Origin of the sequence: Streptomyces malaysiense (assembly GCF_000980885.2) — a bacterium.
GTDB lineage: Bacteria > Actinomycetota > Actinomycetes > Streptomycetales > Streptomycetaceae > Streptomyces > Streptomyces malaysiense.
The window spans coordinates 1-46,560 of the sequence record NZ_LBDA02000010.1 but is presented as its reverse complement, the minus strand read 5'-3'; the positions used below and the strand labels follow the sequence as shown (position 1 = coordinate 46,560).

The 46,560-nt window shown below is 71.6% G+C and carries 44 protein-coding genes and 1 pseudogene; 9 read left to right on the top strand and 36 right to left on the bottom strand.

What is annotated here, in order from left to right:
• Positions 1-449 (bottom strand): annotated as a pseudogene (locus VT52_RS05560) (hypothetical protein); the annotation flags it as partial.
• A gap of 196 nt (positions 450-645) precedes the next feature.
• Between VT52_RS05560 and VT52_RS05555 the strand changes: the two are divergent.
• On the top strand, positions 646-1,848 hold the full coding sequence (locus VT52_RS05555; RefSeq protein WP_046428048.1) for an amino acid deaminase/aldolase: 1,203 nt from the start codon (positions 646-648) through the stop codon (positions 1,846-1,848).
• Positions 1,849-2,027: 179 nt separating this feature from the next.
• Here the strand turns inward: VT52_RS05555 and VT52_RS05550 are convergent, their stop codons facing one another.
• The 3 genes from VT52_RS05550 to VT52_RS05540 are packed head-to-tail and all read right to left on the bottom strand — an operon-like array spanning position 2,028 to position 5,597.
• The gene (locus VT52_RS05550) at positions 2,028-2,810 is read right to left on the bottom strand and encodes a 3-oxoacyl-ACP reductase (RefSeq protein ID WP_046424413.1); all 783 of its coding nucleotides are present in this window, start codon (positions 2,808-2,810) and stop codon (positions 2,028-2,030) included.
• Positions 2,807-4,180, bottom strand: coding sequence for an aldehyde dehydrogenase family protein (locus tag VT52_RS05545; protein ID WP_046424411.1), 1,374 nt, complete (start codon positions 4,178-4,180; stop codon positions 2,807-2,809). Before VT52_RS05545 ends, VT52_RS05550 begins: the two co-directional genes overlap by 4 nt.
• A 58-nt stretch (positions 4,181-4,238) precedes the next feature.
• Positions 4,239-5,597: a glutamine synthetase family protein gene (locus tag VT52_RS05540; protein ID WP_046424409.1), complete on the bottom strand. Its 1,359-nt coding sequence runs from the start codon at positions 5,595-5,597 to the stop codon at positions 4,239-4,241.
• Between the two features lie 95 nt (positions 5,598-5,692).
• Between VT52_RS05540 and VT52_RS05535 the strand changes: the two genes are divergently transcribed.
• Together VT52_RS05535 and VT52_RS05530 are read left to right on the top strand one after the other, a co-directional pair.
• Positions 5,693-6,430, top strand: a complete 738-nt coding sequence (locus VT52_RS05535; RefSeq protein WP_046424407.1) for a FadR/GntR family transcriptional regulator — start codon at positions 5,693-5,695, stop codon at positions 6,428-6,430.
• Positions 6,431-6,474: 44 nt separating this feature from the next.
• The gene (locus VT52_RS05530; RefSeq protein WP_046424405.1) at positions 6,475-7,161 is read left to right on the top strand and encodes a gamma-glutamyl-gamma-aminobutyrate hydrolase family protein; all 687 of its coding nucleotides are present in this window, start codon (positions 6,475-6,477) and stop codon (positions 7,159-7,161) included.
• 116 nt (positions 7,162-7,277) lie between these two features.
• Here the strand turns inward: VT52_RS05530 and VT52_RS05525 are convergent, their stop codons facing one another.
• On the bottom strand, positions 7,278-8,210 hold the full coding sequence (locus VT52_RS05525; RefSeq protein WP_046424403.1) for a LysR family transcriptional regulator: 933 nt from the start codon (positions 8,208-8,210) through the stop codon (positions 7,278-7,280).
• A 71-nt stretch (positions 8,211-8,281) separates the two neighbouring features.
• Here VT52_RS05525 and VT52_RS05520 point away from each other — a divergent pair, with 71 nt between their 5' ends.
• Complete coding sequence (locus VT52_RS05520; protein ID WP_046424402.1) at positions 8,282-9,451, top strand: TDT family transporter; 1,170 nt, start codon at positions 8,282-8,284, stop codon at positions 9,449-9,451.
• On the opposite strand, the gene VT52_RS05515 is transcribed toward VT52_RS05520, so the two are convergent.
• The 4 genes from VT52_RS05515 to VT52_RS05500 form a co-directional block, all read right to left on the bottom strand.
• Entirely contained in the window at positions 9,363-10,085 is a 723-nt protein-coding gene (locus tag VT52_RS05515; protein WP_046424399.1) for a helical backbone metal receptor, read from the bottom strand. The two genes, VT52_RS05520 and VT52_RS05515, sit on opposite strands and share 89 nt — an antisense overlap.
• Positions 10,082-10,654 (bottom strand): helix-turn-helix domain-containing protein, encoded by a 573-nt coding sequence (locus tag VT52_RS05510; RefSeq protein WP_046424397.1) that lies wholly within the window; start codon positions 10,652-10,654, stop codon positions 10,082-10,084. Before VT52_RS05510 ends, VT52_RS05515 begins: the two co-directional genes overlap by 4 nt.
• A 351-nt stretch (positions 10,655-11,005) precedes the next feature.
• Positions 11,006-12,820 carry an ABC transporter permease/substrate binding protein gene (locus tag VT52_RS05505; protein WP_046424395.1) on the bottom strand — a complete coding sequence of 605 codons (1,815 nt, stop codon included), beginning with the start codon at positions 12,818-12,820 and terminating at the stop codon, positions 11,006-11,008.
• Positions 12,813-13,898 (bottom strand): quaternary amine ABC transporter ATP-binding protein, encoded by a 1,086-nt coding sequence (locus VT52_RS05500; protein WP_046424393.1) that lies wholly within the window; start codon positions 13,896-13,898, stop codon positions 12,813-12,815. Before VT52_RS05500 ends, VT52_RS05505 begins: the two co-directional genes overlap by 8 nt.
• Before the next feature lie 250 nt (positions 13,899-14,148).
• Here VT52_RS05500 and VT52_RS05495 point away from each other — a divergent pair, with 250 nt between their 5' ends.
• Positions 14,149-15,078 carry a 5'-3' exonuclease gene (locus VT52_RS05495; protein WP_240509647.1) on the top strand — a complete coding sequence of 310 codons (930 nt, stop codon included), beginning with the start codon at positions 14,149-14,151 and terminating at the stop codon, positions 15,076-15,078.
• 119 nt (positions 15,079-15,197) lie between these two features.
• A complete protein-coding gene (locus VT52_RS05490; protein ID WP_206306439.1) occupies positions 15,198-16,046 on the top strand; it encodes a siderophore-interacting protein in 849 nt (282 codons plus the stop codon).
• Between the two features lie 44 nt (positions 16,047-16,090).
• Here the strand turns inward: VT52_RS05490 and VT52_RS05485 are convergent, their stop codons facing one another.
• Together VT52_RS05485 and VT52_RS05480 are read right to left on the bottom strand one after the other, a co-directional pair.
• Positions 16,091-17,023 carry a 5'-nucleotidase gene (locus tag VT52_RS05485; RefSeq protein WP_046424425.1) on the bottom strand — a complete coding sequence of 311 codons (933 nt, stop codon included), beginning with the start codon at positions 17,021-17,023 and terminating at the stop codon, positions 16,091-16,093.
• 11 nt (positions 17,024-17,034) lie between these two features.
• Entirely contained in the window at positions 17,035-17,661 is a 627-nt protein-coding gene (locus VT52_RS05480; protein ID WP_046424424.1) for a GNAT family N-acetyltransferase, read from the bottom strand.
• Positions 17,662-17,777: 116 nt separating this feature from the next.
• On the opposite strand from VT52_RS05480, the gene VT52_RS05475 reads away from it, so the two are divergent.
• Positions 17,778-18,725 carry an RluA family pseudouridine synthase gene (locus tag VT52_RS05475; protein ID WP_046424390.1) on the top strand — a complete coding sequence of 316 codons (948 nt, stop codon included), beginning with the start codon at positions 17,778-17,780 and terminating at the stop codon, positions 18,723-18,725.
• A 10-nt stretch (positions 18,726-18,735) separates the two neighbouring features.
• Here VT52_RS05475 and VT52_RS05470 read toward each other — a convergent pair whose 3' ends face one another.
• The 16 genes from VT52_RS05470 to VT52_RS05395 form a co-directional block, all read right to left on the bottom strand.
• On the bottom strand, positions 18,736-20,235 hold the full coding sequence (locus VT52_RS05470; RefSeq protein ID WP_046424388.1) for a cytochrome P450: 1,500 nt from the start codon (positions 20,233-20,235) through the stop codon (positions 18,736-18,738).
• Positions 20,236-20,270: 35 nt separating this feature from the next.
• On the bottom strand, positions 20,271-20,891 hold the full coding sequence (locus tag VT52_RS05465; protein WP_046424386.1) for a GTP-binding protein: 621 nt from the start codon (positions 20,889-20,891) through the stop codon (positions 20,271-20,273).
• Positions 20,872-21,363, bottom strand: a complete 492-nt coding sequence (locus VT52_RS05460) for a DUF742 domain-containing protein (protein ID WP_046424384.1) — start codon at positions 21,361-21,363, stop codon at positions 20,872-20,874. The genes VT52_RS05465 and VT52_RS05460 overlap by 20 nt, the downstream gene beginning before the upstream one ends.
• Entirely contained in the window at positions 21,360-21,764 is a 405-nt protein-coding gene (locus tag VT52_RS05455; protein WP_046424381.1) for a roadblock/LC7 domain-containing protein, read from the bottom strand. The genes VT52_RS05460 and VT52_RS05455 overlap by 4 nt, the downstream gene beginning before the upstream one ends.
• The gene (locus VT52_RS05450; protein WP_240509646.1) at positions 21,761-23,419 is read right to left on the bottom strand and encodes an ATP-binding protein; all 1,659 of its coding nucleotides are present in this window, start codon (positions 23,417-23,419) and stop codon (positions 21,761-21,763) included. The genes VT52_RS05455 and VT52_RS05450 overlap by 4 nt, the downstream gene beginning before the upstream one ends.
• 315 nt (positions 23,420-23,734) lie before the next feature.
• A complete protein-coding gene (locus tag VT52_RS05445; protein WP_046424379.1) occupies positions 23,735-26,587 on the bottom strand; it encodes a DEAD/DEAH box helicase in 2,853 nt (950 codons plus the stop codon).
• Between the two features lie 86 nt (positions 26,588-26,673).
• Positions 26,674-27,615 carry a twin-arginine translocase subunit TatC gene (tatC, locus tag VT52_RS05440; protein ID WP_206306438.1) on the bottom strand — a complete coding sequence of 314 codons (942 nt, stop codon included), beginning with the start codon at positions 27,613-27,615 and terminating at the stop codon, positions 26,674-26,676.
• A 46-nt stretch (positions 27,616-27,661) separates the two neighbouring features.
• Entirely contained in the window at positions 27,662-27,949 is a 288-nt protein-coding gene (gene tatA / locus VT52_RS05435; protein WP_046424378.1) for a Sec-independent protein translocase subunit TatA, read from the bottom strand.
• 234 nt (positions 27,950-28,183) lie between these two features.
• Positions 28,184-28,378 carry a hypothetical protein gene (locus tag VT52_RS05430; protein WP_046424376.1) on the bottom strand — a complete coding sequence of 65 codons (195 nt, stop codon included), beginning with the start codon at positions 28,376-28,378 and terminating at the stop codon, positions 28,184-28,186.
• A 75-nt stretch (positions 28,379-28,453) separates the two neighbouring features.
• The gene (locus VT52_RS05425; RefSeq protein ID WP_206306437.1) at positions 28,454-28,747 is read right to left on the bottom strand and encodes a hypothetical protein; all 294 of its coding nucleotides are present in this window, start codon (positions 28,745-28,747) and stop codon (positions 28,454-28,456) included.
• A gap of 145 nt (positions 28,748-28,892) precedes the next feature.
• Positions 28,893-29,912, bottom strand: a complete 1,020-nt coding sequence (locus VT52_RS05420) for a helix-turn-helix transcriptional regulator (protein ID WP_046424373.1) — start codon at positions 29,910-29,912, stop codon at positions 28,893-28,895.
• Between the two features lie 14 nt (positions 29,913-29,926).
• Positions 29,927-30,904, bottom strand: coding sequence for a helix-turn-helix transcriptional regulator (locus VT52_RS05415; RefSeq protein ID WP_046424370.1), 978 nt, complete (start codon positions 30,902-30,904; stop codon positions 29,927-29,929).
• Positions 30,905-31,051: 147 nt separating this feature from the next.
• Entirely contained in the window at positions 31,052-31,423 is a 372-nt protein-coding gene (locus VT52_RS05410; RefSeq protein WP_046424367.1) for an FKBP-type peptidyl-prolyl cis-trans isomerase, read from the bottom strand.
• Between the two features lie 82 nt (positions 31,424-31,505).
• Positions 31,506-32,507, bottom strand: coding sequence for an FKBP-type peptidyl-prolyl cis-trans isomerase (locus tag VT52_RS05405; protein ID WP_046424364.1), 1,002 nt, complete (start codon positions 32,505-32,507; stop codon positions 31,506-31,508).
• Between the two features lie 161 nt (positions 32,508-32,668).
• Positions 32,669-34,030, bottom strand: coding sequence for a Pup--protein ligase (gene pafA / locus VT52_RS05400; protein WP_046424361.1), 1,362 nt, complete (start codon positions 34,028-34,030; stop codon positions 32,669-32,671).
• 9 nt (positions 34,031-34,039) lie between these two features.
• The gene (locus VT52_RS05395) at positions 34,040-35,299 is read right to left on the bottom strand and encodes an MFS transporter (protein ID WP_046424358.1); all 1,260 of its coding nucleotides are present in this window, start codon (positions 35,297-35,299) and stop codon (positions 34,040-34,042) included.
• Between the two features lie 121 nt (positions 35,300-35,420).
• Here VT52_RS05395 and VT52_RS05390 point away from each other — a divergent pair, with 121 nt between their 5' ends.
• Positions 35,421-36,443 (top strand): LacI family DNA-binding transcriptional regulator, encoded by a 1,023-nt coding sequence (locus VT52_RS05390; protein WP_046424355.1) that lies wholly within the window; start codon positions 35,421-35,423, stop codon positions 36,441-36,443.
• A 56-nt stretch (positions 36,444-36,499) separates the two neighbouring features.
• Here the strand turns inward: VT52_RS05390 and prcA are convergent, their stop codons facing one another.
• The 6 genes from prcA to arc form a co-directional block, all read right to left on the bottom strand.
• Positions 36,500-37,249: a proteasome subunit alpha gene (gene prcA, locus VT52_RS05385; RefSeq protein WP_046424353.1), complete on the bottom strand. Its 750-nt coding sequence runs from the start codon at positions 37,247-37,249 to the stop codon at positions 36,500-36,502.
• A gap of 61 nt (positions 37,250-37,310) precedes the next feature.
• Positions 37,311-38,156 (bottom strand): proteasome subunit beta, encoded by an 846-nt coding sequence (gene prcB, locus VT52_RS05380; RefSeq protein WP_046424351.1) that lies wholly within the window; start codon positions 38,154-38,156, stop codon positions 37,311-37,313.
• Positions 38,108-38,596, bottom strand: coding sequence for an endonuclease VII domain-containing protein (locus tag VT52_RS05375; protein WP_240509645.1), 489 nt, complete (start codon positions 38,594-38,596; stop codon positions 38,108-38,110). The genes prcB and VT52_RS05375 overlap by 49 nt, the downstream gene beginning before the upstream one ends.
• Before the next feature lie 167 nt (positions 38,597-38,763).
• Positions 38,764-38,982, bottom strand: a complete 219-nt coding sequence (locus VT52_RS05370; RefSeq protein ID WP_037651273.1) for a ubiquitin-like protein Pup — start codon at positions 38,980-38,982, stop codon at positions 38,764-38,766.
• Positions 38,983-39,153: 171 nt separating this feature from the next.
• Complete coding sequence (dop, locus tag VT52_RS05365) at positions 39,154-40,665, bottom strand: depupylase/deamidase Dop (protein ID WP_338059176.1); 1,512 nt, start codon at positions 40,663-40,665, stop codon at positions 39,154-39,156.
• A 232-nt stretch (positions 40,666-40,897) separates the two neighbouring features.
• Positions 40,898-42,664, bottom strand: a complete 1,767-nt coding sequence (arc, locus tag VT52_RS05360; protein WP_046424415.1) for a proteasome ATPase — start codon at positions 42,662-42,664, stop codon at positions 40,898-40,900.
• 519 nt (positions 42,665-43,183) lie between these two features.
• Here arc and VT52_RS05355 point away from each other — a divergent pair.
• Positions 43,184-43,486 (top strand): ferredoxin, encoded by a 303-nt coding sequence (locus tag VT52_RS05355; protein ID WP_046424349.1) that lies wholly within the window; start codon positions 43,184-43,186, stop codon positions 43,484-43,486.
• 26 nt (positions 43,487-43,512) lie between these two features.
• Here VT52_RS05355 and VT52_RS05350 read toward each other — a convergent pair whose 3' ends face one another.
• The 3 genes from VT52_RS05350 to VT52_RS05340 all read right to left on the bottom strand — a co-directional run.
• The gene (locus VT52_RS05350) at positions 43,513-44,097 is read right to left on the bottom strand and encodes a hypothetical protein (protein WP_046424348.1); all 585 of its coding nucleotides are present in this window, start codon (positions 44,095-44,097) and stop codon (positions 43,513-43,515) included.
• Between the two features lie 237 nt (positions 44,098-44,334).
• Positions 44,335-45,237 carry a tRNA (adenine-N1)-methyltransferase gene (locus tag VT52_RS05345; protein ID WP_046424346.1) on the bottom strand — a complete coding sequence of 301 codons (903 nt, stop codon included), beginning with the start codon at positions 45,235-45,237 and terminating at the stop codon, positions 44,335-44,337.
• A 71-nt stretch (positions 45,238-45,308) separates the two neighbouring features.
• Positions 45,309-46,560 (bottom strand): site-2 protease family protein (locus tag VT52_RS05340; RefSeq protein ID WP_240509644.1); only part of this gene is annotated, 1,252 nt, incomplete at its 5' end.

Genomic DNA, 46,560 nt, shown 5'->3' with positions numbered 1-46,560 from the left:
GGCCGGAGCCGGGTGGTCGTCTCGGAGGCGTCCTCCGCGGCAGGACCCGCCCGGCCGGGCAGCCGGCCCGGCGACGGCACGGAACGGGCGGAACCGCCGCCGTCGGGCCGCGGGGAACCGCCCTGACGGCCGCCGTCCGCCGACGCGGGGCCGGTGCCGGTGCCGTCGCCCCCCGTGCCCATGGTGGGCGGGGCGTCGGGGAAACGGGCGGAGGCGGGGGGCGGCGGAGGGCTCAGGGTGTCGGCGGCCTCGGGGACGGTACGGCTCCGCGCCGGCCCGCTCGCCGGTCCGCCGCCGGCCGGGCCGCGCGGGGTGAAGACCGACGGCCCGTCACCGGGGTCGTCCCCCAGGGGCGCGTCGGCGTCGACCCGGGTCCCGCCCGCGCGGGGGGTGGTGGAGGCGGGCCGGGGGCCCGGGGGAACGGAGGAGTGGCGTGCTTCCGTGGTCATGCGTTCCCCGTTTCCTCGCGACCCGGGCCGTCTCCTCGTACCCGTACGACCGGACCGGCATCCCGGGCGGGTCCGTCGTACGTGCGCGTCACTCTACGGGTTGTCGGGGGCCGGGGCGGAACCAGTGCGCCAGGCCGGGGCACTTGCCCGGAACGTCCCTCTACCCTGCGGTAATCCCTTCTGGCAGGCTTCCGGCATGACTGCGCGTGCCGCCGACCGGGCCCGGTACGACCGGGCCACCGCCCATCTCGAAGCGCCGCTGGCGCTCGTGGACCTGGAGGCCTTCGACGCCAACGCGGCCGATCTGGTCCGCCGCTCCGGTGGCAAGCCGGTACGGGTCGCGAGCAAGTCCGTGCGCTGCCGTGCCCTGCTGGAGCGGGTCCTGGCCAAGGACGGCTTCCAGGGCGTCATGTCGTTCACCCTCGCCGAGTCGCTGTGGCTGGCGCGCTCGGGCTTCGACGACATCCTGCTCGCCTATCCCTCCGCCGACCGCTCCGGGTTCGCCGAACTGACCGCCGATCCCAAGCTCGCCGCCGCCGTCACCGTGGTGGTGGACGATCCCGCCCAGCTCGACCTCATCGACGCCGCCCGCGCCGGTGGACGCGAAGTGGTCCGGATATGCCTGGAGTTGGACACCTCGCTGAAGCTGCTCGGCGGCCGGGTGCGGGTCGGCGCCCGCCGCTCCCCGCTGCACTCGCCCGCCCGACTCGCCCAGCTCGCCGGGGTGGTGGCCGAACGCCCCGGGTTCCGGCTGGTCGGGCTCATGGCGTACGAGGGTCATATCGCCGGAGTCGGTGACGCGGTCGCCGGGCGGCCGCTGCGGTCCTGGGCGATCCGGCTGATGCAGGCCGCCGCCCGCCGGGAGCTGGCCGAGCGGCGCGCCGCGGCCGTGCGCGCGGTGCGGGCCGTCGCACCGGACCTGGAGTTCGTCAACGGCGGCGGCACCGGCAGTGTGCAGCACACCGCCGCCGAGTCCGCCGTCACCGAGATCGCGGCCGGCTCCGGGCTGTACGTGCCGCGTCTGTTCGACAACTACACGTCCTTCAGCGGCCGTCCGGCGGCGCTGTTCGCGCTGCCGGTGGTACGGCGGCCGGGCGTGGGCGCCGTCACCGTGCTCGGCGGCGGCTACCCGGCCTCCGGCGCCGCGGGCCCCGACCGCTCGCCGGTGCCGTACCTGCCCGAGGGTCTGGCGTACGACCCGCAGGAGGGCGCCGGCGAGGTGCAGACGCCGCTGCTCGGCTCGCCCGCCGACGATCTGCTGATCGGCGACCGGGTGTGGTTCCGGCACGCCAAGGCGGGCGAGCTGTGCGAGCGGTTCGCGTCGCTGCACCTCGTCGAGGGCGACGAGGTGACGGCGACCGTGCCCACGTACCGGGGCGAGGGGCACACCTTCCTCTGAGCGGGAGGGCCTGGCTAGTGCCGCGGCAGGCAGCGTTCGCCCGTCAAGGAGCGGCGTCCGGTGCGTGCTCTCGGCGTGCCGGACGGAAGCCCTCGTACTGGACGTACTCGGGCTTTCGGCCGGTGCGGCGAGAGTGCGTGCAGGGCGTCGCGACGGAGCGGACGTCGCCTGTTGCGGCACTAGAGGGGCGTGACGTACGCGCCCGAGATCCCCCCGTCCACCAGGAAGTCGGTGGCGTTGACGAAGGAGGAGTCGTCGCTGGCCAGGAAGGCGACCGCGGCGGCGATCTCCTCGGCCTCGGCGAACCGGCCCACCGGGATGTGCACGAGCCGGCGGGCGGCCCGCTCCGGGTCCTTGGCGAACAGCTCCTGGAGCAGCGGGGTGTTGACGGGCCCGGGGCACAGCGCGTTGACCCGGATGCCCTCGCGCGCGAACTGCACGCCCAGTTCACGGGACATGGCGAGGACGCCGCCCTTGGAGGCCGTGTACGAGATCTGGGAGGTGGCCGCGCCCATCCGGGCCACGAAGGACGCGGTGTTGATGATGGAGCCCTTCCCCTGGCGGCGCATGTAGGGGATCGCCGCCTTGCAGCACAGGTAGACGGAGGTGAGGTTGACCTCCTGGACGCGCTTCCACGCCTCCAGTCCGGTCTCCAGGATGGAGTCGTCGTCGGGCGGGGAGATGCCGGCGTTGTTGAAGGCCACGTCCACGCTGCCGTAGGTGTCGTACGCCGTCTCGAACAGCGCCTCGACCTGCTCGGCGTCGGTGACGTCGACCTTGGCGAAGAGGCCGCCCACCTCGTCGGCGGCGGCCTTGCCGCGGACCTCGTCCACGTCCGCGCAGACGACGTGGGCGCCCTCGGCGGCGAGGCGGCGGGCGGTGGCGAGGCCGATGCCGCTGCCGGCTCCGGTCACGACGGCGGTACGGCCGGCCAGGCGGCGGCAAACACTGTTGTCGGTCACTGTGCGGGGCCCTCCGTGCTGATGAAGACGTTCTTGGTCTCGGTGAAGGCGGTCAGGGCGTCGGGGCCGAGTTCCCGGCCGAGGCCGGACTGCTTGTAGCCGCCGAATGGGGTCCAGTAGCGGACGCTGGAGTGGGAGTTGACGGACAGGTTGCCCGCGCGCACGCCCTCGCAGACGCGCAGGGCGCGGCCGAGGTCGCGGGTCCAGACGGAGCCGGACAGTCCGTAGGGGGTGTCGTCGGCGAGGCGGATCGCGTCCCGTTCGTCGGTGAAGGGGAGCAGGACGGCGACGGGCCCGAAGATCTCCTCGCGGGCGGCCGGGCTGTCGTGCCGCTCCCCCACCAGGACGGTCGGTGGGAACCAGAAACCGGGTCCGCCGGGGGCGCTGCCGCGCAGGGCGGAGGCGCCGTCGGGGACGTACGACCGTACGCGCTCCCGCTGTGCCGCGGAGATCAGCGGGCCCATCTGGGTCTTCTCGTCGGCAGGGTCGCCCACGACGACGGCGGCGAGTGCGTCGGCGAGGATGTCGCGGGCCTCGTCGAGGGCCGTCTCCTGGACGAGGATCCGGGTGCGGGCGCAGCAGTCCTGCCCGGAGTTGTCCAGGAAGGAGAACGGGTCGAGGGCGGACTTCAGGTCGGCGTCGGCGAAGACGACGTTGGGGCTCTTGCCGCCGAGTTCCAGGGTGACCGGTTTGACCAGCCGGGCGCAGCGCTCCATGATCTCGCGGCCGGTGCGGGTGGACCCGGTGAACACGATCTTGGCCACGTCCGGGTGGTCCACCAGGGCGCGTCCGGCGGTGTGGCCGTGGCCCGGCAGCACCTGGAAGAGGTGCTCGGGCAGGCCCGCCGCCAGGGCGAGTTCGGCCAGCCGCAGGGCGGTGAGCGGGGTGGTCTCGGCGGGCTTGAGGACGACGGCGTTGCCCGCGGCGAGCGCCGGGAAGGAGCCCCAGGCGGCGATCGGCATGGGGAAGTTCCAGGGGGCGATCACGCCGACCACCCCCAGGGGTTCCCGGAAGGTGACGTTCCAGCCACCGGGCACCGGGATCTGCCTGCCCAGCAGGCGTTCGACGCCGCCGGCCGCGTACTCCAGCAGATCGCGGGCGTTGCCGGCCTCCCAGCGCGCGTTGCCGAGGGTGTGCCCGGCCTCGCGGACCTCCAGGCGGGCGAGTTCCTCCAGGTGCGCGTCGACGGTGTCGGCGAAGCGGCGCAGCAGCCGGGCCCGGTCGGCGGGGGCGAGCGCGGCCCAGCGGCTCTGGGCGCGCACGGCCCGTACGACGGCGGCGTCGACGTCCTCGGCGGTGGCGGCGGGGACGGTGGCGAGGACCTCTTCCGTGGCGGGGTTGAGGACCTTCAACTCGTCGGAGTCGGACACGGATCGACCTTTCACGGGCGGGCGGACCGGCGGGTGAGCGGACTTGGGGCGGGCCCGCTCACAGGCGCTCGAAGGAGCGGCGCAGCTCCCAGTCGGTGACGGCGGCGTCGAAGGCCTCCAGCTCGACGCGGGCCATGTTGCGGTAGTGGTCCACGACCTCGTCGCCGAAGGCGGCCTTGGCGATCGGGCTGTTCTCCCACAGCCCGGCGGCCTCGCGCAGGCTCGTGGGGACGTGTTCGAAGCCCGCGGTGTAGGCGTTGCCGGGGCAGGGCTCGGGGAGTTCGAGTCCCTGCTCGATGCCGTACAGGCCCGCGGCGACCAGTCCGGCGACGGCGAGGTAGGGGTTGACGTCGCCGCCCGGGAGGCGGTTCTCGAAGCGCGTGGAGCGGCCGTGGCCGACCACGCGCAGGGCGCAGGTGCGGTTGTCGTGGCCCCAGGCGACGGCGGTGGGGGCGAAGGAGCCGGGCTGGAACCGCTTGTAGGAGTTGATGTTGGGGGCGTAGAGCAGGGAGAAGTCGCGCAGGGCGGCGAGCTGTCCGGCGAGGAAGTGCCGCATCACCTCGGACATCCCGTCGGGACCCGCCATCGCGTTGGTGCCGTCGGCGTCGGTGAGCGAGAGGTGGATGTGGCAGGAGTTGCCCTCGCGCTCGTTGTACTTGGCCATGAAGGTGATCGAGACACCCTCCTGGGCGGCGATCTCCTTGGCGCCGGTCTTGTACAGGGCGTGCTGGTCGCAGGTGGTGAGCGCCTCGTCGTAGCGGAAGACGATCTCGTGCTGGCCGGGATTGCACTCGCCCTTGGCGGACTCGACCGTGAGCCCGGCGCCCGCCATGTCGTTGCGCAGCCGGCGCAGCAGGGGCTCGATGCGGCCGGTGCCGAGGATGGAGTAGTCGATGTTGTACTGGTTGGCCGGGGTCAGGCCCCGGTATCCCGCGTCCCACGCCTGCTCGTAGCTGTCCTTGAAGACGATGAACTCCAGCTCGGTGCCCACCTGGGCGGTGTAGCCGAGTTCGGCGAGCCGGTCGAGCTGGCGGCGCAGGATCTGCCGCGGGGCGGCGACGACCGGGGCGCCGTCGTTCCGGGCGAGGTCGGCGACGAGCAGCGCGGTGCCGGGGTGCCAGGGGATGCGGCGCAGGGTGACGGGGTCGGGGCGCATGGCGAAGTCGCCGTAACCGCGCTCCCAGGAGGACATCGCGTAGCCGTCGACCGTGTTCATCTCGGTGTCGACGGCGAGCAGGTAGTCGCAGCCCTCGGTGCCGTGCTCCAGCACCTCGTCGAGGAAGAAGCGGGCGGCGAACCGCTTGCCCTGGAGGCGCCCTTGCATATCGGGGAACGCCAGGACGACAGTGTCGATCTCACCGCTTTCCACGAGGACACGGAGTTCCTCGACGGGGAGCGGGGCTGTGCGGTCTGCCACGGAAAAGCCTCCTCGGGCGCTCTCGCGCTTCTTCGGCCGGGCCGGGAGCCATAAGGTATTGCTCAGAACCATTGCTTGGGAAGGGGGTGCGGCGGATGTCGTCTCACACGGAGTGGCACGGGGTGGGCGACCGGCTCGCCCCGGTGCTGCGGCCGGTGCGGGCGGGCAACGGCTTCGAGGAGGCCCTGGAGCAGATCCTCCAGGTGGTGCGGCTCGGCCTGGTGCCGGGCGGCGAACGGCTGCCGGCGGAGCGGGAGCTGGCGGAGCGGCTGGGGATCAGCCGGGTGACACTGCGCGAGGTGCTGAAGGTGCTCCAGGACCAGGGCCTGGTGGAGGCGCGGCGCGGGCGGTACGGCGGAACGTTCGTGCTGCCCCGCGCGGACGCCGCCGGCGAGGACGAGCTGCGGCGGCGGATCGCGGCGGTCGACGTCGAGGACGTGCTGCGCTTCCGCGAGGTGCTGGAGGTGGGCGCGGCCGGGCTGTGCGCGGCGCACGGGCTGACCGACGAGCAGGCCGAGCGGCTGCGGGAGGCGCTGGCCGAGACGCACGAGGCGCCGCTGGCCGACTACCGGCGCCTGGACACGCTCCTGCACCTGACCCTGGCCGAGCTGTGCGGCTCCCCCTCGCTGACCGCCCAGTACGCGGCGGTGCGGGCGCAGGTCAACGAGCTGCTGGACTGCATCCCGCTGCTGGTGCGCAACCTGGAGCACTCCCAGCGGCAGCACACCGCGCTGGTGGAGGCGGTGCTCGACGGGGACGCCGACGGCGCGCGGGAGATGATGCGGGAGCACTGCGCCGGCACGGCGGCGCTGCTGCGGGGCTTCCTGACGTAAGCGGATTCTGCAAAGGTATTGAAGTATACCTTTTGGAGGCTGGCGTGGGCGGACGACCGCTGATCGGTGTGAGCACGTATCTGGAGACCGGGACGCGCTGGGGGGTCTGGGAGCTGGAGGCCGCACTGCTGCCGGCCGCGTATCCGCGGCTGGTCCAGCGGGCCGGGGGCCTCGCCTGCATGCTGCCGCCGGACGACCCCGGACTGGCCGCGGCGGCGGTCGCCCGGCTGGACGGTCTGGTCGTCGCGGGCGGCCCGGACGTGGACCCGGGCCGCTACGGCGCCGGCCGCGATCCCCGCACCGGCCCGCCGGCCCCGGCCCGCGACGCCTGGGAACTCGCCCTGATCCACGCCGCGCTGGCCTCCGGCACGCCGCTGCTGGGCATCTGCCGGGGCATGCAGCTGCTGAACGTGGCGCTGGGCGGGACGCTGGTCCAGCACCTGGAGGGGCACACGGAGGCGGTGGGCGTCTTCGGCGCGCATCCGGTGAAGCCCGTACCGGGCACCCTGTACGCCTCCCTCGTCCCCGAGGGGGTGTCGGTCCCCACCTACCACCACCAGTCGGTGGCCCGCCTCGGCCGCGGTCTCCTGCCGTCGGCGCACGCGGAGGACGGGACGGTGGAGGCGGTGGAACTACCGGCGCACCGGGGGTGGGTGATCGGCGTCCAGTGGCACCCGGAGATGGGACAGGATCCGCGGGTGATGCGGGGGCTGGTCTCGGCGGCGGGCTGAACGGTCCCGGGTGCGGCGCCACCGCGGCGGGCCACACGGTGCTCCGAGCCCCTCACGGGGCCGTCGGTGCCGCCGGCGCGACGCTGGCGGGCGGGACTCCTCCGGCCGGCACCGGCTCACGCCCGCGTCAACGACAGCAGGTCCCGGGCCGGCCCCGTCGGCCGGTGCCCCTTCGGCCACACCGCCCGCAGGTCGCGCCGGAGCGGAACCCCCTCCACCGGCACCGCGACCAACCGCCGCGAGGCGAGCTCCTCCCGCACCGCCAGCTCGCTGAGCACCGACGGCCCCGCCCCGCTCACCGCCGACGCCTTCACCGCCGTGGTGGAGGACAACTCGATCAACGGCCGGGCCAGCCCCCCGAGCGCCGCGTCCAGCACCTGCCGCGTTCCCGACCCCCGCTCCCGCAGGATCAGCGGCGTCCGTCCCAGTTCCTCCGGCGAGAGCGGCCGGCGGCGCCGGGCCCAGGGATGCCCCGGCGCCGCCACCACGATCAGCCGGTCGCGCCCTATCACCACCGCGTCGAGCCCCGCGGGCACCGAGAGCCCCTCCACGAACCCCAGGTCCGCCTCCCCGGACAGCAGCAGCTCCGCCACCTTCGCCGAGTTCCCGGCCAGCAGCGACACCGCCGTGTCCGGCCGCTCGGCGTGCAGCGCCAGCAGCCAGCCCGGCAGCAGGTACTCGGCGATGGTCATGCTCGCCGCCACCCGCAGCCGGGAGTCCCGCCGGTCCCGCAGCGCCCGCGCCCCCGCGTCGAACGCGGCCGCCGCCTCCACCACCCGCCGCGCCCAGTCCGTCACCAGCACACCCGCGTCGGTGAGCCGGGACCCCCGCGGGGAACGGTCCACCAGGGCGACCCCCAGCTGCCGTTCCATCGACCGGACCCGGCTGCTCGCCGCCGGCTGCGTGATCCCGACCTCCCGCGCCGCCGCGCCGAGGCTCCCCAGCCGTGCCACCGCGAGCAGCAGTTCCAGCGCCGCCAGATCCGGCACCCGGTGCGCCAACGACCCCGTACCCTCGCGCCGCCCTCCGGGCCTCTCCGCCTCGCTCATAAACCCAGCTTATGCCCTCATAGAAGGGAACTCCCTGGTCAGCGACGATTGCCCCGGGCACGGTGGATGCCATGGTCACCGTCGCCCCGCCCCTCACCGCCGGCCGCGCGCCCCGCGCCGCCGGGGTCCGCCACCTCGGCCCGAACTGGTACGCCTCCGTCATGGGCACCGCCGCCGTCGGCACGGCGGGCACCGCGCTGCCGGTGGCCCTGCCGGACGGTCCGCACACCCTCCTCGCCGCGGTCTGGCTGCTGTCGCTGCTGATGCTGGTGACCCTGCTGGCGGCCCGCACCCTGCACTGGATCCACCATCGCGACCAGGCGCGCGCCCACCTCCTCGATCCGGCGATGGCCCCGTTCTACGGCTGCCTCTCCATGGCCCTGCTGGCCGTGGGCGGCGGCGCGCTGACCGCGGGGCACGACTGGCTGGGCACCCGAGCTGCCGTCGCCCTGGACACCGTGCTGTACACGGCGGGTACGGCGACCGGGCTGTGGGCGGCCGTGGCCGTGCCCTACCTGATGTCCGTACGGCACCGCATCGAGCCCTCCCAGGCGTCCCCGGTGTGGCTGCTGCCGCTGGTGGCGCCGATGGTGTCGGCCGCGCTCGGCCCGCTGCTCGTGCCGCACCTGCCGCCGGGCCAGCCCCGCGAGACCCTGCTGCTGGCCTGTCTCGCGATGTTCGGGCTCAGCCTGTTCGCCACCCTGCTGATGCTGCCGCTGGTCCTCGGCCGGCTGATCACCTCGGGCCCGCTGCCGCTCGCGCTCACCCCGACCCTGTTCCTGGTCCTCGGCCCGCTCGGGCAGTCCACCACCGCCGTCGGCTCGATCGCGAACGCGGCGCCCGGCGTCGTACCGGCCTCCTACGCGCACGGCCTCGCCGTGTTCTCCGTGCTCTACGGGGTGCCCGTGATGGGCTTCGCGCTGATGTGGCTGGCGCTGTCCGTCGCCCATCTGGTGCGGGCCCGTCGCCGGGGCATGGGGTTCGCGATGACCTGGTGGGGCGCCACCTTCCCGGTGGGCACCTGCGTGACCGGCGCGGCCGCCCTCACCCGGCACACCTCCCTCACCGCGTTCCAGGCACTGTCCGTCGCGCTGTACGCCCTGCTCGTCGCGGCGTGGCTCGCGGCGGCGTCCGGCACGGTGCGCGGGCTGCTCAGCGGTGAGCTGCTCGCAGGGCCTCGCCCAGCACCCGCGGCGCCCACGCCAGGGACGGGCCGTACCACGTCAGATCACGCCCGCTGACCAGCGCGCAGGCGAGGCCGGGGAAGGCCTCCGGGCCGTCCTCCGCGGTGAAGCGGTAGGGCTCGTCCGGCAGCACGACCAGGTCCGGGGCCGCCGCCCGCAACTCGTCCAGGGGGATGCGGGGGTAGCGCTCCGGATGGTCCGCGTACAGGTGGTCGACGCCGAGACGGGCCAGCACGTCGCCGGCGAAGGTGTCCCGCCCGACGACCATCCAGGGCCTGCGCCAGATCGGCACGACCGCCGTCCGGCGGTCGGCGGGCTCCGGCAGCGCGCTCCACGCCGCCTCCGCCTCCCGCAGCCAGCCCGGCCGCTCGGGCGCCCCGCACGCCGCCAGCACCCGCGCCAGCTCCACGAAGGCCCCCGGCACCGTCCGCACCTCGGTGACCAGGACCTCCAGCCCCGCCGCGCGCAGCGCGTCGAGGTCCGGGACGCGGTTCTCCTCCTCGTTGGCGATCACCACGTCGGGCGCCAGCTCGACGATGCGCTCCACCTTCGGGTTCTTGGTCCCGCCGATGCGGACGACGTCCAGGTCCTCCGGATGACCGCACCAGTCCGTGGCCCCGACGAGCGCCCCGGGCAGCGTCTCGGCCACGGCCTCGGTGAGCGAGGGGACCAGGGAGACGACGCGCCTCACCGGGACCGGTCCCGCACGGCCTCGATGTGCTCGGCCACCGCCACCACGACGATCCGGGTGTCCGGCACGGTCGCCCGCCAGCGGTGTCTGACCCCGCCGGTGAGGTACAGCGTGTCGCCGCGGCCGAGGCGGTACGCGCGGCCCTCGGCCTCGATCTCGACGGCGCCGTCGGCGACGTACATCAACTCGTCGTTGCGGTGCTGGAACTCGCGGCCCGCGTCGTGGTCGCCGGTGAACTCGGAGGCGTGCAGCTGATGGTGGCCGCGGACCAGGTTGCGGGTGCGGGGGGCGAAGTCGTCCTCGGCGAGGGGTTCGGCGCGCACCAGGTCGACGGTGGCCGCCGGGTCCGCCGCGGCGAGGAGTTCCACGGCCGTGGTGCGCAGCGCGTCGGCCAGCTTCTCCAGGGAGGTGCTGCTGGGCCGCGCCCGGTCGTTCTCCACCTGGCTGAGGAAGGGCACGGACAGGCCGGTGCGCTCGGCGACGACCGCCAGGGTCAATTCCAGGGCACGCCGGCGCCGCCGGACCGCCGCGCCCACCCGTACGGGCTGCTGCTCTTTGTGGTCGCCCATCGCTCCGGCTCCCTCCCCCGCTCGTGGTGCGTTCCTCACATGGCTTCACTGCACCCTACGCATGTTCGGCAAACGGTTTCATGCGCGTGTCATATCCCCGACTCACCGAATACCCCCTACCCTCACGTTCTCGCCAGGCCCCGGCGGTCCTGACCGGTCCCCCGCGGCTTCCCCCCTGGGGATGAACATGCCCACCAGCCAGAGTCATCACGCTGGGTGATTGGCCGGATTCTTCCCGTAGGGGAACACCACGAGGGGCGGACGGCTCCGTACTCCATCGTCGTACGGTGCCGTCCGCCCCTCGTGGTGGCGGTCCGGGACGGTCAGGTCATCCGGCCGCCCGGTCGGATGTCACCCGGCCGCCTGGCTCTGGGCGTGCTCGCCGGAGACCGGCGCCCACTTGTCGACCAGGCCGGGGTTCTCGCGCAGCCAGGAGCGGACCGCTTCCTGCTCCTTGCCCTTGCCGGCCTGCTGGATCTTCGCCTCCAGGCCGGTGAGCTGCTTCTCGGTCATGGAGAAGTCCTTCAGCCAGCCGGCGACCCGCGGGTTGTCCCCGGCGAATCCCTTGCGGGACAGGGTGTGCACGCCGTCGCCCTTGCCCCAGGCGCCCTTCGGGTCCTTGAGCTTCTTCAGGTCGTAGCTGCTGTAGGCCCAGTGCGGGGACCACAGGGTGACGACGACCGGCTGCTTGCGGGCGTAGGCGCGCTTGAGCTCGGCGAGCATGGCCGGGGTCGAGCCGTCGATCACCCGGTAGCTGCCGTTCAGGCCGTACTCCTTGAGGACCTTCGTCTTGAGCAGGCTCATCTCGCCGGCGCTGGGCTCGATACCGACGATCTTCCCGCCGAACTCGGAGGCGTGCGCCTTGAGGTCCGCCAGGGAGTCGACGCCCTTCACGTAGGAGGGGACGGACAGCTCCAGGGAGGTGGGGCCGAACCACTTGCCGATGTCGTCGAGCTGCTTGCCGTACTTCTTCCAGTACTCGGCGTGCGTGGTGGGCAGCCAGGAGTCGGTCTCGAAGTCGATCTGCCCGGTGGCGAGGCCGGTGTAGAGGGGACCGGCCGCGTACTGGGTGGTGGTGACCTTGAAGCCGCGTTCCTGGAGGATCTCCTTCCACAGGAAGGTGGAGGCGACGCCCTCGTCCCAGGGGATGTAGCCGATCTTGATCTCCTTGCCCTTGCCGACATCGGTGCCGGAGGCCTCGGAGGAGGTGCCGTTGGGGCCGAAGACGCCGATCCCGCCCGCGGCGAGCGCGAGGACGACGATCCCGACGACCGCGACGACCGGGCGCGGCCGGTACGACCACACGCGCTGGGGCGCCCTGGCGGCGGCCCGGCGGCCGGACGTGGACAGCTGGGTGCCCAGCGCGCCGGTGATGCGGTCCAGGTAGATGGCGAGGACCACGATGCCGACGCCGGCCTCGAAGCCGTAGCCGATGTCGAGCTGTCCGATGGCCTCGTTCACGGCGCCGCCGAGGCCGCCGGTGCCGACCATGCCGGCGATGACGACCATGGACAGGCCCAGCATGATCACCTGGTTGACGCCGGCCATGATGGTCGGCAGGGCGAGCGGCAGCTGGACGCGCCACAGGATGTTCCGCGGGGTGGTGCCGAACGCCTCGGCGGCCTCGACCAGTTCCGCGTCGACCTGGCGGATGCCCAGTTCGGTCATGCGGACGCCCGGGGCGAGGGCGAAGATCAGGGTGGCCACGACGCCGGCCGCGGTGCCGAGCCCGAAGAAGAGCATGGCCGGGATCAGCAGGACCATGGAGGGCATCGTCTGGAGCAGGTCCAGGACGGGCCGTACGGCGGCGCTGACCGCCTTGGAGCGGGCCGCCCAGATGCCCAGCGGGATCGAGATCACCAGGGCGATCACGGTGGCCACGAGGACCAGGGCGAGCGTGGACATCGCCTTGTCCCACAGCTGGAGCGAGTCGACCAGGGCGAATCCGGCGAAGGCGAGGACACCGGCGAGCAGGCCGCGCAGCCACCAGGCGAGGACGGCGAGGATGCCGGCCATCAGCAGCGGCGTGGGCGCGCCGAGAACGGCGTCGATGCCGTTGTACATGCCCTCCATGACGGCCCTGATGGCGTCGAAGAGCCAGGAGAGGTGGTCGACGAGCCAGTTCACACCGGAGTCGACCCAGTCGCCGAGGGGCAGCCTAGGCACGGTCGGTCACCTTCTTCCCGTCCTTGCCCGAGCCGTCGCAGGCGGCGGGCTCGCCCTGTTCGTCGCCGAGGAAGCCCACCAGGCGCTGCCGTGGCACCACACCGACGAGGGTGCGGTCGGCGTCGAGGACGGCGACCGGGTGGGAGAGCCGGGCGCTGATCGCGCACAGCTCGGTGAACGGCGTGTCGGGCGTCGCGGTCTCGCAGGCGCAGTCGGCCTCGTCGCCGCGCGGCCGCGTGTCCATGACGGCGCCCGCGGTCAGCACCCGGGAGCGGTCGACGTCCTGGATGAAGGACGCCACGTAGTCGTTCTCGGGACGCAGCAGGATGTCCTCGGCGGTGCCGGTCTGCACGATGCGGCCGTCGCGCATGACGGCGATGCGGTCGCCCAGGCGCATGGCCTCGTTGAGGTCGTGGGTGATGAAGACGATGGTCTTCTTCAGCGTCTTCTGCAGCTCCAGGAGCTGGTCCTGCATGTCGCGGCGGATCAGCGGGTCCAGGGCGCTGAAGGACTCGTCCATGAGCAGCAGGTCGGCGTCGGTGGCCAGGGCGCGGGCGAGGCCGACGCGCTGCTGCATGCCGCCGGACAGCTCGTCGGGCCAGGACTCCTCCCAGCCGGCCAGGCCGCACAGGGCGAGCGCCTCGTCGGCGCGGCGTTCGCGCTCGGCGCGGGGCACGCCCTGCACTTCCAGGCCGTAGGCGGCGTTCTCGCGGACGCTGCGGTGCGGGAACAGCGCGAAGTGCTGGAAGACCATGCTGATCTTCCGGGAGCGCAGTTCGCGCAGACCGCGGTCGCCCAGCGCGGTCAGCTCGTCGCCGTCGAAGCGCACACTGCCCGCGGTCGGCTCCAGCAGGCCGTTGAGCATCCGCAGCAGGGTGGACTTGCCGGATCCCGACAACCCCATCACGACGAAGATCTCACCGGCCTCGACGCGGAAGGAGGCGTCGATCACGGCGGCCGTGGTGCCGTCGGCGCGCAGTTCCTCCCGGTCGGCGCCCTGTCTCAGGCGCTCCACTGCGTCGTCCGGTCGTCTGCCGAACACCTTGAACAGGTGCTCCGCCTCAAGCCTGGCTTGCACGCGAACCTCTTGTCTCGGGAACTGGGAAGCAGGAGGCGAGGGCCCGTCCGGCAGTCAGAAAGCCGGGACCCCAGGGGGTCCCGACAGTTGAAAGGCGCACCAGTTCGCTCCTGACGGCGCGCCTCCCCAGGTCAAACAAAGGCAAACCCATACGTGGCCGGGCTCACCGCGATGCGCATCACGCAACACGTTCCAGGACGAAAGGCGTACGAGGGTGACGCCGAGGTGACTGTCGGTGGCGTACGGCATGATGCGAGACGTGACCGGACGACTGATGCTCCTCGACACCGCCTCGCTGTACTTCCGCGCCTACTTCGGCGTCCCCGACTCCGTGAAGGCGCCGGACGGCACCCCGGTGAACGCCGTGCGCGGACTGCTGGACTTCGTCGACCGCCTGGTCCGGGACCACCGGCCGACCCACCTGGTGGCCTGCATGGACGCCGACTGGCGGCCGAAGTGGCGGGTCGAGCTGATCCCCACGTACAAGGCGCACCGGGTCGCCGAGCAGCACACCGGCGCACCGGACGCGGAGGAGGTACCGGACACCCTCGCCCCGCAGGTGCCCGTCATCGAGTCCGTGCTGGACGCGATCGGCATCGCCCGCGTCGGGGTCGCCGGCTACGAGGCGGACGACGTGATCGGCACCTTCACCGCGCGCGCCACCGGCCCGGTCGACATCGTCACCGGCGACCGCGATCTGTACCAGCTGGTGGACGACGGCCGCGGCGTGCGGGTGCTGTACCCGATCAAGGGCGTGGGCACCCTCCAGGTGACCGACGAGGCGGTGCTGCGCGAGAAGTACGGCGTCGGCGGGCGGGGGTACGCGGACCTGGCGCTGCTGCGCGGCGACCCGAGCGACGGACTGCCGGGCGTGCCCGGGATCGGCGAGAAGACGGCCGCCAAGCTGCTCGCGGAGTTCGGCGACCTGCCCGGGATCATGGCGGCCGTGGACGATCCGCGGGCGAGGCTCACGCCCTCGCAGCGCCGGCGGCTCACCGAGGCGCGACCGTATGTCGCCGTGGCGCCGGAGGTGGTGCGAGTGGCCGGTGACGTACCGCTGCCGGACGTGGACACCGCACTGCCCGGCGCCCCGCGCGATCCCGCGGCCCTGGAGGAGCTGGCGGCCCGGTGGGGCCTGGGCGGCTCGCTCCAGCGGCTGCTGACCACGCTGGGCGCGTAGTTCCGGGCCCTCGGTCGGCAATATTCGAGCAAAGGGCGGCCGTTGGAACACAAAGGAAGATCGGACCGGAAGGAGAGATGTTAGCTTAGGTATACCTAACCAGTCCGCAGGAGGCCGTGATGGCAGAGCGTCCGGAACGAAAGCCGCGCAAGGTCCACACCGCCCGGGTGGTGCGCACCGAGCGGCTGACCCCGCACATGCAACGCGTGGTGCTCGGCGGCGACGGACTCGCCGGCTTCGCGGCGGACAGCTTCACCGACCACTACGTGAAGCTCCTCTTCGGCCCGCCGGACGTGACCTACCCGGAGCCCTTCGACCTGGAGCGGATCCGCGCCGAGTTCCCGCGCGAGCAGTGGCCGGTGACCCGGACCTACACGGTGCGCGGCTGGGACGCCGGGCACCGCGAGCTGACCCTGGACTTCGTGATCCACGGCGACGAGGGCCTGGCCGGCCCCTGGGCCCTGCGGGTGCGGCCCGGCGAGACCCTGCGCTTCATGGGCCCCGGCGGCGCCTACGCCCCCGACCCGGACGCCGACTGGCATCTGCTCGTCGGTGACGAGAGCGCGCTGCCCGCCATCGCCCGCGCCCTGGAGACGCTGCCCGCCGACGCGCCGGTCCACGCCTTCGTGGAGGTCTCCGGTCCCGAGGAGGAGCAGAAGATCGACTCCGCGGCGGAGGTCGTCTGGCTGCACCGCGGGGACCGCCCGGTCGGCGCCGCCCTGCTGGAGGCCGTGCGCGACCTGGAGTTCCCCGAGGGCCGGCCGCACGCCTTCGTGCACGGCGAGGCGGGCTTCGTGAAGGAACTGCGCCGGATGCTGCGGGTCGACCTGCGCATCCCGCGCGAGGACCTCTCGATCTCCGGTTACTGGCGCCTCGGTCACGACGAGGACGGCTGGCAGGCCTCCAAGCGCGAGTGGAACGCCCGCATCGAGGCGGAGCAGGAGAGCGGCGGCGCGCGGGCCGCCTGAGCCCCGCGGCGCGCCCCCGCCATCCGGCTCCCGGCTCCCGGCCCTCAGCGTGCGTTGATCTCGCCGAACGGCACATGCACGCTCGGGGTCGTCCGCGCCGTGCTCTCCAGATGCGTCACCTGGTCGTCGAAGAAGATGTGCGGGTCCAGCACCCTCATCACGGCGCCCTTGTCTATGCCGCCGAGGAAGAACGCGTCGTCGACCCGCACGCCCCACTGCTTGAGGCTGTTCACGGCCCGCTCGTGCGCCGGGGCGTTGCGCGCGGTCACGATGGAGACATGGACCCGCACCTCGTAGTCCGGGTCCGTCCTACGCCGTTCCTCCTCCCGGTTCTGGATCCGGTTCACCCCGGCGAGGAAGTCCCGCAGCGGCCCCGCGTCGTGCGGAGTCGCCGCGTTGCGCATCTCGTACGCCCGGAACTCCTCCAGCCCCTCGGACTGGTAGACCTGTTCGGCCGCGTCGGTGGCGAGCACTCCGTCGAAGTCGAACGCGATCCGCAGCTCCCGGTCCGCCGCGTCGTCCGGGTACGCCGCCCCCAGCACATGCCCCGCGGGCAGCCCCGCCGCGACGGCCTCCCGCACGTCGTCGCCGTTCGCCGACAGGAACAGCGACATGTTCAGCGCCGGCATGAACTTGTACGGAGACCGGCCCTGCCTGAACACGGCCCGGCTGATGGCCAGTCCATGGGTCTGTATCGAACGCATCACCCGCAGCCCGGTGTCGGGGTCGTTGCGGGACAGGATGATGACCTCGACCAGCGGATCGCCCGGCTCCCCGAGGTCGTTGAGCGACAGGAGCCTGCGGATGAACGCGAACGCCACCCCCGGACGCAGCGTGTCGTCCCGGTGCTCCTCCTGGTAGGCCCGGTAGGCCTCCTCACCCTGCTCCCTGAACACCGCGTCGGAATCGCGCAGATCGAACAGGGCACTGGAGGCGACACCGACGACGAGCCGGTTCGCGAGGTCATAGGCAGGCATGCGCCCCATCTTCACACCGGCCGCGCCTGCGGCGCCCCGGGCCCGCCCCCTCGGGTTCGGTCCCCGCGCACCCGGGCGTGCAGATGCATGTCGTGCCAGCCGTCGGGGTGCAGATACGCCTTGCGCCGGGTGCCCTCGGGGGCGAAGCCCGCCTTGGCGGCGACCCGGCAGGACGCCTCGTTGGCGGTGGAGTGCATCAACTCCAGCCGGTGGAAGCCGATCTCCTCGAACGCCCAGTGCGTCAGCGCGGCGGCCGAACGGGTCGCGACATCACGGCCGCGGGCCCGCGCCACGGTCCAGTAGGCGAGTTCGGCCATGCCGTCCGCCAGCTCGATCTGCCGGAGCGCGACCCTGCCCACCAGATGCCCGCCGGCCTCCTCCACGACCGCCCACTGCGGCTCCCGCTCCCCGGCCCACGCCTGCCGCCACCGCGTGATCCACCCGGCCGCCTCCGCCTCGGACTCGCAGGACCTGCCGTGGAAGCGGTGCATCAGCGGATCCTGGAACGCCGCGTACACGGCGGGCGCGTCCCCCTCCTGCCAGGGGCGCAACACCAGGCCGTCACCGGTGGGGATGACGGGCTGCTCGGTACGCGCGAGGACGCCGGCGGTCAGCACCGGACTGGTGAGAATGGGCATGATCCACATACTGCCGCCCCAGGGCCCCGTCCCCCACCCGTTTCATGGCGTCCGCCCCGCGCACCCCTGATCGTCACCCCACCCGCCCCGGCCCCGCCCCTCGTACCCTTGACCGGGTGAGACGCCGTACGCCGCCCCCGCCCGCCCCGCTCCCCCAGCGTGACGGGGTCGACCCCGTACGGGTGCGGCTGCCCGCGGGCGGCGAGTGGGCCACCGTGGGCGAGCACCTGGTGGCGCGGCTCAGCGGTGCCGGGCCCGGGGTGATCGAGGCGATGTTCGCGGCCGGACGGATCGTGGGCGCGGACGGACGGGCGGTGCCGGCCGACGCGCCGTACCGGCCGGGGATGTTCGTGTGGTTCCACCGGGAGCTGCCCCCCGAGGTGCCCGTGCCGTTCCCCCTTCCGGTGGTGTACCGGGACGAGCACATCGTCGTCGCCGACAAGCCGCACTTCCTCGCCACCACCCCGCGCGGCAGCCATGTCACCCAGACCGCGCTCGCCCGGCTCCGCCACGACCTGGGCATCCCCACCCTCTCGGCCGCCCACCGGCTGGACCGGCTCACCGCCGGACTGGTGCTGTTCACGGTGCGGCCCGAGGAACGCGGCGCGTACCAGACGCTGTTCGGCGAACGCCGGGTGAGCAAGGAGTACGAGGCCGTCGCGCCCTACGACGCCGCGCTCGCCCTGCCCCGGACCGTGCGCAGCCGGATCCTGAAGGAGCGCGGGGTGCAGGCCGCCCGGGAGGTCGAGGGCGAGCCCAACGCCGAGACCCGGGTGGAGCTGGCGGAGCGGCAGGGCGGACTCGGCCGCTACCGGCTGCTCCCGCGCACCGGGCAGACCCACCAGCTGCGGGTGCATCTGAACTCGCTGGGCGTGCCCATCCTCGGAGACCCGCTCTATCCGGAGGTGCTCCCCCCGGTGCCGGCCGGTGACTTCCGCCGCCCCCTGCAACTACTGGCACGCGGGCTTGAGTTCACCGATCCGGTCACCGGTGCCGAGCACTCCTTCACCAGCGGGCGCACCCTCCTCGCCTGGTCCTGCCACCCGCGGTGGGCGGCGGACTGACCGGGCCCCGTCACTCGCCGCGCCACCAGCGCAGCAGCCGCTGCCAGGGCCCGCGCGCCGGGGCGCCGGCCGGGACCGGCGGCAGCGGCGCGGGCCGGGGCGGCGGTACGGCCGCGGGGAGCGCCGCGCCCTGCGGCTCCCGGCGCCGGGCGGGCGGCCGCAGGTCGGCGGGCAGGCCGGGGGCCGCGTAGGCGCGCGGCGGCAGATCGGTGTCCTGCTGCGGCTTGGGTTCGAACCGCACCGGCAGCGCCACCAGGTGCCGGGAGGCGATGGCGGAGCGCCAGCGCAGATCGTCCTCGGCGCACGCCAGTTGGACGTCCGGCAGCCGGGTCAGCAGGGCGTCGACGCCGACGTCGGCGATGGCGCGTCCGATGTCCTGCCCCGGGCACTCGTGCGGTCCGCCGCCGAAGGCGAGGTGGGAGCGGTTGCCCTGCATGTTCGCGGCCAGGTCGGGCCGTACCCTCGGGTCGAGGTTGCCCGGCGCGGGCGCGAACAGCAGCCCGTCGCCCTTGGCGATGCGCTGCCCGCCCAGCTCGGTGTCCTGCTTGGCGTAGTAGCCGAGGACGGTGCTGAAGGGCGGCTCGTCCCACAGGGACTGCTCGATCGCCTCCGGCACGGTCATCTGCCCGCCGTTGAGCCGGGCGCGGAACCCGGGTTCGGTCAGGACCATGCGCAGCGCGTTGGCGAGCAGGTTGGCGGTGGCCTCGTAGGCGGCGAACAGGACGAGCCGCAGGTGTTCGCGGACCTCGTCGTCGCTGAGCCGGGCCTCGTGCATGACGAGGTGGCTGGTGAAGTCGTCCTCGGGCCGGGCGCGGCGGCGCAGGGTGAGCCGGTTCAGCGCGTCCATGACGTAGGCGTGGCTCTGGATGGCGGTCTCGGTGCCCTTGAGGGCGTCCCTGGCGGCCTGCACCATCCGGTCGTCGTACTCCTCGGGCATGCCGAGGATCTCGCACAGCACCGCCATCGGCAGATGCTCGGCGAACTGGGCGACGAGGTCGGCGCGGCCGCGCTCGCAGAAGCCGTTGACCAGGTGCTGGGTGTGGCCGCCGATGTGCCGGCGGACGCTGCGGTGGTCGATGGTGGCCATGGCGGAGGTGACCGCGTTGCGCAGCCTCAGGTGTTCGTCGCCCTCGGCGTGGGAGCAGATGGGCTGCCAGGCGATGTGCGGCATCAGCGGGTGGTCCGGCTTGACCCGGCCGTCCAGGAGCGGGGCCCAGATCCGGCTGTCGCGGGTGTACTGCGAGGGGCTGCGCACCACCTGGAGGTTCTCGGCATGCCCGAGCACCACCCACATCGGTACGTCGTCGTGCAGCAGTACGGGGGCGACCGGGCCGTACCGCTCGCGCAGCCGCTCGTAGAGGTCGTCCAGGTCCTCCGCGCCCGCGCCGTAGAGCCGGTGCGGTCCCCCGGGGCCGAGGCCGTGCGCGGGGCAGCCGGGCGGCGGCCCGAACAGGGGGTCGTTCGTGCCGGTGGCCGGGGTGCCGGTCGGAGGCCGGTGTTCAGGCGTCACAGTGATCGCTCCGGAACGGAAGGGATGCGGGTGGGTCAGGTGAGGGCGCCGGAGAGGGCGAGCGAGTGCAGGAACCGCATCAGGGTGAGCAGTACGTCCTTGCTGGAGGCGCGGCGGCGCACATCGCATTCGATGATCGGGATCTCGGGGGTCAGGTCGAGCGCGGCGCGCAGTTCCTCGACGGGATAGCGGGGCGCGTCCGGGAAGGAGTTGACGGCGACCACGAAGGGCACGCCGCGTTCCTCCAGGCGGCCCATGACGTCGAAGCTGACCTCCAGGCGCCGGGTGTCGACGAGTACGACCGCGCCGAGCGCGCCCTCGAACAGGCCGTTCCACAGGAACCAGAAGCGCTCCTGGCCGGGGGTCCCGAACAGGTAGAGCACCAGTTTGTCGGTGATGCTGATCCGGCCGAAGTCCATGGCGACGGTGGTGGCGGTCTTGGACTCGGAGCCGTAGTCGTCGTCGATCCCGATGCCGGCCTGGGTCATGGTCTCCTCGGTGGTCAGCGGTTTGATCTCGCTGACGGAGCCGACCATGGTGGTCTTGCCGACGCCGAAGCCGCCCACGATCACGATCTTCACCGCTGCCTGGGCCGTGTGCGGCAGCTGGTCCTCGGTGCGCGGTCCGGGGATCGTGTCAGAGCTTTTGAAGTCCATGCATCACCGCTTCGAGGAGGGAACGATCGGGGGCCGTGCGGCGGGTGACCGGGGCGCGCGCCTGCACCAGTTCGGCCGTGATCATCTCCGTGATCAGTACGGTCATCGCGCTGAACGGCAGGGTGAGGTAGGCCGACAGCTCGGCCAGGGACAGCGGGGCGGTGCACAGGCCGAGCACCGCCGTGTGCTCCGGCGAGGCGCCGGGCGGCGGGGTCCGGCAGGCCACGATCAGGGTCACGAGGTCGAGTTCGGCGCGGCCGCCGTCGGCGGTCCCGGTGACGGCGTAGAGCCGCTCGGGGTTGCGGGGCGGGGGCTGTCCGTCCGGGGTGCCGTGCGCCTGCGGTCCGTCCGGTGCGCCCCGCGAAGAGCGGCCGTCGGCGGCATCGGCGTGCGGGAACGGCCGTAACTCCGGCGGGGACGGGGGCGGGGTCGGCGGGGTCGGCCCGCGCCGTTGTCGTCGTGGAGGGGTCATACGGTCTGCCCGTCCCGCCGGGGCGGACTGGTGAGATGGGCGCCGATCCGCACGACGAGGTCGCGCATCATGCCGCTCATCCGGCCCGGTTCGCAGGTGACGTCGGCGAGCACGGCGAGGTAGGCGTTGGCGCCCGCGTTCATCAGATAGAAGTAGCCGCCCTCGATCTCCACGACGACGACCTTCATCTCGCCGGCGCCCGGGATCTCCTGGATGATGGCGCCGGCCAGGCTCTGCAGGCCCGCGCAGGCCGCGGCGACCCGGTCGGCGGCGTCGGGATCCCCGCCGTAGCGGGCGATGCGCAGGCCGTCGGAGGAGAGCACCACGATCATCTCGATGCCCGGCACCCCGTCGTTGAGCTGCTTGAGCATCCAGTCGAAGTTGCCTCGCTGCTGGATCACTGGACGGTCCCCTCGTCGTCGGCCTCGGTGGGGGCGGCCGAGTCATCGATCAGGTGCAGGTACTTGGTGGGGTTGAGCGTGAAGTCGGTCAGCTCGGGGGCGGTGGCGTCCTCGGGCATGCCCTTGCGCAGCCCGTCGAAGAAGTCGTCGATCCACATGCCCGGCGGGCGTTCCATGAGCTTCTTGCGCTCGGGGTCCGGCTCCGGCGCGGGCTCGGGTTCCTGGCGGGTCTGGGACCAGACGGTGGGGCGGCCCTCGGCTTCGGCCCGCTCGATGGCGGCCTCCTCGGCCCAGCGCCGGCTCAGCGGGACCTTCACCCTGCTGCGGCGCTGCGGCAGCCCGCCCGCCGTCCACTCGGTGACCTCGGGGACGTCGTCCTCCATGGAGATCCCGGCGGGAATCTTGGGGCTGGTGGGGCGGCGCTTCTTGGGCCGGCGCCGGGGGCCCTCGACGGCGCCGAGTTCGGGCATCGGGATGCCGGTCGCGCCGATGCCGTGGGCGACGCCGACGCCGGGCTCGGTGGTGGTCATCACGCGCGGCACGATGAGGATCGCGCGCAGCCCGCCGTAGGCGGAGGTGCGCAGCGAGACCTCCATGTCGAACTGCTTGCACAGCCGCCCGACGACGGCGAGGCCGAGGCGCGGGTTGTCGCCGAGGTTGTGCGCGTCGTCGCCGTTCTTGGCGTCCTCGATCATCTTCTCGATGCGGACGCGGGACTCCTCGTTGAGGCTGACCCCGGCGTCCTCGATCTCGATGACGATGCCGGTCTGCACCTCCACGGCGGTGACGTGCACCTTGGTGGTGGGCGGCGAGTAGCGGGTGGCGTTGTCGAAGAGTTCGGCTGCGGCGTGGATGACCGGCTCGACCGCGGTGCCCTTGATGTTGATGTTGCAGATCGACGCCAGGTGGATGCGGTGGTAGTCCAGGATCCGGGACATGGCGCCGCGCAGGGTGCTGTAGAGGGACACCGGCAGGGGCCACTGGCGGCCGGGGCGGCCGCCGCCGAGGACGCCGATGGTGTCGGCGAGCCGGCCGATCAGCGAGCTGCCGTGGTCCAGGCGCAGCAGGTCGTCGAAGACCTCCGGGTTGCGGCCGTGGTCCTCCTCCATCTCCCTCAGTTCCACGGCCTGTTGGTGCACGATGGCCTGGACGCGGCGGGCGATGCTGACGAAGGAGCGTTCGGTGGCGATCCGCATGGTGATCTCGTGGTCGGCGCCGCGCAGCGCGACCCGGGTCATCTCGCGGTAGACGTCGGGCAGGACGCGCAGGTCGGGGTCGGCGTCGTAGACGTTCGCGAGGACGTCGCGGAGCATCTCGCCGCGCGAGAGCCGGGCGAAGCCCCACGGCAGGATGTCGTCGGCGAAGCGGCGGACCAGCGCCTGGTGGTCGGCGAGCCGCTCCTCCAGACGGGCGGTGTCGCGGGCGTGCGCGGCCTGCTCCTCGCGGAGCAGGCGGCCGCGCCGGGCGGCCTCGGCTCCGGTGGCCAGGACGAGGAGCACGGCGAGGGCCCCGCACAGGCCGACGGCGACCCGCGCCGGTTCCGGCACCAGGGCGACGGCGGCCGCGCTCGCCAGGGCCATCACCACGGCGGGCGGCAGCATGACGCGGGCGTAGGGACGTTCCCGGCGACCGGGCGGCTTCGGAACACTCACCATGGATGCCTTCTGGGACGGATCGGCTGGGTGTCGGGAGAGTTTTCGGGGGGAAGATTCATGGCACAGACCGGATCTTCGGCATGTTTGGGAACAGGCGCGCGAATTACCTCAACTTGGTGCGCCGCGGGCGAGCTTAGTCCGACCGGATCATCGCCGTGTCATATTCAGCGACCGCCTGAAATCCCCCCGGCACCAGGAGTACCCTCGACTCCATTTGCACGCTGAGCGCTCATTCGAACACTTTCGGTCATGACCCACGGGCATACGAAAACCGGCTCACCCCGCTGGGTGAGCCGGTCATCGCCGAGGTGCCGGTCAGCCCACCGACGAGTAGGCCACCACGCCCCGCAGCACCTGGTCGACGGCCTTGCGCGCGGCCTTGGCCACGGTCGAGCCCTCGCGGGGCGCCGCCGCGGAGATCTGCCCCAGCACGTCGATCACCTGCTTGCACCAGCGCACGAAGTCGCCCGCGGTCATCTCCGCCTCGCGCAGCACCTCGTCCAGGCCCTTGCCCGACGCCCACATGTAGGCGGCCCAGGCGAAACCGAGGTCGGGCTCGCGCTGGCCCACACCCTCGGTCTGGCTGATCCGGAAGTCCTCCTCCAGACCGTCGAGCCGGCCCCAGATCCGCACCATCTCCCCCAGCGCGGCCTTCGCCTTGCCGGAGGGCACCTTGGGCGCCATCGCGTCGTCGCTGAGCCGCGCCTCGTACACCAGCGCCGAGACGCACGCGGCGAGTTCGGCGGGCGCGAGGCCCTCCCAGACGCCCTCGCGCAGGCATTCGCTGGCCAGCAGGTCCAGCTCGCCGTAGAGCCGGGCGAGCCGCCGGCCGTGCTCGGTGACCTCGTCGCCCCGCAGGTAGTCCAGTTCGGTCAGCAGGGCGACGATCCGGTCGAAGGTCCGCGCGATGGTGTTCGTACGGCCCTCGATCCGGCGCTCCAGCTGCGAGGTGTCGCGCAGCAGCCGGTGGTAGCGCTCGGCCCAGCGGGCGTGGTCCTCGCGGTCGTCGCAGCCATGGCAGGGGTGCGCGCGCAGGGCGGTCCGCAGCCGGGCGATCTCCCGGTCGTCGGCGGCCTGTGAGCGCTTCTTGCGGGCCCGCTCCGGCGGGATGTGCCCGGCCTTGGAGCGCAGCGCGGACGCCAGGTCCCGGCGCGACTGCGGAGAGCGCGGGTTGAACGTCTTCGGGATGCGCATCCGGTCCAGCGGCTCCACCGGCACCGGGAAGTCCATCGACGCCAGCCGCTTGACCTGCCGCTCGGCGGTCAGCACCAGCGGACGCGGCCCGTCCTGGTGATCGAAGCCGCGATGCCCGTTGGAACGGCCGGCCGGCAGCCCCGGGTCGAGCACCAGGGCGAGCCCCGCGTACTTGCCCGTGGGCACATGGATGACGTCGCCCGGCCGGAGCTTCTCCAGCGCCGTGGCGGCCTCGGCCCGCCGCTGGTGGGCGCCCTGCCGGGCCAGCTCCGTCTCCCGGTCCTTCAGCTCGCGCCGCAGCCGCGCGTACTCCTCGAAGTCGCCGAGGTGGCAGGTCATGGAGGCCTGGTAGCCGGCGAGCCCCTCCTCGTTGCGCTGCACCTGCCGGGAGATCCCGACCACCGAGCGGTCCGCCTGGAACTGCGCGAACGACGTCTCCAGGAGCTCGCGCGAGCGGTGCCGCCCGAACTGCTCGACCAGATTGACCGCCATGTTGTACGACGGCCGGAAGCTGGAGCGCAGCGGATACGTACGGGTGCCCGCGAGACCGGCCAGGTGCTCGGGGCTCATGCCGCGCTGCCAGAGCACCACCGCGTGCCCCTCGACATCGATGCCCCGCCGGCCCGCACGACCCGTCAGCTGGGTGTACTCGCCCGGCGTGATGTCGGCGTGCTGCTCGCCGTTCCACTTGACGAGCTTCTCCAGCACCACGGAGCGGGCGGGCATGTTGATGCCGAGCGCGAGGGTCTCGGTCGCGAACACGGCCTTGACCAGGCCGCGCACGAACAGCTCCTCCACGACCTCCTTGAAGGTCGGCAGCATGCCCGCGTGGTGGGCGGCGATGCCCCGCTCCAGGCCCTCCAGCCACTCGTAGTACCCGAGGACGTGCAGATCCTCCGAGGCGATGTGGGCGGTGCGCTCCTCCACCAGGGCCCGGACCCGCTCCCGCGCCTCCTCGTCGTTCAGCCTCAGCCCCGCGTACAGGCACTGCTGTACGGCGGACTCGCAGCCGGCGCGGCTGAAGATGAAGGTGATGGCCGGCAGCAGACCCTCGGCGTCCAGGCGCTCGATGACCTCGGGCCGGCCCGGCGTCCACACCCGCGAACGCTGCCGGCGCTCCCGCTCCCGGTCTGCCTCCCGCATCGACCGCCCCCGGCGCCGGTCCTGGTAGGACGGCCGGGTCGCCTCCATGCGCGCGAGGCGCGCCAGGTCGGGGTTGACGGCCTTCTTGTGGCCCTCGCCCTCCTCGAACAGGTCGTACATCCGCCGCCCGGCCAGCACGTGCTGGAACAGCGGCACCGGACGGTGCTCGGAGACGATCACCTCGGTGTCGCCGCGGACGGTGTCCAGCCAGTCGCCGAACTCCTCCGCGTTCGACACGGTCGCCGACAGCGAGACCAGGGTCACGGAGGCGGGCAGATGGATGATCACCTCCTCCCAGACGGCGCCGCGAAAGCGGTCGGAGAGGTAGTGCACCTCGTCCATGACCACATGGCCGAGGCCCAGCAGGGTCTGGGAGCCCGCGTACAGCATGTTCCTGAGCACCTCGGTGGTCATCACGACCACCGGCGCCTCGGAGTTCACGCTGTTGTCGCCGGTGAGCAGGCCGACCTTGTCCGCGCCGTAGCGGCGGCACAGGTCGGCGTACTTCTGGTTCGACAGCGCCTTGATGGGTGTCGTGTAGAAGCACTTCTTGCCCTGGAGCAGGGCGAGGTGGACGGCGAACTCGCCCACGATCGTCTTGCCCGAGCCGGTGGGGGCGGCGACCAGCACGCCCTTCCCGGCTTCGAGTGCCTGGCAGGCCTCGATCTGGAAGGGGTCGAGGCCGAAGTCGTACATCTCGCGGAAGGACGCGAGTGCGGTGGCCTGCTCGACTGCCCGTTTACGGGCCGCCGCGTACCGCTCGGCCGGTGAGAGGTCCTCTGTCATCGTGCTTTCGAGCGTACCGGGCCCCACCGACAACAGGACGATCATTATCCCGAACGTGCGCTGAGCACAGAAATGCCCCCGGCCCGGGAGAACCCCGGGCCGGGGGCGGCACGCCTCGTCCGTCGTGCGGGTCAGGTCACGTCGTCGTAGCCGTTGACGTGGTCCTTGCCCGGCAGCTCGGGGGCGGAACTCGCTCGCACGGGCTCCACCTCGCCGACCGCCTCGGGCGTGAGGTCCAGCTCCGAGGCCTCGTCGTCCGACAGTCCGTCGTCCGCGCGGCGGGCCCGGCGCCGGTCGTTGAGCAGCGAGAAGGCGACCGCGATGAAGAACAGCGCCCAGATCGGAGCCGCCAGCGCCAGCATCGACATCGGGTCCGCACCCGGCGTGGCCACCGCCGCGAAGGCGGCGATACCGACGACCATGGCACGCCACCAGCCGAGCATGCGCTTCCCGGACAGGATGCCCGTCAGGTTGAGCATGACCAGCAGCAGCGGCATCTCGAAGGCGAGGCCGAAGACCACCACCATGCGCGTGACCAGGTCGAGCAGCTTGTCCAGCGACAGCAGGTTCTCCACCCCGGGCGGGGTGAGGTCGATCATCACCTTCGCCGTGATGGGCAGCACGTGGTACGCGAGGAAGCCGCCGCCGAGGAACAGCGGCACGCCGAAGCCGACGAACGCGTACGCGTACTTCTTCTCGTTGCGGTGCAGGCCGGGTGCGACGAACGCCCACAGCTGGTAGAGCCAGACCGGGGAGGCCAGCACTATACCCGCGGTCAGCGACGCCTTCAGCGCCAGCGTGAACGGGCCCAGCAGGTCACCGATCGTGATGTGCGCGCAGTGGGTGCCCTTGGCGGCCTTCGACAGTTCGCCGAAGGACTGGTTGCAACCCACCGAGTGCAGCAGCGGCGCGGTGATGAAGTCGATGATGTCCTTGTAGAAGAAGGCGGAGACGATCGTGACGACGACGATCGCCAGGACACCCTTGGTGAGCCGGTTGCGCAGCTCACGCAAGTGATCCCCGAGCGGCATGCGTCCCTCGGGGTCCCTCTCCGTGCGGGCGGACTTGGGCAACCCACATCCTCATCTCGTGCAGCGGACCGGGGCCCCGGTCCTCGCGTCAGCGCTGGGTGGAGTCGGTCGGCTCGTTGACCGGGCGGGAGCTGGTCACATCGCCGGGCGCGGCCTGGATCGTGCGCTGCGCGGGAGCCGGCTCCTCGGCGGACGGGGCGGAGGTGGTGTTCTGCTTGCCGCCGTCGTCCTTCATCGCCTTGGCCTCGCTCTTCAGGATGCGAGCGGACTTGCCGAGGGAACGAGCCATGTCCGGAAGCTTCTTGGAACCGAACACGAGGACGATGACCAGCACCAGAAGCACCAGGTGCCACGGCTCAAGTGCGTTGCGGAACATAAAGTCTTCACCTTCTCACTGAGGCGGGGCGACGGCTTGTCCGACCGATCGGACAGGTGTCCGACCATCGTGCCGGCAGCGATCGTATCGCCCGGGGGTGAACGTGGGACACACCCCGCGCGTACTCCAGCTCTGCGGACCGCGCCTCGATCTCCGGGCCGCGACCAGCAGCGTACCTGGCCGAAGCGGCAAGGTGACAGGTCGAAGTGACCCAAAGCGCATCACAAGACGACATCACAGGGCGTCCACCGCCCGAGCCGCGCTCACCGCCGAGCGCTCCAGGTCCTCGGCGGCCCGGTTGATGCGCTGCGCGGAGTCCGCGACCTGCCGCCCGAGGCGCCGCGCCTCCACGAACACCCGGACGGCGAGGACGCCCAGGACGGCGAGGCCCAGGAACCCCATGGCTACCGCGAACATCGGCCAGAACATGACGCCGAGCCTAGACCGTCCGCCGCCCCGCCCCGCACCCGGCCGCACCGCGGGCCCCGCCGGGGCGGCCGGTTCCTACACCGTCGAGTGGAGCCGAAGGGTCCGCACCCCGCCGTCCGTGAGCAGCTCCACGATGCGCTCCCCGGCGGGCTTGCGCACCGAGGCACCGCAGTCGGGGCAGGTGAAGGAGTAGAACGTGGTGCGGTCGCTGGCGCCGATGGCCAGGCGCAGCGCGCTCGCGGACAGCTCGAAGCGGCCCCGGCACTCCGGGCAGCCGGCCCTGAACACCACGGGGGCCACGCCCCGCATCCCCGCGAACGCGGTCGCCACCGTCATCCCCCTCGCCTCGGACACCGCGGATTCGTTCACAGCCGTCACTCCCCTTTTGCCGGTCGGACCACCGGCCGACCCATCAGCCGGCCGGCGGGCCGGTCCGCCGCCCGCCCGCCTTCCCGCCAAGGTCGCGCGCGGCGGGCACGCCCTAAGCAGCCGGCGGGCCCCGCCGCCCGGCGGCTCATCCGCGTGCCCCGGCGGCTTCCGGCGCCGGGCCGGGCGGGACGTCGTACGCCGCCAGCGCCTCACCGGCCGCGCGACGGGCGCTGTCGGCCAGCTCGGGCGGGGAGACGATCCGGCCGTCCCGGCCCAGGCGCAGCGCCAGCCGGCGCAGGGAGGCCGGGTCGGGGGTGCGCAGGGTGATGCGCAGCCCGCCGTCGGACAGCTCCTCGGCGCTGTCGTGCGGGTAGTACTCGGCGACCCAGCGGCCGCCGGGCCCGACCTCGACGACCACCTCGGGGTCCTCCGCGGCGGGCTGCACCAGCGCCTCGGACAGGTCGCGCAGCTCCACCTCGGGCGGCGCGGACGGCTCGTCCAGGATGCGGATCTCGGCGACCCGGTCGAGCCGGAAGGTGCGCCGGGCCTCGGAGCGGCGGCACCACGCCTCGACATAGGTGTGGCCGACGCTGACCAGGCGGATCGGGTCGATCTCGCGTTCGGTGACCTCGTCTCGGGCCGGGGAGTAGTAGCGGATCCAGAGCCGGCGGCGCTCGGAGATGGCGCGGTCCACGTCCGCGAAGACGCCGCCCTCCGACTCGAAGGTCACCGACAGCCGGGAGCTGGCGCCGGCGGCCTCGCCCGCCGCGGCCTCCACCTTCGCGGTGGCCCGCAGCAGCGCCTGCCGGTCGCCCTCCCGCAGACCCGGCAGGGTGGCCACGGCACGGGCGGCCACCAGCAGGGCGGTGGCCTCGTCGGCGGCCAGCCGCAGCGGCTCGGCGGCCTCCTCGCCGAGCGCGGCCGGGTTGTGCCACCAGATGCGCTCGCCGTCGGTGTCGATGTCCAGCAGATCACCGCCGCGGAAACTGGTCCCGCACATCGGCAGCAGATCGAGGTCGGCGACCAGCTCGTCCTCGGTGATGCCGAAGGCGCGGGCCACGTCCGCGATCCGGGCGCCGGGGCGCTCGCGCAGATACGTCACCAGCGAGAGCATCCGCCGGGTCTGGTCGATGGCGTTGACGGCCCTGGCCGGTTTGCCTGCCACAGTCCCGCTCCCCCTCAGCCCTTGGCCACGGCGCGCAGCCGGTCCACCACGTCGGCCCGCAGCTCGGCCGGCTCGACGACCACCACATCGGGCCCGAACTCCACCAGCCAGGCGTCCAGACCGTGGCCGTACGGAATCTCCAACTCGTCCCAGCCGTCCCCGAGTTCCCGGACCTTCGCGGCCTTCGCCCGCAGCGGGTACCCGGAGCCGGACCGCAGCCGGATCAGCGCCGAGCGGTCGGCCGTCTCACCCGCCCAGCCCGCGACGGTCTCGCGCACGGTCACCACGTCGGGCACGGGCGCGGTGAAGCCCGTACCGCGCGAGCGGACCTTGCCGGTGATCCGGGACAGCCGGAAGACCCGCTCGGCGCCCCGCCCCCGGTCGAAGCCGGCCAGGTACCAGTGGCCGCGCCAGCACTCCAGCGCCCACGGCTCGACGTGCCGGGGCTCCGGGTGGGCGGCGGACGCCTTGCGGTAGTCGAACAGGACCGGGCGGCGGTCGCGGCAGGCCAGCATCAGCGGCTCGAAGGCGGCCTCGTGCACCGGGATGCGCGGCTCCAGCGCGGCATGCCCCTCGTAGGGGTCGACGTCCTCGGGCAGCCCGGCGGCGCGCAGCTTCTGCAGGGCCCCGCTGGCGGCACCGGCGAGCCGGGCCTGCTGCCAGACCTTGGCCGCGAGGCCCAGCGCGGCGGCCTCCTCGGCGTCCAGGGTGATCGGCGGCAGCCGGTTGCTGTCGCGGCGGGCGAGATAGCCGATCTCGCCGTCGAGGTTCTCGACGGTCTCGATGACCAGACCCAGCTCGCGCAGATCGTCCTTGTCGCGTTCGAACATCCGGTTGAAGGAGTCGTCGCTGCCGGTCCCGCCCCGCTCGGGCCGCACTGATTCGACGTACGCCTCGACGGAGTCGCGCAGCTCGCGCTTGCTGAGCGGCCGCCGCGCGCCGAGCAGGCACAGCGCGAGGTTCATCAGCCGCTCGGCCTTGGCAATGGCCATCGACGCCCTTCGCCTTCTGTTTGTGCTTCCGACCGTCGACCGTACCGCTCCCGGGCGCGGGGACAAAAGCCGAGGGCCCATGCCCGGACAGGCATGGGCCCCGGACGGTCGGATCCGGTCGGAAACGGCCGCCGGCTCGGGTACGGCTCAGACCGCGAGCAGGTCCACCACGAAGATCAGCGTCTCGCCCGGCTTGATCGCCGGGGTCGGGCTCTGGTCGCCGTAGGCGAGGTGGGCCGGAATGGTCAGCCGGCGGCGGCCACCGACCTTCATGCCCTGCACACCGCGGTCCCAGCCCGCGATGACACGGCCGCCACCCAGCGGGAAGCGGAACGGGGTGCCCCGGTTCCAGCTGGCGTCGAACTCCTCACCGGTGCTGAAGGCGACACCGACGTAGTGCACGGTCACGTTCTGACCCGCCTGCGCGACCGGCCCCTCGCCCTCCCAGATGTCCTTGATCTCAAGGTCCTTCGGGGCGTCGCCCTCGGGGAAGTCGATCTCGGGCTTCTCGATGTTCACGTCAAAAGCTCCTGCGTAGGTACGACACGAAACACGGACAGTCTTTCATCCCCGCACCCCCACCGCCCGACACGGACACCACCTACATCGCCGCCAGGACGTCCACCGTGAACACCAGCGTCGCCCCCTTGCCGACCGGGCTGCCGCTCGGCGGGTTGTCGCCGTACGCCAACTGCGGCGGCACCACCACCAGCACCCGGCTGCCCACCTTCTTGCCGACCAGCCCCTGCGCGAGGCCCTTGACCGTGTCCTGCATCTGCGACAGCGAGAACTGGCTCAACCGCCCCGAACCGTACGTCCGCTGGAACGTCTTGCCGCTCTCCCACACGAGCCCCTGGAACTGGCACAGCACCGCCTGATCCGCCTTCAGCCGCGGACCGGCGCCCTCCAGCACATACGTGGAGACCAGCTTGTCCGGCGCGCTCGTGTGCGGCACCTTGACCACCGGAACCGAGCCGTCGGTGACCGTGGAGACCTTCGGCAGCGCCGGATCGTCCTGCGGAACGGCCTTGCCGTGCGCCGAACTCTTCGAGTTGAACGAATCGATCACATCGACGACGAACACCAGCGTGTCCGTCCCCTTGATCCCCGCCTGCGGATTACCCGCCTTGCCGTAACCCCAGGTCGGCGGCACCGCGAGCTCCACCCGGCTGCCCGTCTTCTTCCCGACCAGCCCATACCGCCAGCCGTCGATCAGACTGCCCTGCGCCAACTGCATCACCAGCGGCGCATGCCGGTCGTACGAATTGTCGAACACCTTGCCGGTGTCCCAGATCTGGCCCAGATAGTTCGCCTGGATGAAGTCGTTCTCCGCGACCGCGCGACCCGTGCCCGGGATCGCCGTCCGCACCGCCAGATTCTTCGACGGCGCACCCGTGCCCTTCGCCACGGTCGGCTTCTCACCGAACCGCGTACCCGCCGTGATCGCCGGCAGCGGACCGTCCACGATCTTGGGTGGCGGCACACTCGGCGCCGAGGGCGAAGGAGACGTACCGGCCTGACCCGAACCGGACTTGCCACCACACCCGGCGAGCGTGACCAGTCCAGCGGGAACACTGGCGAGAAGAAGCGAACGTCGGCGCACGGAAGAGCCTCGTAATCGGTCGGTCTTGCGGATGACGTGCGCGCAACTCTACGACCGACACCGACACCGACACCGACGCCGCACGCGAAACGCACGACGCGCGTGTGGCGCCGCGGCACACCGGCACCGCGACGCCACACCCACCAGAACCAGCCGGACGGCTACATTCCGGCGATCAGCTTCTCCACCCGGTCGTCCACCGAACGGAACGGGTCCTTGCACAACACGGTGCGCTGCGCCTGGTCGTTCAGCTTCAGATGCACCCAGTCCACCGTGAAATCCCGGCGCTGCTCCTGCGCCCGCCGGATGAAGTCACCGCGCAACCGCGCCCGAGTCGTCTGCGGCGGAACCGACTTGCCCTCGAAGATCCGCACGTCATTGCAGATCCGCGCCGCCTGACCCTTCTTCTCCAGCAGGTAGTACAACCCGCGCCGGCGGTGGATGTCGTGATACGCGAGGTCTATCTGCGCGACCCGGGGATGCGACATCGTCATGTTGTGCTTGGCCCGGTACCGCTCGATGAGCTTGTACTTCATCACCCAGTCGATCTCGGTCTCGATCCGGTCCAGCTCCTCCGACTCGATCGCGTCCAGGGTGCGGCCCCACAGCTCCAGGACCCGCTCGACCGTCCCCGTACGGATCCCGCGGCGGTCGCAGAAGTCCACCGCCTTGTCGAAGTACTCGCGCTGCACCTCCAGCGCCGACGCCTCCCGGCCACTGGCCAGACGCACCTTGCGCCGCCCCGTGACGTCATGACTGACCTCACGGATCGCCCGGATCGGGTTCTCCAGGGTCAGGTCCCGCATCACCGTGCCCGCCTCGATCATCCGCAGCACCAGGTCGGTCGCCCCGACCTTCAGCAGCATCGTCGTCTCCGACATGTTCGAGTCGCCCACGATGACGTGCAGCCGGCGGTAGCGCTCCGCGTCCGCGTGCGGCTCGTCACGGGTGTTGATGATCGGCCGGGAACGCGTCGTCGCCGACGACACGCCCTCCCAGATGTGCTCGGCACGCTGGCTCACGCAGTACACGGCACCCCGCGGAGTCTGCAGCACCTTGCCCGCGCCGCACAGCAACTGCCGCGTGACCAGGAACGGGATCAGAATGTCCGCGAGCCGGGAGAACTCGCCGTGCCGCGCCACCAGATAGTTCTCATGGCAGCCGTACGAGTTACCCGCCGAATCGGTGTTGTTCTTGAAGAGGTAGACGTCGCCCGCGATTCCCTCCTCGTGCAGGCGTCGTTCCGCGTCCACCAGGAGTCCCTCGAGAATGCGCTCGCCGGCCTTGTCGTGGGTGACCAGTTCGATCACATTGTCACACTCGGGTGTCGCGTATTCCGGATGTGAGCCCACGTCGAGATACAGCCGGGCGCCGTTGCGCAGAAAGACATTGCTGCTGCGGCCCCATGACACGACACGGCGGAAGAGGTACCGCGCCACCTCGTCAGGCGACAGGCGGCGCTGTCCCCTGAACGTGCACGTGACGCCGTACTCGTTCTCCAGCCCGAAAATGCGGCGGTCCATGAGGGAACATTACGCCCGATCCGTTGAGCTGAAACGGGGTTCGACAGCACGATTTGGATCATTTTCCGATGAAGCCGCAACCACCGCGCCCCGCACAGGAGCTGCGAGGACCCGTCCGGTCGCCAGCAACACCAGCAACGACACCGCCCCCGCCGCGCCCGGCACCGCGAAACCCCACACCGTGCCACCGGCCTGCACCACCGGCCCCGCCAGCCCCGTACCCACCGACGCACCCACCGTGAACGTCGTCACCAGCCACGAGAACGCCTCCGTGACCGTACCCCTCGGCGCATGCCGGTCCACCAGGATGAACGCGCACGCGATACACGGCGCCAGGAACACCCCCGACACCACCGACAGCAACACCATCCCCACGGCACCCGGCATCAGCATCAACGGCAGATAACACACCGCCAGAAGCGCCACCAGCACCCGCAGTCGCCCCTCCGGCGCCCCCGCCCACTGCCGCGCCCCGTACACCGAACCACCCACCAGCGCACCCAGCCCCAGCCCCGCCATCAACCAGCCGTACACCGCGTCCCCGCCATGACCGTCCGCGTACGACACCGACGCCACCGTGATCGAACCCAGCGCGATCCCCACGAACAGGAACGCCGCCAGCAGCACCAGCAGCCCCCGCGAACGCAACGCACCCAGCCAGTGCGCCTCCCGCGGCGCCGACCGCCACGCCCGCGACGGCGCCGACACCACCACCGACAGCGCGCCCAGCACCCCCAGCGCGTTCAGCACCAGCAGCGCCGCCCGCGCGTCCCACACCGCCGCGCACACCGTCACCAGCAGCGGCCCCACCGTGAACATGACCTCCTGCGCCACCGCGTCCATCGCGTAGGCCGAGTGCACCTGCTCCTCGCCCCGCAGCACCGACGGCCACAACGCCCGCAGCCCGCCCTCCAGCGGCGGCGCGCACAGCCCCGAGGCCGCCACCGCCGCGTACGCCAGCGGCAGCGGACCGATGCCCGCGAACGCGAACACCGTCATCGACAGCGCCGCCAGCACCGCCGCGGGCAGCTGCACCCGCGGCTGCCCGTACAAATCCACCAGCCGGCCCAGCACCGGCTGCCCCACCGCGTTCGCGACGCCGTACACCGCCGCCAGAGCGCCCGCCAGGCTGTACGTACCGCCCGAGGCCCGCACGAACAGCACCAGCGCGATCGCCGCCGTCGCGTTCGGCAACCGGCCCACCAGCGTGCCCGTCAGCAGCCGCAGCGCATGCCGCGCCCGGAGTATCTCCAGATAACCCGTGGCCATGTCGCGGCGCCTCCCGTGGCTCGCACCGGGCGCCCCGCGCCCCGAGTGTTACGTATAACTTCCGCTCTCATACGTACCATGTGCGCTGTTCAGGCGTCCAGGCGAAGGAGCAGGCCCACCCGTGGCACGCAGCAGCACCCGACCCACCAGCCGCGACGTGGCCCACGCCGCCGGCGTCTCCCAGGCCGCCGTCTCCCTCGTCCTCGGCGACAAATGGCGCGGCCGGGTCTCCGAAGCCACCGCCGAACGCGTCCGCCAGGCCGCCCGCGCCCTCGACTACCGCCCCAACCTCGCCGCCCGCAACCTCCGCCTCGGCCGCACCCGCACCGTCCTCCTCGTCGTCCCCGCCCTCACCACCGAGTTCTTCGCCGGCGTCTACACCGGCGCCGCCCGCGTCGCCGCCCAGCACGGCTTCGGCGTCGTCCTCTACCCCTCCCCCGAAGGCATCGGCCCCGCCCGCGACCCCTTCGCCTCCGCCCAGGCCGCCCTCGACGGCGTCCTCGCCTCCTCCATGGCCGCCGACGCCCTCACCGCCATCCGCGGCGACCGCCTCCCCCTCGTCATGCTCGACAGCGACCCCACCGCCAGCCCCGGCGCCGCCACCGTCAACCTCGACATCGCCGACGGCATCCGCCAGGTCGCCGACCACCTCCTCGGCCTCGGCCACCGACGCATCCTGCACCTGGCCGCCGACGTACCCTCCTGGACCTTCGAGGCCCGCGCCCGCGAACTCACCACCCGCCTCGCCGCCACACCCGGCACCGAACTGAGCACCGCCCGCGCGCCCATCTCCATCGACGGCGCCCGCACCGCCGCCGAAGCCGCCCTCACCACCCCCGGCCCCTGCCCCACCGCCATCGTCTGCGACGACGACAAACTCGCCGCCGGCGCCTACAAGGCCGCCCGCCGCCTCGGCCTGCGCGTCCCCGACGACATCTCCGTCACCGGCCTCGACGACCTCGCCCTCGCCACCGCCCTCGACCCCGAACTCACCACCGTCCACCTCGACGCCGAACTCTTCGGCGAACGCGGCATGCACGCCCTCCTCGCCGTCCTGGAAGGCAACGAGCCCACGAGCGGAGACATCCCCGTCCAGCTCGTCCTACGGGGCTCCACCGCGCCCCCGAGGACCCACCAGGGCTGAACGCGAAATGCCCCGGCCGAAAGGGCCGGGGCACCCGAGGACCGGGAAGCGGCGGACTACTCCGCGCCGTCGGACTCCTCCGAGCCGTCCGACGCCGCGGCCGCCCCGTCCGCCTCCAGCAGGCGCGCCAGCTGACGGCCCACGATCCGCTTGAACTTCCGCTTCTGCGGACGCGTACGGTCCAGCACCGCGACCTCCAGCCGCTCCGCCGGAATCTCCCGCTCACCGCCGTTCGTGTCCCGCGACAGCGCCTGCACCGCCAGCTTCAGCGCCTCGGCCAGACTCATCCCGTCGCGGTGCCGCTGGTCCAGGAAGTTGCTGATCTGCTCCGCGTTGCCACCCACCGCGACCGAACCGTGCTCGTCCACGATGGAACCGTCGTGCGGCAGCCGGTAGATCTGGTCACCCTCCGGGGTCTCCCCCACCTCCGCCACGACCAGCTCCACCTCGTACGGCTTCTCGGCCGCCGAGGAGAAGATGGTGCCCAGCGTCTGGGCGTACACGTTGGCCAGACCGCGGGCCGTCACATCGTCCCGGTCATAGGTGTAGCCACGCAGATCGGCGTACCGGACACCACCGATGCGCAGATTCTCGTACTCGTTGTACTTACCGGCGGCCGCGAAGCCGATCCGGTCGTAGATCTCGCTGAACTTGTGCAGCGCGCGGGACGGGTTCTCGCCGACGAACACGATGCCGTCGGCGTACTGCATGACCACCAGGCTGCGGCCACGCGCGATGCCCTTGCGGGCGTACTCCGCCCGGTCGGCCATCGCCTGCTGAGGTGAGACATAGAACGGCGTCGACACCGGTTATCCGTCCCTTTCTGTCATGGTCACTGTGATCACCTTGTCAAGAACCGGGCCGCGCTCAGAGCAGGGCGGCCTTGGGGCCGTCCGGCTCCTCCAGGCGCCGCTGGAGCACCGACCGGGAGATCTCGGAGGCCTCTTCCCCGGTGAGCCGGCGGAAACCGTCCTCGGTGATCACGGTGATGATCGGGTAGATCCGGCGGGCGACATCGGGACCACCGGTCGCCGAGTCGTCGTCAGCCGCGTCATAGAGGGCCTGGACCACCAGCGTGGTGGCCTGCTCCTCCGTCAGGTCGTCACGGAACAGCTTCTTCATCGCGCCCCGGGCGAAGACCGAGCCCGAACCCGTCGCCGCGAAGTTGTGCTCCTCGGAACGGCCGCCCGTCACGTCGTACGAGAAGATACGGCCCTTGTCCCGGTCCACGTCGTAGCCCGCGAACAGGGGCACCACGGCCAGGCCCTGCATGGCCATGCCGAGGTTGGAACGGATCATCGTCGACAGCCGGTTGGCCTTGCCCTCCAGGGACAGCTGCGCACCCTCGACCTTCTCGAAGTGCTCCAGCTCCAGCTGGAAGAGCTTCACCATCTCCACGGCGAGGCCGGCGGTGCCCGCGATGCCGACCGCGGAGTACTCGTCGGCCGGGAACACCTTCTCGATGTCCCGCTGCGCGATCACATTGCCCATCGTCGCCCGGCGGTCACCGGCGAGCACCACGCCGCCGGGGAAGGTCACCGCCACGATGGTGGTGCCGTGCGGGGCCTCGATCACCCCCTGCGTCGGCGGCAGCTGCCGGTTCCCGGGGAGCATCTCCGGCTGGTGCCCGGCGAGGAAGTCCATGAAGGAGGAGGATCCTGGCGTCAGGAAGGCAGCTGGTAGACGCCCGGTGCCACGAGTATTGGCTTCCACGAGTTTCCTTCCAGATAGGCGGCGGCCCGGCGTACGGCGTCGGGATCGTCTCCCAACTTGCCGATGGCCGAATTGCAGTTGAAGCACAGTACGCCACGGACCTTACCCGTCTTGTGACAGTGATCCACATGCGCGGCCGGAGCCTTCAGGCAGATCACGCACAACCCCCGCTGCGAGGCGACCATCGCGTCGCGCTCGGCTTCGGTGAGACCGTACTTGCGCTTGAGGTAGCTGGTTCGGTTCCGCCCGGCGCGACAGGTGCGGCAGTAGCTCGCCCAACCGTCGGACGAGGACCTGTTCCGCTCCCACTCCGCATGGGGCTTCACCTCCTGGCACTGCGGGCAGCGTTTGTGCCCGGACGGGACCGCCGCTTTTTGCCGGACGGTCTTGCCCATGGCCTCCCGGCGGCGCCGGTAGTGCGCGGCGCCGTACTCCGCCACGCACTCCCGGCAGTACGGCTGAAGACCGTCACGCCGGTTCCTGTCCCGCGCGAAGGCCGCGCGAGGCAGGATCCCGCCCGCACCTCCCGCGTTCCTTGGCGTCCGGCTCCTCACCCACCCGCTCCCCCTGGCATTTTCACTTCGAAGGCGAAGTAGCCGATAAGCCTTTATTCTCCACCTTTTTGCACGAAGGACCTCACAAAGTCCTCGGCGTTCTCCTCCAGTACGTCATCGATTTCGTCCAGGACGGAGTCCACGTCGTCCGACAGCTTCTCCTGTCGCTCCTTGAGGTCCTCGGAGGACTGGGCGTCCTGCGCCTGCTCCTCGACCTCTTCGGTGGACCGTGTGGCCTTCTGCTGGCCGCCGCCGGTGTCCTTGGTCGCCATAACCCTCACCCCGCTCAGTTAGCCTGCCGATCGGTGATGATCAGACCCTACAAGCCGGGTCCGACATCGGCCCCGCAGTTCGTGCAACGTACGGGGGCCATCTCGATGATTCCCGGGCGGCGGGATTCCCACCCGCCGCCACGGACCGCACCGAGTACCCCCCTGCCCCGCTCACCCGCCCGACAGCACCCTGACCAGGTCTTCCGCGGTGCGGCAGCGGTCCAGCAGCTCCTTGACGTGATTTCGCGTTCCGCGTAGCGGTTCCAGGGTTGGGACGCGCTGGAGGGAGTCCCTGCCGGGGAGGTCGAAGATGACCGAGTCCCAGCTGGCCGCGGCGACGTCGTCGGCGTACTGCTCCAGGCAGCGGCCGCGGAAGTACGCCCGGGTGTCCTCCGGAGGCTTGCTGCGCGCCCTGTCGACCTCGGACTCGTCCAGCAGCCGCTTCATGCGGCCGCGGGCCGCCAGGCGGTTGTACAGGCCCTTCTCGGGCCGTACGTCGGCGTACTGGAGGTCGACCAGGTGGAGCCGGGCGGCGTCCCAGTCGAGGCCGTCGCGGCGGCGGTAGCCCTCCATGAGTTCGCGCTTGGCGACCCAGTCCAGTTCGCCGGCGAGGCTCATGGGGTCGTTCTCGAGCCGGGTGAGGGTGTCCTCCCAGCGGCTCAGGACGTCCCTGGTCTGGTCGTCGGCGTCGGCTCCGTGGCGTTCCTCGACGTATTTGCGGGCCAGCTCGTAGTACTCCATCTGGAGCTGTACGGCGGTGAGTGTGCGGCCGCTGCGGAGGGTGACCAGGTGCTTGAGGCCGGGGTCGTGGGAGACCTGGTGGAGGGTGCGGACCGGCTGGTCCACGGCCAGGTCGACCGCGATGAAGCCGTCCTCGATCATGGCGAGGACCAGGGAGGTGGTGCCGAGCTTGAGGTAGGTGGAGATCTCCGAGAGGTTGGCGTCGCCGATGATCACGTGCAGGCGGCGGTACTTCTCGGCGTCCGCGTGGGGCTCGTCGCGGGTGTTGATGATGGGGCGCTTGAGGGTGGTCTCCAGGCCGACCTCGACCTCGAAGTAGTCGGCGCGCTGGCTGAGCTGGAAGCCGTGTTCGTGGCCGTCCTGGCCGATGCCGACACGGCCGGCGCCGGCGAACACCTGGCGGGAGACGAAGAAGGGCGTCAGGTGGCGCACGATGTCCGAGAACGGGGTCTCGCGCCGCATCAGGTAGTTCTCGTGGGTGCCGTAGGAGGCGCCCTTGTTGTCGGTGTTGTTCTTGTAGAGGTGGATGGGCTGGGCACCGGGGAGCTGGGCGGCTCGTTCGGCGGCCTCGGCCATGATGCGTTCGCCGGCCTTGTCCCACAGGACGGCGTCGCGGGGGTTGGTGACCTCGGGGGCGCTGTATTCGGGGTGGGCGTGGTCGACGTAGAGTCGCGCGCCGTTGGTGAGGATCACGTTGGCGAGGCCGATGTCCTCGTCGGTGAGCTGGCTGGCGTCGGCGGCCTCCCGGGCGAGGTCGAAGCCTCGCGCGTCGCGTAGCGGGTTCTCCTCCTCGAAGTCCCAGCGGGCCCGGCGGGCCCGGTGCATCGCCGCCGCGTAGGCGTTGACGATCTGGGACGAGGTGAGCATGGCATTGGCGTTGGGGTGGCCGGGGACGGAGATGCCGTACTCCGTCTCGATGCCCATTACTCGCCGTACGGTCATGCGGCCCTCCTTGCCCGGCGGCGCCCTCGGTGATGGGTGCCGCTCACGTACCGCTGGCGCTCCGGTGCGTGTGCGGTGCCCGTGCCCGCACTGCGCGACTCGGCGGTAGGAAAGAGCCTAGAACGCCTCTGCGCTGGTGGGGAGATCATTTGCGTCATTGCCTGCTCCGGTCGTGGCCGGAATAGCAGTCGGCTGCGGGTACCCGTCGTGGGCACCCGCAGCCGCCCCGCTTTTACAGGTACTGACCGGTGTTTGCCACCGTGTCGATGGAGCGTCCGGTGTCCGCGCCCTGCTTTCCGGTGATGAGGGTGCGGATGTAGACGATCCGTTCGCCCTTCTTTCCGGAGATGCGGGCCCAGTCGTCGGGGTTGGTGGTGTTGGGCAGGTCTTCGTTCTCCTTGAACTCGTCCACGCATGCCTGGAGGAGGTGGGAGACGCGGAGGCCCTTCTGGCTCTTGTCGAGGAAGTCCTTGATCGCCATTTTCTTGGCGCGGCCGACGATGTTCTCGATCATGGCGCCGGAGTTGAAGTCCTTGAAGTAGAGGACTTCCTTGTCTCCGTTGGCGTAGGTGACTTCCAGGAAGCGGTTTTCCTCGGATTCGGCGTACATCTGCTCGACCGCGGTCTGGATCATGGCCTGGACCGTGGCGTTCTTGTCGCCGCTGTGTTCGCCGAGGTCGTCCGTGTGGAGGGGGAGCCGCTCGGTGAGGTACTTGCCGAAGATGTCCTTGGCGGCCTCGGCGTCGGGACGCTCGATCTTGATCTTCACGTCGAGGCGGCCGGGGCGCAGGATGGCGGGGTCGATCATGTCCTCGCGGTTGGACGCGCCGATGACGACCACGTTCTGGAGGCCTTCGACGCCGTCGATCTCGGCGAGGAGCTGGGGGACGATGGTGTTCTCGACGTCGGAGCTGACGCCGGAGCCGCGGGTACGGAAGAGGGATTCCATCTCGTCGAAGAAGACGATGACGGGGGTTCCCTCGCTGGCCTTCTCGCGGGCTCGCTGGAAGACGAGGCGGATCTGGCGTTCGGTTTCGCCGACGTACTTGTTGAGGAGTTCGGGGCCCTTGATGTTGAGGAAGAAGCTCTTGCCGGCGGCCTGGCCGGTGACTTCGGCGACCTTCTTGGCGAGGGAGTTGGCGACGGCCTTGGCGATGAGTGTCTTGCCGCAGCCGGGGGGGCCGTAGAGCAGGACGCCCTTGGGCGGGCGCAGCTCGTGCTCCTTGAAGAGGTCGGGGTAGAGGTAGGGAAGTTCGACGGCGTCGCGGATGGCTTCGATCTGGTTGCCGAGGCCGCCGATGGCTTCGTACCCGATGTCGGGGACTTCTTCGAGGACGAGTTCTTCGACCTCGCTCTTGGGGACGACCTCGTAGACGTATCCGGAGCGGGGCTCGAGCAGGAGGGCGTCGCCGGGCCGGATGGTGACGTCGAGGAGGGGTTCGGCGAGGCGGACCACTCGTTCTTCGTCGGTGTGTCCGAGGACGAGGGCGCGTTCGCCGTCCTCGAGGATCTCCTTGAGGGTGACGATGTCGCCGACGCGCTCGAATTCCATGGCCTCGACCACGTTGAGCGCTTCGTTGAGCATGACTTCCTGGCCGCGCCGCATGTCGTCGAGGTCGACGCTGGGGCTGACGTTCACGCGGAGCTTGCGGCCGCCGGTGAAGATGTCGGCGGTGCCGTCCTCGTTGGCTTGCAGGAAGACTCCGAAGCCGGCCGGTGGCTGGGCGAGCCGGTCGACTTCTTCCTTGAGGGCCACGATCTGGTCGCGGGCCTCGCGGAGGGTGTTGGCCAGTCGTTCGTTCTGGGCGGACACGCCGGCCAGGTTCGTCTGCAGCTCGACGATCCGCTCTTCGAGAATCCTCGTGTGTCGCGGAGAGTCGGCGAGCTTGCGTCGCAGGACGGCGATCTCCTGCTCAAGGTAGGCGATCTGCCCGGCCGGGTCGTCGGACCCGCGTCCCGGGCGGATGCCGCGGTTCATGTCGTCGTCGTGGGCTGCCACGGTCCTCACCTCCTCCAAGGGGAGCTGGACGCTTCCAGACCCTACCTGGGTGGGTGTCGATTGAAACCCCTAGATCACAATGACTGTCAAGGTGTGTCGTCGGTCACCCGGTGCGCACTCCCTCGCACGGAGGGGATACCCACTCAACGTGATGGGGAAGCGGCTTGTTCCTTGGTTGGCGTGGTCGAAACCCTTCGGGGGTGGCCGGAGTTGTCGGCTCCGGGCCGGTTGGGCGGGTTCTCGGGCAGGCCGCAGGGCGCTCGTACGGTCATCACGTAGAGCGACGGTGTGAGCGGGCGGTGTCAGTGTGGGTGTGGCTGGAAGTGTGTGTCCGGGGTCTGATGCGTCCTGTCTCTGGTCGAGCGCTCGTACCCGAGCCGATGTGGAGGGAAACCCGTGGGCGGCCGGAGGCGGGGGGGTTCGGGGGCGGGGGTAGGGTCGGGCGTGTTCGACTGCCGCTGGTGTGGTCCCGGCCGGCGTGTGCCGTGCCGGGGGTGCGGCGTACCGATGTCAGGAGAGGTGACCGTGCAGCAGGAGGCCCCGGCCGGTGAGGCGCTGGAGGTGTGGATCGACCAGGACCTGTGTACCGGCGACGGGATCTGTGTCCAGTACGCCCCGGAGGTGTTCGAGCTGGACATCGACGGTCTGGCCTATGTGAAGGGCGCGGACGACGAGCTGCTCCAGGAGGCGGGGGCGGTGACGCCGGTGCCGTTGCCGTTGCTCACGGATGTGGTGGATTCGGCCAGGGAGTGTCCTGGTGAGTGCATCCATGTGCGCAGGGTTTTGGACAGGGTGGAGGTTTATGGTCCGGACGCGGAGTGAGCCGCGTTTTCCGGACGTCGCGTCGTTCAGACGCTGTGGGCCCCGGCCGGGGTGGTGCGCAGGAAGGTTTTGCCGTTCCAGTGCCATGCGGCCGGGGTTTTCGTGTCCGGGCAGCAGCGGGGTACGGCGTCGGAGGAGTAGCCGAGCAGGGTGGCGCCGACGGTGCCGGTGTGTATCGCGAGGTCGGTGACGGTGAGCCGGTCCTTGGGGTCGACGAGGGTGGCGACGACGCGGGGGGTGTGGCCGTCGGCGGCGCGGGTGAGGATGTAGACGCCGTCGGGTGGGGTGCCCATGGCGCTGTCGCAGTGGACGACGGCGGCGGTTTCGGGCCGGCCGTCGCCGTCGAGGTCGCCGGTGGCCTTTTTGACGACGATGGCCTTCTCGGGTCCGCAGTCGAGCGGGAAGGTGACGCCGGTGGTGCCGGGGGGTGCGACGGGTGTGGCGGGGGCGGGGGCCGCTTTGGTGCCGGTGATGGGCTGGGCGGCGGTGGCCGATCCGGGGTGGACGAGGGAGGAGAGGGCCACTACGCCGGCGACGGCCGTGGCGGTGGCGAGCCAGTGGATGGGGCGGGTGTGGGTGTGGGCGAGCTCCGGAACGGCGGATTGCAGCACGAGGAGTGTCTCCTGTGAGGGCTGTGCCGGGGGGTGTGGCCTGCATGGTGCCACACGTCACAGGGCGTGGGAACGGCGGGGTCGGGATTCCCGGTGGTGGCGGGCCCGCGGAGGGGGCGGTCCGCCGTTGTTCCGGGAGCGTGGTGACCTGTCAACGAGTGGGCGCCGCGGCCGAGTTCCCGGGTCGGTCGGGGAACTGGGCCGCGGCGCCCTGATGTTGTGCCGGGTGCGGGTGCTTCAGCGGGCGCTGCCGCCGTCGGCGTTGGGTCCCGCGTAGTCCTCGCCGTAGGCGCCCTTGGCGGGGCGGCGGCGGCGCATGGGGGGCTCGACGCCGTCGGCGAGACGGCGGGCGGTGAGCAGGAAGCCGGTGTGGCCGATCATGCGGTGGTCGGGGCGGACGGCGAGGCCCTCGATGTGCCAGTTGCGGATCATGGTCTCCCAGGCGGTCGGCTCGTTGAAGCAGCCGATCTCGCGGATGGATTCCACGGTGCGTGCGAGCTGGGTGGTGGTGGCCACGTAGCAGCACAGGATGCCGCCGGGAACGAGTGCCTTGGAGACGGCTTCCAGGCACTCCCAGGGGGCGAGCATGTCGAGGATGACGCGGTCGACGTCGGTGTCGGACAGGTTGTCCTGGAGGTCGCCGACGGTGAGCTGCCAGGCGGGGTGGGGGCCGCCGAAGTAGCGTTCGACGTTCTGCCGGGCGATGTCGGCGAAGTCGTCGCGGCGCTCGTAGGAGTGCAGCATGCCCTGGTCGCCGATGGCTCGCAGCAGGAAGCTGCTGAGGGAGCCGGAGCCGACGCCGGCCTCCACGACGCGGGCGCCGGGGAAGATGTCGGCGAAGGCGAGGATCTGCCCCGCGTCCTTCGGGTAGACGACGGCTGCCCCGCGGGGCATGGACAGGACGTAGTCGGGGAGCAGGGGGCGCAGCGCGAGGTAGGCCACGTTGCCGGTGGTGCGGACAACGCTGCCCTCGGGAGCACCGATCAGTTCGTCGTGCGGGAAGGAACCCTTGTGGGTGTGGAAGTTCTTTCCGGCTTCGAGCGTGAACGTGTAGTGGCGGCCCTTGGGGTCGGTCAGCTGTACCTGGTCCCCGACCTTGAAGGGCCCGCGCCTGCGGGCGGCACCGGTCGGTTCGGACATGTGACCAGACTACCGGGTTCCCGCGGGGTGCTTGACCGGTGGAGGGGGCCGGGAGCGGGGTGGGCCGCCGGTCACCGGCCGGGGCGGGCCATGGCCTTGACGAAGGCGCGTTCCACGTCGGCGGCGGAGAGGACGCCGTAGATCTCGCCGGTGGTCTCGATCACGAGGTATTCGGTGGCGGGGGTGGCGCGCAGGGCGTCGAGGAGTTCCTCGCCGGACAGCTCGGCGGAGACGCGCATGCCGTCGGTGAGGTCCTGGGCGAGGCTGCTGACGGGGACCCAGGGGCGGCGGTGCTCGGGTACGCCGACGATGGCGGACTCGCGGACCAGGGAGAGGGGGTGGCCGTCGGCGTCGACGACGACGAGGGCGCGGGCGCCGGCGGTGTTGGCGCGGCGCAGGGCCTCGGAGAGAGGGGTGCCGGTCTCGACGGGGACGGCGCGGCGGGTGAGGGTGCGGGCGCGTAGTTCGGGGAGGTGTTCGCGGAGCCTGGCCATGCGGAGGCTGTTGCCGGCGCCGGTCCAGATGATCGCGGCGAGGATGGCGGCGAGGAGGGCGTCGGTGACGGTGTTCATGCCGCCGGTGTCCTCGGTGCCGCCGCGGAGGCTGCCGGAGGAGTTGAGCAGGGGCAGTCCGACGAGGACGGCGACGGCGAGGGCGCGGCCGACCCAGGCGGCGGCGACGGTGCCGCTCATGGGTTTGCCGGTGATCTTCCAGACGACGGCGCGGAGCATCCGGCCGCCGTCGAGGGGGAGGCCGGGGAGGAGGTTGAAGGCGGCCACGATGAGGTTGGAGACCATCAGGCCGGCGAGGAGGACGCCGGGGACGGTGCCGGGCTGCACGGGCTTCATGGCGAGGTAGAAGAGTCCGGCGAGGACGAGGGAGAGGAGCGGGCCGACGAAGGCCAGGACGAATTCCCGGCCGGGTGTCTCGGCTTCCTTCTCGATCTCGGAGACGCCGCCGAAGAACTGGAGCTGGATGCGGCGGACGGGGAGTCGGAAGCGGATCGCGGCGACGGTGTGGGCGAGTTCGTGGACGAGTACGGAGGCGTAGAAGGCGACCGCGAAGAACAGCGAGACGAGGTACCGGGCGGCGCCCAGTTCGGGCAGTACGCGGTCGAGCTGTCCGCCGAACACCCAGGTGATCAGGGCGGCGACGAGGAACCAGCTCGGTGCGACGTACACGGGCACCCCGAAGGGCCGTCCCATGAGGATGCCGCCGCCGGGTTCCTTGGGGGGCCTCGGGGGTTCGCCCTTGGCCATGCGGGGGCCGGTGGGGGGTTCGGTGTGGGCGAGGGTGCGGTGGGTCCCGTGGGTGGGGGTGGGG

Coding starts and splice junctions, on each gene's coding strand:
- tatA (WP_046424378.1), bottom strand. CDS start 27,949: ATGTTCCGCAACGCACTTGAGCCGTGGCACCTGGTGCTTCTGGTGCTG.
- VT52_RS05460 (WP_046424384.1), bottom strand. CDS start 21,363: ATGACCCCTCCACGACGACAACGGCGCGGGCCGACCCCGCCGACCCCG.
- VT52_RS05345 (WP_046424346.1), bottom strand. CDS start 45,237: ATGTCCGAACCGACCGGTGCCGCCCGCAGGCGCGGGCCCTTCAAGGTC.
- VT52_RS05450 (WP_240509646.1), bottom strand. CDS start 23,419: ATGGTGAGTGTTCCGAAGCCGCCCGGTCGCCGGGAACGTCCCTACGCC.
- VT52_RS05445 (WP_046424379.1), bottom strand. CDS start 26,587: ATGATCGTCCTGTTGTCGGTGGGGCCCGGTACGCTCGAAAGCACGATG.
- VT52_RS05395 (WP_046424358.1), bottom strand. CDS start 35,299: ATGGCCACGGGTTATCTGGAGATACTCCGGGCGCGGCATGCGCTGCGG.
- VT52_RS05510 (WP_046424397.1), bottom strand. CDS start 10,654: ATGGGCGACCACAAAGAGCAGCAGCCCGTACGGGTGGGCGCGGCGGTC.
- VT52_RS05415 (WP_046424370.1), bottom strand. CDS start 30,904: ATGGCCATTGCCAAGGCCGAGCGGCTGATGAACCTCGCGCTGTGCCTG.
- dop (WP_338059176.1), bottom strand. CDS start 40,665: ATGACCGTACGGCGAGTAATGGGCATCGAGACGGAGTACGGCATCTCC.
- VT52_RS05370 (WP_037651273.1), bottom strand. CDS start 38,982: ATGGCGACCAAGGACACCGGCGGCGGCCAGCAGAAGGCCACACGGTCC.
- VT52_RS05480 (WP_046424424.1), bottom strand. CDS start 17,661: ATGCCCATTCTCACCAGTCCGGTGCTGACCGCCGGCGTCCTCGCGCGT.
- VT52_RS05495 (WP_240509647.1), top strand. CDS start 14,149: ATGCGAGACGTGACCGGACGACTGATGCTCCTCGACACCGCCTCGCTG.
- VT52_RS05490 (WP_206306439.1), top strand. CDS start 15,198: ATGGCAGAGCGTCCGGAACGAAAGCCGCGCAAGGTCCACACCGCCCGG.
- VT52_RS05555 (WP_046428048.1), top strand. CDS start 646: ATGACTGCGCGTGCCGCCGACCGGGCCCGGTACGACCGGGCCACCGCC.
- VT52_RS05525 (WP_046424403.1), bottom strand. CDS start 8,210: ATGAGCGAGGCGGAGAGGCCCGGAGGGCGGCGCGAGGGTACGGGGTCG.
- VT52_RS05485 (WP_046424425.1), bottom strand. CDS start 17,023: ATGCCTGCCTATGACCTCGCGAACCGGCTCGTCGTCGGTGTCGCCTCC.
- pafA (WP_046424361.1), bottom strand. CDS start 34,030: ATGGACCGCCGCATTTTCGGGCTGGAGAACGAGTACGGCGTCACGTGC.
- VT52_RS05520 (WP_046424402.1), top strand. CDS start 8,282: ATGGTCACCGTCGCCCCGCCCCTCACCGCCGGCCGCGCGCCCCGCGCC.
- VT52_RS05465 (WP_046424386.1), bottom strand. CDS start 20,891: ATGGACTTCAAAAGCTCTGACACGATCCCCGGACCGCGCACCGAGGAC.
- VT52_RS05535 (WP_046424407.1), top strand. CDS start 5,693: ATGTCGTCTCACACGGAGTGGCACGGGGTGGGCGACCGGCTCGCCCCG.
- VT52_RS05430 (WP_046424376.1), bottom strand. CDS start 28,378: ATGTTCTGGCCGATGTTCGCGGTAGCCATGGGGTTCCTGGGCCTCGCC.